Source organism: Frondihabitans sucicola (assembly GCF_030296615.1).
Taxonomy (GTDB): domain Bacteria; phylum Actinomycetota; class Actinomycetes; order Actinomycetales; family Microbacteriaceae; genus Frondihabitans; species Frondihabitans sucicola.
On the sequence record NZ_AP027732.1, the window covers coordinates 840228 to 897898 of the forward strand.

Here is a 57671-nt window from a genome sequence, read left to right on the forward strand (position 1 = left end):
TCGTGTCGCTGGCCGGCGGGATGCCCTACGTGTCGGCATTGCCGCGCGAGATGGTCATGGGTTCGATCGAGAAGGTCATGCACGACAACGGCGCCATGGCACTGCAGTACGGCTCCGGCCAGGGCACCCCCGCCATCCGCGAGCACATCATGGAGATCATGGCCATGGAGGGCATCCGGGGAGCGCCGACAACGTCGTGGTCACCACCGGCTCCCAGCAGGCCCTCGACCTCGTCACGCGCCTGTTCATCAACCCCGGCGACGTCGTCCTCGCCGAGTCGCCGAGCTATGTCGGCGCGCTCGGGGTGTTCCGCGCGTACCAGGCAGACGTCGTCCACGTCGCGATGGACGCCGAGGGGCTCATCCCCGAGTCCCTGCGCGAGACGATCACCACGCTCGAGGCCGCGGGCAAGCCGATCAAGTTCCTCTACACGATCCCCAACTTCCACAACCCGGCCGGAGTCACCCTCAGCTGGGGCCGGCGCCTCGAGATCCTCGACATCTGCCGTTCCCACGGCATCCTCGTGCTCGAAGACAACCCCTACGGTCTCCTGTACTTCGATCAGCCGGCCCCGCAGGCCATGCGCTCCGTCGACGACGAGGGCGTCATCTACCTCGGCTCCTTCTCCAAGACCCTGGCTCCAGGATTCCGTGTGGGCTGGGCGCTCGCGCCGCATGCCATCCGCGAGAAGCTGATCCTCGCCAACGAATCCGCGACCCTGTCGCCCAACTCGTTCGGCCAGTTCGTGATCACGGAGTACCTCGACCAGACCGACTGGAAGGGTCAGATCGACACGTTCCGTCATCTCTACGCCGAGCGTCGCGACGCGATGCTCTCCGCCCTGGGGGAGTACCTGCCGAAACTCAGCTGGACCAAGCCCGAAGGTGGCTTCTTCGTCTGGGTCACCCTCCCCGACGAACTCGACTCGAAGGCGATGCTGCCCCGAGCCGTGAAAGAGCTCGTCGCCTACACGCCCGGCACTGCCTTCTATTCCGACGGCCAGGGCAAGCAGAACATGCGACTGTCGTTCTGCTACCCGACCCCCGAGTCGATCCGCACCGGCATCGCTCGCCTCGCCACTGTCATCAACGGCGAGATCGACCTGCTGCAGACCTTCTCGGGCGCCAACCTCACGACGCCGATCCCGACCAGGTCCAGTGTCACCACACCTCCGCCCAACACCCTCTGATCAGCATTTTCTAAGAATTGGTCGTTCAGAAGGGCGCAGGATCACGGGTTCCTCCTCGGGTCACTCTCGTCACCGCTCGTTCCCGTCCTTCGCACTGCGCCCGTTGATCCGCCCCGTTCCCCACCGAGAAAGAGACTCGCTCGCATGACCACCCCACTCGTCCCCGAGAGTCTCCGCACCGTCACCGTGCTCGCCGGTGGCATCAGCCACGAGCGCGACGTGTCGTTGCGCTCGGGCCGCCGGGTCGCCGACAGCCTCACCGCGCACGGCATCTCCGTCGAGCTGCGCGATCCCGACGCGACGCTGCTCGGCCACCTGAGCGAGACGCGGCCCGACGTGATCTGGCCGGCGCTGCACGGTGCCAGCGGGGAAGACGGGGCACTCCGCGGAGTCCTCGAAGCGCTCGACATCCCCTTCGTCGGTTCCCGGGCGACGGCAGCGCGGCTCGCCTGGGACAAGCCGACCGCCAAAGCCCTCGTCGCACGCGCGGGAATCCATACGCCGCGCAGCGTCACCCTCTCGCACGATGCCTTCCGAGAGCTCGGTGCCGTCAGCGTCCTCCAGGCCATCGCGGACGAGCACCCCGTTCCCCTCGTCGTGAAGCCGGCCCGGGGCGGTTCCGCCCAGGGTGTGACCGTCGTGGATGACATCGCGGGCCTGCCTCGTGCAATGGTCGACGCCTACACGTACTGCGAAGACGTCCTCGTCGAGCAGAAGATCGTCGGAACCGAAGTCGCCATCGGCGTCATCGACACCGGCGACGGGCCGATCGCCCTTCCGGCTGTCGAGATCGTGCCCCGATCGGGCTTCTACGGCTTCGAGGCCCGCTACAACGCCGGTGAGACGCGATTCTTCACCCCCGCTCGACTGGACGACACGGTCGCCGCAGCGGCCGCCGCAGCGGCAGTGGCAGCCCACACCGCGCTCGGTCTTCGGCACCTCTCCCGCGTCGACCTCATCATCGACGCCGCCGGCACGGCCTGGTTCCTCGAGGTGAACGTGCTCCCCGGGCTCACCGAGACCTCCCTCGTGCCGCTGGCACTCGAGGCCGCTGGCTACGACCTCGGTTGGCTCTATGCCGAGCTCGCCCAGAAGGCGATCACCGACCACCGCGCCTGAGGTCCGTCGGGCTGACCGCCGCGCTCTTGTAGACGGACACCGCGCCCCTCCGCGCCGAGTCGCCACGGTAGGTGCACTGAGCGCCGACACCACCGGCGCCATGAGATGTACACGTTCCTGTGTTGTCCGGCGAGTCACACCCTCCCCGGGCCACCGTCAGCATCCCACGTCCGCTTCGCACGCCCCGTCGGCGTTACTACGCCACACCCACCACGTTGTTTCACGTGAAACATCGTCGACCCCCGCAACTCCCACGTTGTTTCACGTGAAACATCGACACGGACATCGCGGCCAGTTTCACCCCGCCGTCAGGACACAGAACTCATTTCCCTCGGGATCAACAAGGCATCTCCACGACACCTCACCCTGCCCCACATCGAGGTCCTCGGCGCCGAGGGCGCGGAGCCGCTCGACTTCGCCCTCCTGGTCGTCCCCCACGTACGGCATCACGTCCAGGTGAACGCGCGTCGACGCCCCGGCGACGTGAGGCGTCCGAACGAACTCCAGTCGTGGTCCCAAGTCCGCCGCGGAGCGCAGAACCACTCGGTCAGCTGTCGCCTCGTGCAGTGTCCAGTCGATCGCCTGACTCCAGAAGGCGGCCAGGAACTGCGGGTCTCGGCACTCCACCACCACCGCGGCGATGGGCCCCGAGTTCAGCTCGGCCAAGCCGGGGCCCAGAACGCAGAACAGGTTCCCGTCCGGGTCCGCCATCGCGGTTCGCCCCGCAGGTCCTTCCCCGTCCACAGGAGTGGCTCCGAGATCGCCCAGACGAGCGACCAGTTCATCGTGATGCGCAACGGACGTCGTTGCGAGGTCCAGATGCACCCGATACTTGACCGTCTCGGGATCCTGCACGGACACCACATCGACGCACACGGCAGCGGGATCGGCCCAGGTGAAGCCGCGCGGCTCGACGTTGGTCACGCCCGGCCCCTCGCTGGAGACACCCCAGTCGAGTGCGTCCGCCCAGAAGCGCCCGAGAGACACGTCATCTCGAGCCTTGAAATTCACTTGAACGAGTCGAAGCGCCATGCCGCAAGAGCCTATTGCAGCCGGCAAGCAGCCCGCATCCTCCGAGGGTGTACCAGGCGGAGACGTTCCGTGTCACTCGTCCCGATCGAAGCTCACCCAGCGCTCCGTGAGAACGTAGCCCAGCGACTCGCACGCGCGGAGGATGCCGATGTTGCCCGCGGCGCCGCCCGCCCCGAAGAGAGTCACTCCCCTCTCCGCAAGCGACAGGACCGACAGGGCCTTCACCCCGGTTCCGAGCCCCCGCCGACGGTGCTCCTGCGCCACCGCCGTGAACTCCGTCTCCGCTCGCTCGGCATCGCGGGCCACCAGCGTGACCGCGACCAGCCGCTCGCCGACCCACGCACCGAAGTAGCGCAAGCCCTCATCCAGCCACGCCTCGAGTTGCTCGAGGCCGACTTCGTCGTGGCGAGACGCTGGTGTCTCTGGATAGTCGGAGGACGTCTGCCTGTCCAGGTCGGCGACGGCAGGCAATTCGTCCCTTGTCCCTTCACGAAGGTCGTACCCGCGGCCCCCGCGGTGGAGAGTGTCGACGACAATGCACGACGAGCAGGATCGAGATCGGCGCGACCGGTGACACGGAGGCGGGCACCCCAGGATTCTCCGACGACCCGGCATCCCGCCGTGATCAGCTCAGCATGACGAGGCTCGGTCGATCGAACCGTCTCGATTTTCGATTTCGAGGCCTCATTCCGGCCCACCGAAATCACAGCTCTCCGTCAGATCGACGCACAGCCGTCACTCTCGAGAAATCCCTGTTCAGAAGGCTGAACGGCAACACGATTACGCCACGCCGAACGGATCCTGTCCCATTTCCGACAGAATCCGGTTCAAGTCACCGATCGAAGCGAAGTCGATGGTGATCGACCCCTTCCGAGCGCCGAGAGAGACTTTGACCCGAGTGTCGAATCGGTCACCGAGACGCTCGGCGACCTCGTCGAGGTGACCCTGCGTAGCACCGGAATGTGAACTGGGCCGCTTGGGCTTCGTGGTGACGCCCGCCGCGGCCGCCTCGGCCGCGCGAACGGAAAGGTCTTCGTTGACGATCTTGTCGGCGAGCCGCTCCATCCCCGCCGCATCGCCCACCGACAGAATCGCTCGTGCGTGTCCAGCCGACAGGACTCCCGACGCGACCCGACGCTGTACGGGGGAGGGGAGACGCAGGAGCCGGATGGTGTTGGTGATCTGGGGCCGGCTGCGGCCGATACGATCGGCCAGGTCTTCCTGGGTGATGCCGAAGTCGGCCAGGAGCTGCTGGTACGCCGATGCCTCTTCCAGGGGATTGAGCTGCGCGCGATGCAGGTTCTCGAGCAGCGCATCGCGCAGCATCGATTCGTCAGCGGTGTCTTTCACCAGGGCCGGAATCGTGGCGAGACCGAGCTCCTTGGTCGCTCGGAGCCGGCGTTCGCCCATCACGAGCTCGTATTGCGGGCCGGTAGGAAGCGCGTCTTTCAGCGGACGGACGACGATCGGCTGCAGCAGGCCCACCTCGCGGATGGACGCCACCAGCTCGCGAAGTTCTTCTTCGCGGAACTCGGTGCGAGGCTGCTGCGCGTTCGGAACGATGTCGAGCGGGTTCAGGCTGGCCAGGCGCGCGCCGGGGACCGCGACGAGTTCTTCTGCGGACTGCTCGCGAGTCGGAAAGAAGACGTCGACGGGACGATCCTGGCTCTCGTCCGCGACGGGAATGAGGGCGCCGATTCCTCGGCCGAGTCCGGTTCGCTTGGTGGCCACTAGTTGGGTGCTCCTCGGTGTGCGATTTCGGCGGCGGCCTCGAGATACGAGAGCGAGCCGGGGGAGTTGGTGTCGTAGCTGATGACGGTCTGCCCGTAGCCGGGGGCTTCGCTGATACGGACAGAACGCGGGATCATTGTGTCCAGGACCTCGCGGGGGAAGTGCTCCCGCACGTCGGCCGCGACCTGCTGGGACAGGTTCGTGCGCCCGTCGTACATGGTGAGCAGGATCGTCGACACCGTGAGAACAGGGTTCAGGTGCTTCTCGATGAGCTGAATGTTCCGCAGCAGCTGGCTCAGGCCCTCCAGTGCGTAGTACTCGCACTGGATGGGAATCAGAACCTCTTGCGCTGCCACGAACGCATTGATGGTGAGCAGCCCCAGCGACGGCGGGCAGTCGATGAAGACGTAGTCGAATCGCGTCTCAGAGCCTGACGTCGAGGCGAGGAAGGCATCGAGCGCGGTGCGAAGACGCTGTTCGCGGGCCACGAGAGAGACCAACTCGATCTCCGCGCCCGCGAGGTGGATCGTAGAGGGGACGCAGAAGAGCTGGTCGAACTCCGGACTCTTTTGGATGACGTCGGCAATGGCAGCCTCGCCGACGACGACGTCGTACACGCTGGCCGTCTCAGCCCGGTGCTCGACCCCGAGAGCGGTCGACGCATTGCCCTGCGGATCGAGGTCGATGACCAGCACACGCGCACCATTACGAGCCAGGCCGGCAGCGAGGTTCACGGTGGTGGTCGTCTTACCGACGCCACCCTTCTGATTCGAGACCGTCATCACCCGTGTCCGGGTCGGACGCGGAAGCGTGTCGACTTTCAGCGCCTCGCGACGTCGAGTCAACTCGGTGAGCTCCCGCGCCAGGGGAGTCGTGGCGTCGATGGTGGTCGCCAGCTCCGGCGCCGGCGTCTCCGCCGCTCCCGATCCGCGCGCGGAGAACTCGGAGGGGACGTCAGAAGCGGTGTTCACCGGATGAATCTCCGAATCGCAGTGTTTCACGTGAAACGGTCGAGTGGACCAGGGCGATCACGAGCGTTCAGAAACCCTCAGGCCTCAGAAGCACTGTGTACCCGACGGCCACCGCCGCAAGTCAATCAACTGTAGCTCGAAAGACCCGAGTCGTTTCTTCGACGAGCCCGACGCCGAGCTCCAGAACTTCGACATCAACGAGGTGGTTCCTGGCGATGACTTTCCGCGCGGCGTCGACCTCGGCATCGATTCTGGCGCCCTTGAGAAAGAGGAGTTCTCCGCCGGTCTTGACCAGCGGGACGGTCAGCGGAATGAGCTTCGACAGGGCACTGACGGCTCGCGCGGTCGCTTGGTCGAGCCAGGGAGAAATGGTCGCCTCTTCGGCCCGCGCCCGGATCACTTCGACATTGGCGAGCCCCAGACGATCGGCCTCAGCGCGAAGCCAGTCGGTGCGACGCTCCATGGGCTCGATCAGAATGAGAGTGGCATCGGGACGAGCCGCAGCTAGCACAAGGCCGGGAAGGCCCGCCCCAGAACCGATGTCGCCGACGCGCCCTGCGACGAGCATAGGCGCGAGGAGGCCGCTGTTGACGACGTGCCGTGTCCACAGGCGCGGGAGCTCGAGCGGACCGATCAGCCCGAGTTCTTCGCCGTACTGAGCGAGGTCGGACGTGAACTGTCGAACGACGTCGATCCTGTCGCCGAACAGCACCGCTGCTGCGGCCGGTTCGGTCTCGAGATCGGTCAGGGGAGTGGTCATCGTTTCACGTGAAACAGGGGGCTGAGGGGGCTCAGGATCAGCCACGAGTAACGACGGTATGCCGGTCGCGGCCTTCACCCTCGGACTCCGATACGAAACCGCGCGCCGCGACGATGTCGTGGACCAGCTTCCGTTCGTACGACGACATGGGCGGCAGCGACGCTGCAGTCGCGCCCTCTTCGAGCTTGGCGACGGCGCGGTCGACCAGGGCCGTGAGCTCCTGCTCGCGCGTGGCACGAGACCCGCCGACGTCCAGGATCAACCGGGAGAACTCACCCGTGCGGGTCTGGACGGCGATACGCGTGAGCTCCTGGAGAGCCGTCACGGTGTCGGGCTTGGAGAGGAGGTGAAGGTCGTTCTCCCCAGCGGAATCGACCGAGATGTACGAGCGTCCGCCCCGAGTCTCGATGTCGATGTCGCCATCGAGGTCGAGGATGTCGAGGAGCTCCTCGATGTAGTCGGCTGCGATGTCACCCTCGTCTTGGTCGGAGGTCCGATCGCCATTCTCTGAGGAATCCTCATCCACAGCAGCGTGGGACTCGGCACCGTCGCTTAACGAGTCGACTGCGTCCACCGCACCCGCATCGTCAGCTAGTTCGGTGACATCCGGGGAGTCGGCGTTGTCCACAGCCTTCTCGGACTCGCTCGACGCCGCCGGAGTGACGTCGAAGTGCTCCGCGCGGTCGGAAGCGCCGTTGGTCTGGGTGTCGGGGGAACTCATCGGGCCTGGCCGTTCTGCTTCTTGGCGCGGTTCTTGCCGACCGGCTGGACGCGCTGGGTGGTGACTCGCTTCGGAGTCTCGATCTCGGTGACCGTGATCTCGTTGAGAGCGGTCAGGGGATTGGACGGCTTGCGGGCCTCTTTGTCCTGGTGACGCTTCGCGAGCCGGGCTTCGCGAGCGAGCGCGGCGTCACTGCCGGGAGTCGGGCTGTTGCGGATGACGACGTACTGCTGACCCATGGTCCAGATGTTGGAGGTCAGCCAGTAGAACATGACGCCGAGCGGGAAGGACAGACCGGAGAAGAGGAAGACGAGGGGAGGACGTACAGCAGCATCTTCTGCTGGCGGTACATCGGGCTCGCCTTGGTCTCGGGCGACATGTTCTTGGAGGTGAGCTGCAGCTGCGTGTAGAACTGCGATGCGGTCATGACGACGATCATGATGCCGGCGATGATCTTGACCGTGATGACATCGGACGACGTGAACGTCTCGTGCAGGGGAGCGCCGAGGAGGCTGGCGCCGGCGAACGAGTCGGAGAGGCCCTTGTTGAGGAGCCCGATGCCGATCTTTCCGGTCTGGGCATTGTGGAGAACCGTGTAGAGGCTGAAGAACACGGGCATCTGGATCAGCAGCGGAAGACAGGACGACAGCGGATTGGTGCCGGTCTCCTTGTAGAGGGCCATGGTCTCGCGCGACATCGCCTCGCGGGAGAACTGGTCTTTCTTGCCCTTGTACTTGTCTTGGATCTTCTTCAGCTGGGGCGCGACTTCCATCATTCGCCGCTGGTTCTTGATCTGACGCACGAAGATCGGGATGAGGCAGACGCGCACGATGATCGTGAGCAGGACGATCGAGAGCACCCACGTGACACCGGCGTCGGTGGGAAGGCCGATCGCGGTCAGCACGTAGTGCCAGCCGACGAGGATCGCCTCCACGACCCAGCGGATGGGCCACAGGATCGTGCCTATGAGGTCAAGCATTCTGCGTCAGCCCTTTCGTGGCTTCCACGGGGGCGGCCCCGTGGACGTGTGCAAGTCGTGTTGTCACAAAACCCCTGGTCGTCAGGGTGTAACGGTGGTGATGGGGCTCGGGGACGTCGTCGATGCCGCCGGCTGCCCACGGGTGGCAGCGGACGAGCCGCCAACTGCCGAGCGCGATGCCCTTGACGGCGCCGTGCTTCTGGATCGCCGTGAGCGCGTACTGCGAACACGACGGGTAGTAGCGGCAGACGTCGCCGTACAGGGGTGAGATGGACGCCCGGTAGGCGCGCAGGAGCGCCACGCACACGTTGCGCGGAAGAAGTGCCAGAATCTGGACTACGTGCCTCACGCCCTCATACCTTCGAACTCGGTACACCTTTGTCGATGACTTCCGTGATCTCTTCGAGCAGGGTAGACCACGGAACTTCGATACTGCCTGGCAGGGCGCGGATCACCACGTCTGTTCCCTGAGGGAGAACAGAGAGCTTCTCGTGAGCGATCGCCTTGAGGCGACGGCGGACGGTATTTCGCACGACGGCGTTGCCGACGGTCTTCGCGACGATGAACCCGAACCGGACCTCCGGCGCCCGCGCTGATCCCGACTGTCCGGGGAAGTCACGGACGGGAAGCTCACGTGCGGGGACGACGCGCACGTAGACGACACAGTGCGCCGTGGCCGACTTGCGGCCACGACGCACGGTGTTGCGATAGTCGTCAGCGCGAACGATCCGGTTGGCACGCGCCAACACGAGAGCCTCGACCCTGCGCGGCTGGCTTACGCGGAGAGCTCGGTGCGGCCCTTGCCGCGGCGAGCGGCGAGGATGGCGCGGCCGGCGCGGGTGCGCATGCGGGCACGGAAACCGTGCTTCTTGGCACGGCGACGGTTGTTCGGCTGGAAAGTGCGCTTGCTCATGGTTTCGTCTCCATAGGGAAAGGACCGAGCCAGGTGCCGCAGTCCGAAAAGTCTGGTCAGCCCAAAGGTGGCTGAAATCAACTGGTTAAAACTACGCGACGGGGGCTCGGGGGTCAAACGCGAGCCAAAACGATCATTATCCACAGTGGGGAAAACTTCGGTTGCGTTTCCCCCGCCGTGTCGAACTAAGGTGGGGGAGTCCCGAGCGCGATCACCACGGGATCAGCGGAGAAACCCGAAGTTCCCCCGCCCCACGCGAGTTGCACAGCCGGTGGATAACCCTGTGAACAACCCTGTTGAGAAGTCGGCCCGGTTCACACGACAAAGATCCCCGCACCACAGGATCCCCGCACCACAGGCCGAAGCAATGTCAGAGGAATTGAGAACACAGTGACGAGTACGATCGACCCGGTCCAGGGCCTCTGGCGATCCGTCCTCGCCCGGCTCACGACCGACGACCGCATCACCCCTCAGCTCCACGGCTTCGTCAGCCTCGTCGAGCCCAAGGGGTCCTCGGCGACACCCTGTATCTCGAGGTGCCCAACGAGTTGACCCGCGGAATGCTCGAGCAGCGCATCCGCGAGCCTCTTCTCGAGGCCATCGGCGCCCTCGACGACACGTCCGTCTCGAGCTTCGCCATCACGGTGAACCCCGACATCACTCCCGACACTCTCAGCGAGCCGCGAGAGCAGGCCGAACAGAACCAGTACGTCGAGGCCCCGTTCGTGCCGGCGCCGGTCGAGGTCGCCACCGGCGGCAAGCGCAACGACTCACGGCTCAACCCGAAGTACAGCTTCGACAACTTCGTCATCGGCGCCTCCAACCGCTTCGCCCACGCCGCGGCCGTCGCCGTGAGCGAAGCGCCGGCCAAGGCCTACAATCCCCTCTTCATCTATGGCGAGTCCGGCCTGGGCAAGACCCACCTCCTCCACGCCATCGGCCACTACGCCGAGAGCATGTATCCCGGGATCCGTGTCCGCTACGTCTCGAGCGAAGAGTTCACCAACGACTTCATCAACTCGATCGCGAACAACCGCTCGAGCCAGTTCCAGCAGCGCTATCGCGAGATCGACATCCTGCTGATCGACGACATCCAGTTCCTCCAAGGCAAAGACTCCACACAGGAGGCCTTCTTCCACACCTTCAATACGCTCCACGATCACGACAAGCAGCTCGTGATCACCAGCGACCTGCCGCCGAAGCACCTCACCGGTTTCGAAGACCGGATGCGCTCGCGATTCGAGTGGGGCCTGATCACCGACGTCCAGGCGCCCGATCTCGAGACCCGCATCGCGATCCTGCGCAAGAAGGCCCAGAGCGAGAAGCTGCTCGTCCGCGACGAGATCCTCGAATACATGGCCACCAAGGTCTCGAGCAACATCCGCGAGCTCGAGGGCACGCTGATCCGGGTCACCGCGTTCGCCAGCCTGAACCGCACGGCCGTCGACATGGCCCTGGTGCAGACGGTCTTGAAAGACCTGATCACGCTCGACGAAGACAACATCATCGCGCCGGTCGACATCATCAACCACACGGCCGATTACTTCAAGCTCTCGGTCGACGACCTGTACGGCTCGTCCCGCTCGCAGGCGATCGCCACCGCTCGGCAGATCGCCATGTACCTCTGCCGCGAGCTGACCAACCTCTCCCTTCCGAAGATCGGCCAGCTGTTCGGCAACCGCGACCACACCACGGTGATGTACGCCAACAAGAAGATCTCCGAGCTGATGAAAGAACGTCGCTCGATCTACAACCAGGTCACCGAACTCACCAGCCGGATCAAGCAGGATCACCGGTACAAGTAGCCCGAGGCCCGCGCCCGTCGACAGAGGGAAGCGCGCGAAGCGATGTCGCAGCAGGGCAGAGCAGAGGGCGCAGGATCCTGCCTCCCGTTCCCGGCCCGAGCCGCGATCCCCTGATCGTCGGCACGCTCCTGTCCCCTCTCACGTCCCCCTGGGGACGCCCCTGTGGGTCTTAAAGCGGACCCGTTTCCCCCAGTGTGGATAACTTGTGGATAGTCGTGGATAACCGGCGGCAAATTGTTCACTCCGGAGGTCGCCCTGTGAATGACAAGACGTCGCCGACCGGTCGAGCCCACAGGGCCACCCGCTTCGACTCACAATCCATCAACAACTCACACGGGTGTAGTTCCCAGTCGCCAAGCGGTTATTAACAAGTTATCCACACTGTGCACAACGGTTAAGACTGTTACTCCTTCTTAAAAGATTCATTGGGAGAGACAACCTTGTGGATCGTTCGGCCGCCTGGGAACCCCGGAACCACCTGGAGAATTGCTGTGCCAGTATTAACCGGCCAGGCGCGATCCATGCCCGGCTCGAGCATTCGATGGCGGTTCCGACAGGGCCGCACCGTAAGGGGTCACAGCGTGAAGTTCCAGGTCAACCGCGATGTCTTCAGCGACGCCGTCTCGTTCGCCGTCAAGCTGCTTCCTCAGCGGACGACCCTTCCGATCCTGAGCGGTGTGCTCATCGAGGCCCACGAGGGCGGGCTCACACTGTCGTCGTTCGACTACGAGGTCTCGTCGCAGACGAGCATCGCCGCCGAGGTCGACGAGTCGGGCACGATCCTCGTCTCCGGCCGGCTCCTCGCCGACATCGCCAACCGCCTCCCCAACGCGCCCGTCGTCTTCACCACCGAAGAGACCCGCATCAGCGTGTCGTGCGGGTCGGCCAACTTCTCCCTGCTGAGCATGCCGGTCGAGGAGTACCCGACGCTGCCCGCAGCCGGCGAGCAATCGGGGGTCGTTCCCGGCGACAAGTTCTCCCTCGCCGTGTCGCAGGTCGCCGTCGCAGCGTCGCGCGACGACGTCACGCCCGTGATCACGGGTGTGCAGCTCGAGGTCACCGAGAATGCCCTGTCGCTCGTCGCCACCGACCGCTACCGCGTCGCGGTCCGAGGCATCGACTGGGATCCGGGCACCGCAGCCTCCACCGAGACGCTCACGGCGCTCGTCCCGGCTCGCACCCTCCAGGAGGTCGGCAAGACCTTCGGCAGCGCGTCGACCCTGTCGGTCTCGATCACGGGGAGCGAAGACCGCGAGCTCATCTCGTTCCAGGCCGACAACAAGACCGTCACATCACTGCTGATCAAGGGCAACTTCCCGCCCGTCAAGCGACTCTTCCCCGAGACGGTCGAGAACTACGCGGTGATGAACACCGCCGACCTCGTGGAGGCGACACGTCGCGTGTCGCTCGTCCTCGAGCGCGAAGCAGCTTTGAGATTCACGTTCACGATCGACGGCCTCACCCTCGAGGCAATCGGCAGCGAACAAGCGCAGGCGTCAGAGTCGATCGACGCGCTCCTGACCGGAGACGACACCGTGGTTTCCCTGAAGCCGCAGTTCCTCCTGGACGGACTGGGAGCCGTTCACTCGGAGTTCGTCCGCATCTCGTTCACCAAGACCGAGAACCCGAACAAACCGGGTCCGGTGCTGATCACGAGCCAATCCTCGAAAGACCAGCCCGGAGCGGACAGCTACAAGTACCTCCTCCAGCCCAATCTCCTGTTGCGCTGATCGCGCACTCCACCGAGGGCGCGGCCGAACAGCGGCCTGCGCGCTCAACAGAACAAAGGAATCTCATGCACATCGGCCTCATCGGTCTCGGCAAAATGGGCAACAACATGCGTGCTCGCCTCCGTGAGCACGACATCGAGGTGACCGGCTACGACAACAACCCGGCCGTTTCCGACGTCGCCAGCCTGAAAGACCTCGCAGCCGCGCTGCCCGCTCCCCGCATCGTCTGGGCCATGGTCCCGTCCGGTCCCATCACCGCCGGCGTCATCAAAGAGCTGTCCGAGGTCCTGTCGGAGGGTGACATGGTCATCGACGGCGGCAACTCGAAGTTCACCAGCGACTTCGACAACGAGAAGCTCCTCTCCGCCAAGGGCATCAACTACGTCGATGCGGGTGTCTCCGGCGGCGTCTGGGGCCTCCAGAACGGCTACGGCCTCATGGTCGGCGGCAGCGACGAGAACGTCGGCGCGGCCATGCCCATCTTCGACGCCCTGCGCCCAGACGGTCCCCAGGCCGAGGGCTTCGTCCACGTCGGCCCGGTCGGCGCCGGCCACTACGCCAAGATGGTGCACAACGGCATCGAGTACGCGATCATGCAGGCGTACGGCGAGGGCTTCGAACTCCTCGAGACCAAGAAAGACCTCATCAAAGACGTCACAGGCACCTTCAAGGCCTGGCAGCGCGGAACGGTCGTGCGCTCGTGGCTGCTCGAGCTGCTCGTGCTCGGGCTCGAACAAGACCCGTCGTTCGAAGAGATCTCGGGCTACGTCGAAGACTCCGGCGAGGGTCGTTGGACACTCGAAGAGGCCATCGACAACGCCGTTCCGATGCCCGCGATCAGCGCGTCGATCTTCGCGCGCTTCGTCTCCCGGCAGGGCGATGGTTCGCCGACGATGAAGGCCGTTGCGGCCCTGCGCAACCAGTTCGGCGGTCACGCCGTCAAGAAGGCCGACTAAGCCTTCACAGCACGACCAGACGGGCCCGCGTGCGAGTACTCCACCTCAGCTTGACCGACTTCCGCAATTACGCATCGGCTGAAGTCACTCTCGAGCGCGGGCCCAACCTCTTCGTGGGCCGGAACGGCCAGGGCAAGACGAACCTCGTCGAGTCCCTCGGCTACCTGGCCACCCTGGGTTCGCACCGGGTCTCGAGCGACGCAGCCCTCATCCGGCAGGGCGCCGACTCGGCCATCGTGCGAGCCCGGCTCGAGAGCGCCGAGCGAGATCTGCTCGCCGAGGTGCAGATCAATCGTTCGTCGCCGAACCGCGCGCAGATCAACCGCGGGGCGATCAAGCCGCGCGAGCTTCCCCGCTATTTCTCGAGTATCCTGTTCGCCCCCGAAGACCTGTCGCTGGTGCGAGGCGAGCCGAGCGGTCGCCGCCGGTTCCTCGACGAACTGCTCGTGGCGCGCAACCCCCGGCTCTCCGGGGTCTTGAGCGATTACGACCGCGTCCTCCGCCAGCGCAACACTCTCTTGAAATCGGCCAGGGCGTCCGGGGTCAAGGGCGACAAGCTCTCGACCCTCGACATCTGGGACGACCGGCTGGTCGTCCTCGGGTCCGAGATCATCGCCGCGAGGCAGGTCCTCGTCGGTCTCCTCCTCCCCGAGGTGTCGGCGGCCTACCAGGCCGTGGCGGGCGACGACCACGCCGCGACCCTCGCGATGGTGGCGAGCATCCGCGGGACCGTCTCGGGAGACGACGAACCTCTCGAAACCGGCCAGGAGCCTGTTCCCTCCACCGAGATCGACCCCCTTTTCCGTGAGGCGCTGGCCCGCGTCCGGCGCTCCGAGCTCGACCGCGGAATCACCCTGGTCGGTCCGCACCGAGACGACCTGTTCCTCTCCCTCAACGGGCTGCCGGCACGCGGCTACGCCAGCCACGGAGAATCGTGGTCGTTCGCCCTCGCCCTGAAACTGGCCTCGGCAGCCGTCCTCCGAACCGACTCGGTCACGGGCGATCCCGTCATCGTCCTCGACGACGTGTTCGCCGAGCTCGACCGGTCGCGTCGGGAGCGCCTGGCCGACGCGGTGGCCGACTACGAACAGGTCCTCATCACGGCCGCGGTCGAAGAAGACGTCCCCGAGCGCCTCGCGGCCCACACCATCCGCATCTCACAAGGAACCATCCTCGACGAGGTGGCGACGTGAGCCCGCGTCCGGCCGCGCCCGCCGACGACAACGAGGCCCAGCGGGTGTACCTGCGCTTTCGGCGCGTCTTCGGCGACCCGTCCACCAGGTCGCGAGACGCGAAGCGCAGGATCGCGAGATCCGGGGCTCCCAGCCAGCCGTTCGGTTCGGGGCGCGACCCGAAGGGCATCGCCGACGTGATCCTGGGCGTCACGACCGAACTCGGCTGGAACAGCACCCTGGCGCAGTCCGATCTCATGATCGCGTGGCCCCAGCTGGTCGGCGGCGAGCTGGCCGATCACTCCGTGCCGGTCGGCATCGAAGACGGGACGCTCACCGTCCAGTGCGATTCGACGGCGTGGGCGACACAGCTCCGGTTGATGCGCTCCCAGGTGACCACCGCCATCATCGCGACCTACCCCGAAGCGGGTATCGAGTCGATGCGTTTTCTGGGCCCCAACGCCCCGACCTGGAAACGCGGCCCCAGATCGGTTCCAGGGCGTGGCCCTCGCGATACTTACGGTTGACAAGGGTGAATCGGTCACCCGGCTCCTGAAAATCGCTCTGAGAGCGTTTTTTGCCCCGCCGCCCGGAGTCCTGCGGTAGACTGGATCAGTCGTCCAGGGGCCTTCAGAACCATCGTTCGAACGAAGCTCGCGAGCTTCCCGTCGGGGTGGTGGGCAGCTGCGCGGCGTCACGAAAAATACGGCAGGAGCCCCACAACTGATGTCACCGAATTCGCCTGATGGCACCGACCACTCCTACGAAGCAAGCGACATCCAGGTACTCGAAGGGCTCGAGGCCGTTCGCAAGCGTCCGGGCATGTACATCGGCTCGACTGGGCCGCGCGGTCTGCACCACCTGGTCTACGAGATCGTCGACAACTCCGTCGACGAGGCCCTCGCCGGGTATTGCGACACCATTCTGGTGACCATTCGCGAAGACGGCGGCATCCGCGTCATCGACAACGGCCGCGGCATCCCGGTCGACATCCACCCGGTCGAGAAGAAGTCGACCGTTGAGGTCGTCCTCACCGTCCTCCACGCCGGAGGCAAGTTCGGCGGCGGCGGCTACGCCGTCTCCGGCGGCCTCCACGGCGTCGGCTCGTCCGTGGTCAACGCGCTCTCCACCGAGCTCGACGTCGAGGTCCGGCGTCAGGGGTCGGTGTGGCGTCAGAGCTTCACCGACGGCGTCCCCGTCGCACCGCTCGCTCAGGGCGAAGAGACGACCGAGACCGGCACCACCATCACCTTCTGGCCGAACGCCGAGATCTTCGAGACCGTCGACTTCGACTACGAGACGCTCCGCGCCCGCTTCCAGCAGATGGCGTTCCTCAACAAGGGCCTGCGCATCACGCTCGCCGACGAGCGCCCCGTGCCCGAGGACGCCCCGGAGGGGACGGTCGCCAAGAGCGACGACTTCTTCTACGAGAAGGGCCTCGAAGACTACGTCGAGTACCTCAACAAGACCAAGAAGGTCGAGGTCGTCCACGAAGACATCATCAGCTTCGAGGCCGAAGACACCGAGCGCCGCATGGCCCTCGAGGTCGCCATGCAGTGGAACACCTCCTACAGCGAGAGCGTCCACACCTACGCGAACACGATCAACACCCACGAGGGCGGCACCCACGAAGAGGGCTTCCGCGCTGCGCTGACCACGGTCGTCAACAAGTACGGCCGCGACAAGGCTCTCATCAAGGAGAAAGACGACAATCTCTCCGGCGAAGACGTCCGCGAGGGCCTGACTGCGGTCATCTCGATCAAGCTGGGCGAGCCGCAGTTCGAGGGCCAGACCAAGACCAAGCTCGGCAACACCGACGCCAAGTCGTTCACGCAGAAGATCGCCTTCGACCAGCTCAACGACTGGTTCGACCGCAACCCGAAGCAGGCGCAGGCGGTCATCCGAAAGGGCCTCTCGGCTCAGGCCGCTCGCCTCGCTGCGCGCAAGGCTCGCGACCAGACCAGGCGCAAGGGCGTCCTCGAGTCGAACGGCATGCCCGGCAAGCTCAAAGACTGCCAGAGCAAAGACCCCGCGCTCAGCGAGATCTTCCTGGTCGAGGGCGACTCGGCCGGCGGTTCCGCGGTCCAGGGGCGCAACCCCGAGACGCAGGCGATCCTGCCCCTTCGCGGCAAGATCCTGAACGTCGAGAAGGCCCGCCTCGACCGCGCTCTCGGCAACAACGAGGTGCAGGCCATGATCAAGGCGTTCGGCGCCGACATCGGCGACGACTTCGATCCCGACAAGGCCAGGTACCACAAGATCGTGCTGATGGCCGATGCCGACGTCGACGGCCAGCACATCACCACGCTGCTGCTGACGCTCCTGTTCCGCTACATGCGACCGCTCATCGACCTCGGCTACGTCTATCTGGCCATGCCGCCGCTGTTCAAGCTCAAGTGGTCGAACGCCCCGCACGAGTACGTCTACAGCGACCTCGAGCGCGACGCCCTCACGCTCGCCGGCCGCGCCGAGGGCAAGCGCATGCCGAAAGACAACGGCATCCAGCGCTACAAGGGTCTCGGCGAGATGGACTACAAAGAGCTCTGGGAGACCACGATGGATCCCGAGACGCGCACTCTCCGTCAGGTCACCCTCGACGACGCGGTAGCGGCCGACGCAATCTTCAACACGCTCATGGGCGAAGACGTCGAACTGCGACGCAACTTCATCCAACAGAACGCGAAAGACGTTCGCTTCCTCGACATCTGATCCGCGCCGGCCCTTGGCCGGCGCCCAGGCCGTGAGCAGGATGCTCGTGGCCGGCTACCGAAAGAACACACACGATGGCAGACGAGACCGACGACACGACCGGCGGCATTCCCGAAGGTGTGGAGCCCCGCGAGTTCGCGGCAGCGCTGAAGCGCGACAGCATCGAAGCGGTCGACCTTCAGCTCGAGATGCAGCGCTCCTACCTCGACTACGCGATGAGCGTCATCGTGGGGCGCGCCCTCCCGGAGGTGCGCGACGGCCTCAAGCCGGTACACCGCCGCGTGATCTACGCGATGTACGACGGCGGCTACCGGCCCGACCGCGCCTTCTCGAAGTGCGCGCGCGTCGTCGGCGAGGTGATGGGAAACTTCCACCCCCACGGCGACTCGGCCATCTACGACGCCCTCGTCCGGCTCGTCCAGCCGTGGAGCCTCCGCTACCCGCTGGCCCTCGGGCAGGGCAACTTCGGTTCGCCCGGCAACGACGGCGCAGCGGCACCCCGGTACACAGAGACCAAGATGGCCCCGCTGGCACTCGAGATGGTGCGCGACATCGACGAAGACACCGTCGACTTCCAAGACAACTACGACGGTCGCACGCAAGAACCCGCGATCCTGCCCGCCCGGTTCCCGAACCTCCTCGTGAACGGCTCGGTCGGCATCGCGGTCGGCATGGCCACCAACATCCCTCCGCACAACCTGCGCGAGGTGGCCGCCGGCGCCCAGTGGTACCTCGAGCACCCCGACGCCAACCGCGAGGAGCTCCTCGAGGCGCTCATGCAGCGCATCAAGGGCCCGGACTTCCCGACCGGCGCGCAGATCCTCGGCGTCCGCGGCATCCACGACGCCTACCGCACCGGTCGCGGCTCGATCACCATGCGCTCGGTCGTCAACGTCGAGGAGATCCAGGGGCGCACCTGCCTCGTGGTCACCGAGCTGCCCTACCAGGTCAACCCCGACAACCTGGCGATCAAGATCGCCGACCTCGTGAAAGAGGGCCGCGTCGCCGGCATCGCCGATATCCGCGACGAGACCTCCGGCCGAACGGGTCAGCGGCTGGTCATCGTGCTCAAGCGCGACGCGGTCGCGAAGGTCGTCCTCAACAACCTCTACAAGCACACCTCTCTGCAAGAGAACTTCGGTGCGAACATGCTGGCGATCGTCGACGGTGTGCCGCGCACGCTGCCCCTCGACGGCTTCATCTCCGCGTGGGTCGACCACCAGATCGAGGTCATCGTCCGCCGCACGCAGTTCCGTCTGCGGAAGGCCGAAGCAGACGCGCACATCCTGCGCGGGTACATCAAGGCCCTCGACGCCCTCGACGACGTCATCGCCCTGATCCGCCGGTCGCAGACCGTCGACGACGCCCGAGCCGGGCTGATCGATCTCCTCGACGTCGACGAGCTCCAGGCCAACGCCATCCTCGCGATGCAGCTGCGCCGCTTGGCCGCTCTGGAGCGCCAGAAGATCCAGGACGACCACGACGAGCTCGAGCGCAAGATCCTCGACTTCCAGGACATCCTGGCGAAGCCCGTCCGTCAGCGCACGATCGTCAGCGAAGAACTTCAAGAGATCACCGACAAGTTCGGCGACGACCGTCGCACCGAGATCATGTTCGGCTTCGACGGCGACATGAGCGTCGAAGACCTCATCCCCGAAGAGGAGATGGTGGTCACGCTGACCCGCGGCGGTTACATCAAGCGCACGCGCAGCGACAACTACCGGTCGCAGCACCGCGGCGGCAAGGAGTCAAGGGCGCTCAGCTCCGCGCCGACGACGTGGTCGAGCACTTCTTCGTCACGACGACGCACCACTGGCTGCTGTTCCTGACCAACAAGGGGCGCGTGTACCGCGCCAAGGCGTACGAACTGCAGGAGGCCGGGCGCGACGCCAAGGGCCAGCACGTCGCCAACCTGCTCGCGATGCAGCCCGACGAAGAGATCTCGCAGGTGCTCGACATCCGCGACTACGAGGTCGCCCAGTACCTCGTGCTCGCGACCCGCGACGGCCTCATCAAGAAGACGGCCCTCACCGAGTACGACACCAACCGCACCGGTGGCATCATCGCCATCAACCTGCGCGAAGAAGACGAACTCGTCTCGGCCCTCCTCGTCGACGAGCACGACGATCTCCTGCTGGTCTCGCGGCACGGCATGTCGCTGCGCTTCACGGCCTCGAACGACTCGTTGCGGCCGATGGGGCGCTCGACCTCCGGCGTGAAGGGCATGACCTTCCGTGGCGACGACTCGCTGCTGTCGGCCTCGGTCGTCGGTGAAGAGGGCTACGTGTTCGTGGTCACCGAGGGCGGCTACGCCAAGCGCACCGCCGCCGACCAGTACCGCGTGCAGAACCGCGGCGGACTCGGCATCAAGGTCGCGAAGCTCGCCGAGTCGCGCGGCGACCTCGCCGGCGCCATGATCGTCACCGAAGACGACGAGGTGCTCGTCGTCCTGTCGGGGGCAAGGTCGTCCGTTCGGCCGTGGCCGAGGTCCCCGCCAAGGGTCGCGACACGATGGGTGTCGTGTTCGCGCGATTCGCCTCCGACGACAAGATCATCGCCGTGGCCCGCAACACCGAGCGCAACCTCGAGGTCGCAGACGACGAGGACCTCTCCGAATCGGAAGATGCTCCTTCAGACGGAGGCGCGGCGGTAGACGTCGATGAGACGGTTGATAGTGTGTCCCCCGGCGCAACCAGCGCCGCCGACACCGACACCACGCCCGAAGACGGCACCACGGGTGAGCCCGCCGGAGAGGACACGACCGAAGAATGACAAGCGTCGCCGAAAAGCTGCAGAGCAAGGCCAAGAAACCGGTCGGCACCAAGCAGGTCCGACTGAAGCTGGTCTACATCGACTTCTGGTCGACCGTGAAGCTGTCGTTCCTCATCGCCGTCGCGATCGGGATCATCACGGTCGTCGCGACGTTCCTGGTCTACGTCATCCTGGCCCGCCTGGGCATCTTCACCACCCTCGACACCCTCCTGCAGGAGGTGCTCGGCGACTCCAGCTTCACGCTCCAAGACACCCTCTCGATCGGGCAGGTGATGCTGTTCGCCATCGTTGTGGCGATCCTGAACGTCGTCATCGGAACCGTGCTGGGCGCCATCGCGGCACTGCTCTACAACCTCAGTGTCCGCATCACCGGCGGCCTGCTCGTCGGCTTCACCAACAACTGACTCGCGAGCCGCTCTCGATTTAGTAGAAACCGCCGAATAAGGTACTGTCTTATTCGGCCCAGGGGCTATAGCTCAGGCGGTTAGAGCGCTTCGCTGATAACGAAGAGGTCACAGGTTCAAGTCCTGTTAGCCCCACTGTGCGATCGCATGGCGGTGTTCATCACACGCCGTGCCGGTCACACGCCACGAAGGATATTCCCCCGCGTCCTGGCGCGAGGGGCCCGGGGCCTTAGCTCAGTTGGTAGAGCGCCTGCTTTGCAAGCAGGATGTCAGGAGTTCGATTCTCCTAGGCTCCACGGTCTGGCCTGTTCGTCGCCTTCGGTGACTTCCCGGGGGTGCAGTGCTTGTCTGGCCGCCTCCGGCGGCGTGCCGCCCCTGGTCGGGCGGCTTTTGTCGTTGTGCGGCCAGGTTGGGGGTGCTCGGGGGCCGGCTTCGCCGGGCTGGTGGGCGGCAGTGGTTTTGCGGGCGGCTGCGGGGTCTTCGGGGGCCGGCTTTGCCGGGCTGGTGGGGTGGGGTGGTTGTGCGGGCGGGTGGGGGTGTTCGGGGGCCGGCTTTGCCGGGCTGGTGGGGTGGGGTGGTTGTGGGGGTGTTCGGGGGCCGGCTTTGCCGGGCTGGTGGGTGCGGTGGTTGTGCGGGTGGGTGGGGGTGTTCGGGGAAGCGAGAAACCCCCGCTTCCGGACGGAAGCGGGGGTTTGTCGACGGAGCGGATCTCTAGGAGGTCGCCTTGTCGTCGTCGTCGGCGACCCAGAGCTCGTCGTCGGCCCGAAGGGTCTGGACGGCCGCGTAGATCACAGCGCCGAGACCGATCACGCCGAGGATGATCAGGAAGACCTTGCCGGCGCCGATGCCCGACTTGCCGGACTTCTTCTGCAGTTGCTTCTGAGTCTTGCGGGCGTTGACGGCCACCTTGGCGACCTTCACGGCCGCCTTCGGGTGCTTGCGCGCCTGCTTCGCGGCAGCCTTGAGAGCCTTTCGCTTCGCCTTACGGCTGAGCTTCTTGCCCTTCTTCTTGCCGCCCGACACCAGGTCTTGACCGTTCTTGACGAGGTTCGAGACCGTCGGGTCGTTCGCCAGATCGCTGAGGGGCTCGACGCGACCGCGGCGGAGACGGCCGGAGCCACGTCGTTGACCAGCCGGTCCTTCGCCGTGGAAGCGGCGGCCGACGCCTGCGTGACCCCGCTGTTCACAGCCGGCTTGACCTGATTGTCGATCGCTGCGCGAACGCGCGGAGCAAGGTCCTCCTTGGCGACCTGAGCGGCCTCGGAACCGGCCTCTTTCCAGAACTGAGCGGAGTGACCAAGCATCTCGCGCGTCTCACCCCAGATCTCGGCGGCGTCGCCCCGAAGCTTCTTCATTTCTCGTGTGCGCTTACGTGACGTGCCCATGTGGTCTCCTTCGTGGATTCTGCGGCGTTCACTCCATCCTGGCACGCACCTCGCTGGCAGGTCACGGCGTGGTCTCTGAGTGATGCCTGAATCCACAGGGCGCTGTGAAAGAATCAGACCCATGTCAACGCACACCGCTGTCGCCACGATCACGACCAACCTGGGCCCGATCAAGGTCGACCTCTACGGCAACCACGCCCCCAAGACCGTCGCCAATTTCACCGGTCTCGCGACCGGCACCATCGAGTGGACGCACCCGGCCACCGGCAAGGTCTCCAAAGACAAGCTGTACGACGGCGTCGTCTTCCACCGCATCATCCCCGACTTCATGATCCAGGGCGGCGACCCGCTCGGTCAGGGCATCGGTGGCCCCGGTTACAACTTCGACGACGAGATCCACCCCGAGCTCACCTTCCAGGAGCCCTACATCCTCGCGATGGCCAACGCCGGAACACGCGGCGGCAAGGGCACCAACGGCTCGCAGTTCTTCATCACGACGGTGCCGACCCCGTGGCTGCAGGGCAAGCACACCATCTTCGGCGTCGTCTCCGACCCCGAGTCCAAGAAGGTCGTCGACGCCATCCAGGCCGTCGACACCGACGCTCGCGACAAGCCTCTGAAAGACGTCGTGATCGAGAGCATCACCATCGACGAGGTCTAATCCTCCTTGACCTACGCACCGAGCAGCACCGACAACTACTGCTATCGCCACCCCGACCGCCAGAGCTTCGTGCTCTGCCAGCGGTGCGGACGGACGATCTGTGCCCAGTGCCAGACGCAGGCGGCCGTCGGTGTGCACTGCCCGGAATGCGTGCGCGAGGCCCGGGGCAGCATGCCCCGGGTCAAGCCGCAGTCGGTGACCCGCGTGCGCACGATGGTCTCGTCCGGTGCGCCCGTGGCCACCTACGCGATCATTGCCGTCTCGGTCCTGCTCTGGCTGGTCGAGACGGTCTCCGGCAACACCCTGTCGAACGCGATGGCGTTCTACACACCGCTCACGGTGTCGCAGCCGTGGCGCCTGATCACGACGCTGTTCGTCCACGGCAGCATCTTCCACGTCGGCTTCAACATGTGGTCGGTCTACGTGTTCGGCTCGATGCTCGAGCGGCAGTTGGGTCGGGGCCGCTTCCTGGCTCTCTACTTCATCAGCGGGATCGGCGGCTCCGTCGCCGTGTCGCTGATCGCACCGGGCGTCGCGGCGATCGGTGCCTCGGGAGCCATCTTCGGCCTCCTGGGCGCGTTCTTCGTGATCGAGCGCCACATGGGCGGCCGAGGCGTGCAGATCCTGGTGCTCGTCGCGCTCAACCTCGCGATCGGCTTCATCATCCCGGGCGTCGCCTGGCAGGCTCACGTCGGCGGCGTCATCGTCGGCGCGATCATCGGCCTCATCTACATGCGCACCCGCCACCGGTCGATGCGTTTCATCCAGATCGCAGCGATCGTCGCGCTGGGCATCCTGCTCGTCGCGGCTGCGCTGGTCCGCTCGGCGGCCCTGATCGGCTGAGCCGTTTCTGTCCGCACCACGCGAAAGGCCGCCCCTCGGGGCGGCCTTTTCTCGTGAGCCGAAAGTTATCCACAGGCCCATCCACAGTGGGGATAGTTACACCCGTGTAAGACCGCCCGTTATGAATGACGAGAAGGCGTGAACAGCGAGCAGGATCAGCGCCAGCGCGTGGTCATGAGGAAGCCGATGAACATGATGCCGAAGCCGATCAGAATGTTCCAGGAGTGGAGCGCGGGGACCGGGTAGACGCTCTGGCTGACGTAGAAGACGATGATCCAGGCGAGGCCGAGGAGCATGAAGCCGAACATCACCGGCTTGAACCAGACCGGGTTCGGACGGTTCTCGGCGGAGCGGGTCTCGCTCTGGGAGGCACGCGACGTGCTCGCGGTGGTCTTCTTCTCTTTGGCCATGCGCAGCAGTGTACCGGTAGGGCCCCTGTGGACAGCCTTCGCGGTGCCGATCAGGCGCCCGTAGAATCGAGCCATGACCGAATTGCCGAGGCGCCACACGCGCCGCCGCCGCACGTCGGTGCTGGGTGTGCTCGGCGAGATCCTCATCACGGTGGGCGTCGTGGTCCTGCTCTTCATCGTGTGGCAGCAGTGGTTCAACGACATCGTCGTCGCGGGCGACTCCCGCGGTCAGGCCGCCAAGCTCAGCCAGCAGCTCCACGACGAGGCGCCGCCGCGAGCGACGCCCGACAAGAGCGGTGACTACGGCACTCCGGCGGTCACTCCGGCTGCGTCCGACGGCAAGCGCTTCGGCGTCCTGTACGTTCCCCGCTTCGGCGCCGACTACCAGGTGCCGATCGCCGGTGGCACGAGCACCACGCAAACCCTCAACACGGGCGATGCGGGGCACTACGACTCCACACAGATGCCCGGCGCCATCGGCAACTTCGCGATCGCGGGCCACCGAACGACACACGGTGCCCCGTTCGCCAACATCGCCACGCTCCGTGTCGGCGACCACTTCTACGTGCAGACCAAAGAGGGCTACTACACGTACACGTTCCGCAACCTCCAGTACGTCAAACCGACCCAGGTGCAGGTCCTTCAAGAGGTGCCGGACGCCCCGGTCGTGTCGACGGCGTCCAAAGATCGCCTGATCACGCTGACGAGCTGCAATCCGAAGTACAGCGCAGCCGAGCGCATCATCGCCTACGGCGTCTTCTCGTCGTGGCAGCCTCTCTCGGCGGGCCCGCCGTCCGAGATCACCTCGATCGTCGCGAAGGGCTGACCCGTGTATTCCGCTCTGTGGCGTGTCCTGCCCGGCCCTTGGTGGCTGCGCGTGCTGATCCTGATCATCCTCGCCGCGGCCGTTCTGTACGCCCTGGTGACCTGGGTGTTCCCCTTCGCGGACTCGTTCATCGATTCGCCCGACGTGACGGTGGGTTCCTCATGACACGCATCCTTGTCATCGACAACTACGACAGCTTCGTCTACACGCTTAACGGATACCTGCAGCAGTTGGGTGCCGAGACCGACGTCGTGCGAAACGACTCGTTCCCCGGGGCGCAGGCCGCGCGGCGCATCGACGAGTACGACGGTGTCCTGCTCTCTCCCGGGCCGGGAACACCGGCCGCTGCAGGCGTCTCGATCGACGTCGTGCACGCCGCGCTCGACTCAGGCACACCACTGCTCGGCGTCTGCCTCGGGCACCAGGCGATCGCCGAGGCGCTCGGCGCGACCGTCACACACGCCGAAGAGCTGATGCACGGCAAGACCTCCCGCGTCACGCACGACGGCAGCGCTTTCTATGCGAACGTGCCGCAGCCGTTCGTGGCGACCCGGTACCACTCCCTCGCTGTCGTGACCGACACCGTCCCCGACGACCTCCTCGTCACCTCGCAGACGTCCGGCGGGGTCATCATGGGGCTGCGGCATCGCGAGGCGCCCGTGTACGGCGTCCAGTTCCATCCCGAGTCGGTGCTCACCGAGGGCGGCTACAGCATGATCGGCAACTGGCTCGGGGTCGCAGGCCTGCCCGGCGCGGCCGAGACGGCCAAGGGCCTGAGCCCCTCGTCAACCTCGGCTGAGGCCGTTCGTCGGCGTCGCGACACGGGCATGCTCGGTGCGTCGGCAGCGCTGAGCCCTCGTCGACCTCGGCGGAGCCGACCGCCCAGCCGTGCCCGGGGCGGTACTGCCTGGGGCGGTACTGCCCGCAGGTCCACTGCCTGGAGCGGTCCTGCCTGCAGCGGTATTGCCCGCGGCGCTACTACCCGGTGCGCTACTGCCCGCAGCGCTACTGCCCGGTGCAGACGGTCAGCGTGATGGTGCTGCCCTGCTCCTGCTCGCCAACGGGTAGGTCTTGCGACTTGACGATGTTGCCGGTGCAGGTGTCGTCGCCGACCGTCTGCACGGTCAAGCCGAGCGCCTGCAGCGACGTCATGGCGTCGGCGACGGGTTTGGTGGTGACGTCGGGGACGGCCACGGTGCCGCTCGACACGACGATGTTGACGGTCGAGCCCAGGGTCACGCTCTTCCCGATGGCGGGGCTCGTCGAGATGACCGTGCCCGCGGTCTTGTCGGGGCTGTCTTGCTGGGTGACGGAGCCCTTCTCGAGCCCGAGGTTGCTGAGCTGGTTCCAGGCGTCGTCGGCGGTCTGGCCCGAGACGTCGGGCAGGGTCACCGTCTCAGGGCCGGTCGAGACGTAGACGCTCACCGTCTCTTGCTCGGCGACCTTCGTGCCGGAAGGTGGACTGGTCTTGATGATCTTGCCGTCGGCGATCGAGTTGCTCGTGATGTCGACTCGCTCGGGCACCAGCTTGAGCTTGGTGAGTTTCGCTGCACCCGCCGAGTACGTCTCGGAGGTGAGGCTCGGAACACTGACGCCGGTAGCGGACGGCAGGATCACGGGCGACAGGTGGCCGACCCAGAACACGACGGCCGCGATGACGATCGCGATCATGACGATGCCGGCCCAGATCCACGCGACGGGTGGTCTCGTCTGGGTGCGTGCTGGGCGGTTGGTGTCTGTGCTGGAGAGCTCTTTGATGGCCGCCTCGGAGCCCATGGCCGTGCGTGGGTTGACGCCGAAGAGCGTCGTCGCGACGGTCTCGGGCTGCGCCTGCTGGCGGCGGGCGGGCAGGTGGCCCGCGCCGGCGTCGACGACGTCGGCACGGAACTCGGAGGCGCTCTGGAATCGGTCGAAGCGGTTCTTGGCCAGGGCGTGCAGGGTGACGGCGTCGAGAGCCGGCGAGACGGCGGGATTCAGGACGCTCGGAGGCACGGGAGGCTCGCTGACGTGCTGGTACGCGACGGCCACGGGCGAGTCGCCGCGGAACGGCGGGCGCCCGGTGAGCAGCTCGAAGAGCACGACGCCGGTGGAGTAGAGGTCGCTGCGAGCGTCGACGGTCTCACCGCGGGCCTGCTCGGGACTGAAGTATTGCGCTGTGCCGAGGATGGCGGTCGTCTGCGCCACGGTCGCGGCGGAGTCGGAGACGGCGCGGGCGATGCCGAAGTCCATCACCTTGACCTGCCCGGCATGCGTCAGCATGACGTTGCCCGGCTTGATGTCGCGGTGGACGACGCCGGCGCGGTGGGAGTACTCGAGCGCGGTCAGGATGCCCTCGGTGACCCGGACGGCTTCTTTCGGGTCGAGGGGCCCTCGGCGACGATGTCTTTGAGGAGGCGCCCCTCGACGTACTCCATCACGATGTACGGGACGAGCACCTGGTTGCCGAGGGCGTCGCGAACGCTCTCTTCGCCGGCGTCGAACACGCGGACGATGGTGGGGTGCGCCATGCGGGCGGCCGCCTGGGCCTCCTGGCGGAAGCGGGTGCGGAAAGCGGGGTCGGAGGCGAGCTGCGACTTCATCAGCTTGATGGCCACCTGGCGGCCGAGCCGCGAGTCGGTGCCCATGTAGACATTGGCCATGCCGCCATGACCGATCAGATGACCGATCTGGTATCGGTTGGCGAGGAGGCTGATCCCCTCAGTCACGCCTTCAGCCACGAATGTTCTCCCAAATGCCACGGTCCCGCCCCAGTGTACCGGGACGGGACCATCGGGGTCTCGGACCTCAGCCCGAGAACCCCTGTGACTCACTCGGCCGGCGGCGTGGAGCCGTCGGAGGGGTCTCCGGCAGGATCGGACGGATCGCCGGCGGGCGTCACCTTGACCGATACCCCGGGCGAGGCGGGCGACTTGACCGACCCGCAGACCGCGACGTAGCTGAAGGTCAGCGTGCCGGGCGTGGTGGACACGACGTTGACGGTCGTCGTGTTGGCTCCGACGGTCGCACTGGTCTGCCCGGAGTCGTCCTTTCCGCCGGTGATCGTGTACGTGATGTTGGTGAGCTGGTAGCCGACCGGGCAGCCCGTGTAGGTGGGGATCGTGACGGTTGCGCTCGTCGTCCCGTCGGCCGGAATCGCGGTGGGCTCGACGGTCGGGCTCGCGGGATTGCCGGCGGTCACGACGTTGCCGTAGGCGTAGACGGTGATCGTCTGACCGACCTGCACGACGCCGGCCGGGTCGACCTTGTAGACCTTGCCGACCTGGTCGGCTGTCGTCGCGGCGGTCGTGTTGCTGGCGATGTCGACGCGGTACCCGAGGTTGCCGAGCAGCATCTGCGCCTGCTGGACCGTCTTGCCGTTGTAGTCGTTCGCGCCGATCGTGTGCGCGGTCGGAGTCACCGACGGAGTCTCGCTCGGCGTCTGCGAGGGCGTGCTCGACTTCGAGGTCTTCGTGTTGGTGACCGGTGCCGTGGTGTTGTCGTCCGAGTTCGACGTCAGCGCGATCGCCGCGATGACGGCGCCGCCGACCACGACGATGATGCCGAGGACGATGAGCGGCCAGAACCAGGCGCCGCGCTTCTTCTTCTCGGTCTCTTCGCCGTCGCCCGGAGTGTCGACGAGGCCGGTGCCGGCGGCGGCGCCCAGGCCGAGGGTGGCCGCGGTGGGCGCAGGATCACGGTCGGGTGCGGGCATGAGCCGAGTCGTGGAATCCTGCGCCGCGAAGACCTGCGTCGCAGCGTCGCCGTTGCCTCCGACGCCGATGGCCGGGACGGCGGCGGTGGCCGCTGCCACGTCGCCGCGGCGCAGCGCGCGGGCCGCCTGAGCCAGGGCGGAGGCCGACGCGGGACGCTCGGCGGGCTTCTTGGCGATGCACGAGTAGACGAGCTTGCGCACGGGCTCGGGGATCGTGGAAGGCAGGTCGGGCGGGGTCTCGTTGATCTGCGCCATCGCGATGGCCACCTGCGACTCGCCCGTGAAGGGACGGCGGCCGGCGAGAGCCTCGTAGGCGACGATCCCGAGCGAGTAGATGTCGGTGGACGGCGAAGCGGGGTGCCCGGACGCCTGCTCGGGCGACAGGTACTGGACGGTCCCCATCACCTGGCCGGTGGCGGTCAGCGGAACCTGGTCGGCGATCCTGGCGATTCCGAAGTCGGTGATCTTGACGCGACCGTCGGGCGTGATCAGGAGGTTGCCCGGCTTGATGTCGCGGTGCACGAGGCCCGCCGCGTGGGCGGCCTGGAGAGCGGAGGCGGTCTGCGCGACGATGTCGAGCACTTTGTCGGTCGGGAGGACCCGGTCGCGCTCGAGGACGGTGGACATGGCTTCGCCGGGCACCAGCTCCATCACGAGGTAGGCGCTGCCCTCTTCTTCGCCGTAGTCGAAGACGTTGGCGATGCCCTCGTGGTTCACGAGCGCGGCGTGCCGGGCCTCGGCGCGGAATCGCTCGAGGAACCCGGGATCGCCCAGGTATTCGTCTTTCAGGATCTTGATCGCGACGGTCCGGCCGATGACCAGGTCGGTCGCCTGCCAGACCTCGCCCATGCCGCCGATGGCGACTCGGGACGAGAGTTCGTATCGGCCACCGAAGGTGAGCCCGCTGTATGGCCTCATTTGTTCAGCACCGCCTCCATTACTTGCTTTGCTATTGGTGCCGCCACGCTGTTGCCGACGAGCGTCTGACCCTTGCCCGCGCCGTTCCCCACGACGACGGCGACCGCTACCTTCGGGTTCTTCGCCGGGGCGAACCCGGTGAACCACAGAGTGTAGGGGTCTCCGGTGCCGTTCTCGGCCGTCCCTGTCTTGCCCGCCACGTCGACGCCACTAATTCTTGCATTGGTTCCGGTGCCCTTGGCGACGACCTCGGTCATCAGGGTGGTGAGCGTCGACGCCGTGCTCTCGCTGATCGGCGTGCCGAGCGTCTTGCCCTGGAACTTCTCCAGGGTCGACAGGTCGGGGTTCACGATGCTCTCGACGAGCGTGGGTGTCATCTCTTTGCCTCCGTTGGCGATGGCAGCCGTGGTCATGGCGACCTGCAGTGGGCTCTCGCGGACGCTTCCCTGGCCGAACGACTGCAGCATGAGGGTCGCCTCGTCGCCGTCCGTCGACGGGAACACGCTCGCCTCGGTCCGCTGCGGGATGTCGAGCGTGGACTCGAAGCCGAACTTCTTCGCCATGTCGTTGATCTCGTCGTAGCCGAGCTTGGCGCCCAGCTCGGCGAACGGGATGTTGCACGAGTCGATCAGGGCGGTCTCGATGGTGACCGTCGAGCCGCCACCGCAGGCGCCGCCCTCGGCGTTGTTGATCGTGTGGCTCGAGCCGGGAAGCTTCAGGGTCGCGGGGTTCGGCAGCTTGCTGTCTTTCGTGTAGTCGCCGCTCTCGAAGGCGGCGGCCGCCACCACGAGCTTGAACGTGGAGCCGGGGAAGTACAGGTTGCCCTGGATGGCCCGGTTGATGAGCGGCTGCGAGGAGTCGTTGATGAGAGAGTCGTACGCCTTCTTCACCGTGGCCGGATCGTGGCTCGCCAACTGGTTGGGGTCGTACGAGCCCTTCGACACCATGGCCAGGATCTTGCCGGTCGACGGTTCGATGGCGACCACCGAGCCCGTGTTGTCGCCGAGAGCGTCGTAGGCGGTCTTCTGAACGGCGGCGTCGATCGTGGTGTTGACCGAGGCGCCCTCGGGGTCCTTCCCTGTGAGCAGGGAGTTGAGCTTGTCGAAGAACTGCTCGTTCGAACTGCCGGTGAGCTGCTTGTTGAGCGCGTTCTCGATGCCGGTCGCCCCCTGACCGAGCGTGAAGTACCCCGTGATCGGCGAATACAGGTCGCCGTCGGAGTAGGTGCGCAGGAATTTGTACTGGTCGTCGACGGCCTTCGACTCGGCGACGGCCTTCCCGTCGACGATGATCGCTCCTCGCTGGGCGGAGTAGCTCTCGAGGATGGCCCGCGAGTTGCGCGAGTCGGCCCGCAGCGAGTCGGCCTGGACGCCGGTGATGTAGGTGCTGGAGACGAGGAGGGCCACGAACATGGCGAGGACCACGATGCTGACGCGCTTGAGTTCTTTGTTCATCAGCCGACCACGATCCTCGGTTGATTCCGAACGCCGTCTGAAAGGCGGAGCAGGAGCGCGACGATGATCCAGTTCGACAGGAGGAGGATCCTCCGGCCGCCAGGAACGGCATGGTCAGACCGGTCAGTGGGATGACGCGGGTCACGCCGCCCATCACCACGAAGACCTGCAGGGCGATGACGAAGGCGAGGCCGACGCCGAGCATCTTGCCGAAGTCGTCCTGACCGACGAAACCGATCCGGAATCCGCGAGAGACGAGCAGGAGATAGAGGCCCAGGATCGCGACGAGGCCGGCGAGCCCCAGCTCTTCACCGAGTGAGGCGATGATGTAGTCGCTCTGAGCCAGCGGGGTCGTCTGCGGGCTTCCTGGCCGAGTCCGGTGCCGATCAGGCCGCCGTTGGCGAAACCGAACAGACCGGTTACGAGCTGATAGCTTCCGCCCTGGGCGTTGTAGGTCGAGCTGGCGAGCGGGTTCAGCCACGCCTCGAAGCGGCCGTGCACGTACGACAGGGAGACGGACGCGACGATGGCGCCGCCGACGAACAGCACCATGCCGAGGACGACCCAGCTGCCCTTGCCGGTGGCCACGTAGATCATCACGAGGAAGAGGCCGAAGTAGAGGAGCGAGGTCCCGAGGTCGCGCTCGAAGATGAGGACGACCATCGCGACGGCCCAGATGACCAGGATCGGCCCGAGGTCGCGCGGCCGCGGGAACCGCATGCCGAGGATCTTCGGACCCATGAGCGACAGGCTGTCGCGCGCCTGGACGAGGTAGCCGGCGAAGAAGATGGCCAGCGTGATCTTGGCGATCTCACCCGGCTGGAAGCCGAGCGGACCGATGTCGATCCAGACCCGGGCGTTCAGGCCCGTGCGACCCAGCCCGGGCACGAGCGGAAGCAAGAGGAAGACGATCGACACGAACATCGCGATGTAGCGGTAGCGGGCGAGGACCCGATAGTTGCGGATGACGAGGAGGACGGCGATCGCGATGATGAGCGCCGCGATCGTCCAGATGATCTGGCGGACACCCGCTCCCGACGACACGGCCACACCCCGCGCGAGGTCGATGCGGTAGATCTCGGCGATGCCCAGGCCGTTGAGCGTCAGCCCGATGGGGAGGATGAACGGATCGGCCTCTCGAGCCACGACCCGCAGGACGATGTGCATGATCAGGGCGAGGCCCAGGATGCTCGAGCCGCCCCAGAGCACGCCGGTCTCGATCTTGCCGAGCGCGCCGAGCTGCACGAGGATCATCGCCGCGGCGCAGATGCCGCAGGCGACGACGAGCAGCGCCAGCTCGATGTTGCGCAGGCGTGCGGGCTGGCGCAAGCGGATCGTGATGGTCTGCGTCAGGTTGGAGGCCGAGAAGCCCTGGTTGGAGGGCTTGCCGATCGCCTCGGTCGCGTCACTGGCTGCTGGCATCGGCAAGCCTCTCGACGATGGCCCGCGCGTCTTTCAGACTGCCGGCGTTGATCGTGTCTTTCACGTTCTGGCGGTTGTAGTTCGAGAGATCGGTGACGGAGACCGTCGTGGTTTCGTACACGCTCGAGAGGGCGATCGGCCCGAGGCTCTGCTGGACGCCCTTGTAGATGACGACGGTGCCGTCTTGCTGGCCGACGTAGTAGTGATCCTGCGTCCAGCGGTAGGTCGTGAACACGCCACCGGCGACGAGCAGGATCGCGACGACCAGGGCCACCAGCCAGGTGATGCGGCGGCGATGGGCGCGGCGCCGGTCTTCGGCGATCAGCTCGGCCAGGTACTCGTCGGACTCGGGTTCGAAGTGGCTGTCTTCGGGGGTGGTCGCGACCTTGAGGGGGTGCAGCAGGATCGTGGGGAGGCGCAGCGGGCGACGCCCCTCCTGCCCTTCGAACGTGAGGGGCGCGGCGGCCGAGCCGACCGTGGTCGGCACCTCGGCGGAGCTCGTCTCGCTCTCGTCGACGTCCACCACCACCACGGTGACGTTGTCGGGGGCACCGTGATCGAGCGTCTCCTTGACGAGCCGGCGACCGACCGCGTCGGCGTCGAGCCCGGAGGCGAGGGCCTTGCGGATGCGGTCTTCGGCGAGATAGCTGGAGAGCCCGTCGGAGCAGATCAGCCAGCGGTCGCCCGGCTGCGTGCCCAGGATCGCGGTGTCGATCTCGGGAGCGGCGTCGACGTCGCCGAGCACGCGCATCAGGACGGAGCGCCGCGGGTGGACCGCTGCCTCCTCCGGCGTGATCCTGCCCGAATCGACCAGCCGCTGGACGAACGTGTGGTCTGCCGTGATCTGGCTGAGCTCGCCGTCGCGATAGAGGTAGATGCGCGAGTCGCCGATGTGAGCGATGGCCATGCTGTTCCCGACGCGCATCATCGCGCTGACGGTGGTGCCCATCCCGGTGAGCTCCTGGTGCTCGAACACGGTCTCGGCCAGGAGCTGGTTGGCGGCGATCAGTGACGACTGCAGAGCGAACTCGGCATCGCCAGGAGAGGTGTAGGTCTTGTCGGTCTCGCGGATCCTGCGAATCGCGATCGCCGAGGCGACGTCGCCGCCCGCGTGCCCGCCCATTCCGTCGGCCACGACGAACAGGTTGTTGCCCGCGTACCCGGAGTCTTGATTGTTGGCACGGATCTTGCCAACGTTCGACAGGGCAGAGCTCTTGATCGACGACGCCACCCGGTTACCGCCGCAGCTCGAAGCTCGTCGTGCCGATGGTGACCGTGGCGTTCGTCGGAACGGGCGTCGGGACGGTCACTCGCGTGCCGTTCAAGAACGTGCCGTTGGTCGAATCGAGATCTTGGATCACCCAGCGGCCGTTCCAGAGCATGAGTCGGGCGTGGTGGGTCGAGGTGTAGTCGTCGCGGATGATCAGGTTGCTCTCGTTCGAGCGGCCGATCGTGAGCGGGCCGTCGCCGAGCGGCATCTCGAGGCCGTTCTTGGCACCCTTCGTGATGACGAGTCGCGAGGGGACGTCGTTCGCGCCGGCCGGGGCCCGCGGAGCGGCGGGTGCCGCCTGACGCGGAGCCTGCGCGGGAGCCGGCGCCGACTGCGCCTGCTGGGGCGCCGCGGGCTGCTGGTCGTTGGGGAGTCGCTTGGCCCGCTGGCCGAAGAGGTCGCTGCGGAGGGCGTAGACGATGAAGAAGATGAAGAGCCACAGGATCACGATGAACGCGAGCCGGAGGACGAGAAGGGTCAGCTCACTGGTCACCGGAGGGCACCTCCATCACGCCTGTCGTCGCGGGCGGACGAGCCGTCGCGCCGGGGGTCGGCGGGGCTGTTCGAGGACGTCGACACGGGAAGCACTCGGAACACGATACGCGTTCGACCGATTTGGATAAACGAGTCGGGTGCCAGCGCAGCCTTCGAGAGCGGCACGCCGTCGAGCTTCGAACCGTTCGTCGAGCCGAGGTCGGTGGCCTGCGCGCGGGTGCCGTCCCACAGGATCTCGACATGCTTGCGCGACGTCCCGGTGTCTTGGACGGTGATGTCCGCCTCGCTGCCGCGGCCGATGACCGTGCGGCCCTTGCGGAGCGTGTGGCGCCGGCCGTCGACCTCGACGACACCCGTCCAGACGACGTCGTCTTCGCGCACGTTGGCCGATGTGATGCGCAGGATCCCGACCGAGAGGGCAGGGTCTGCATCGAGGGCCACACGCACCGGACCGGCGAAGGAATAGCTCTGGGCGGCCGCGTGATTCTTGACCAGCTGGGTCAGCTCGTCGATGAGAGCGCCGCCCATCTCGTTCATCCGCGCATAGTCGGCCTCGGCCAGATTGACGCGGAAGTCGTTGGGGACGAGGATCCGGTCGCGGCTCACGACGGCGGCCTTGACATCGAGCTCGTGGCGCAGCGCGCTGGTGATCTCGAGCGGCTGCACACCCGAACGGAACGTCTTGGAGAACGCGCCGTTGACGGCACGCTCCAGACGTCGTTCGAAATTGTCGAGCAGTCCCATGGGTCTCCAGGTCGGTTGCACGGAAAGGGCGCAGAGCCACCGATGCTAGCCCGTGCAAGAGTAGCTGCCGCTGCATGCTATCGTTTTCAGGTTGGCCCGAGCGGCCAACGCTGGCGCGAGTGGCGGAATAGGCAGACGCGCACGGTTCAGGTCCGTGTGCCCGAAAGGGCGTGGGGTTCAACTCCCCCTCGCGCACCAGCAAGGGGATTTTCGCTCAACCAGGTCATTTGGTTAGCGAGACTCGTACAGCAAAAAGAAGGCCGGCCTTTTCGGGCCGGCTTTCTTTTCCGTGGGAATTCTCGGCACGCTTTCCGTCCTTCTTCGGTGCAGAGCCCTCCTTTTCGCCGTCCGTGCGACCTGGGAGGTCGCCGTTGGACGTGGGCGCCGACTACTCGCCGAGTTGTTCCCGGCGGTTGAGGAAGCGGCGGTCGAGGACGTCGCCGCTTTCACTTCCTGTGAGGTAGGTGCGGAGCGCACCGACGAGGCCCCGAATGTCGTCGCTGTTCAAGGCGTCACGCGCCCCGTCGTCGATTGCCTCGTCGATCCGGCGTAGCTTCGGAACGAGGTCTTCGCCTTCGTCGCTGAGCAGAAGGGACACGGCTCGTCGGTCCTGCCCGTCCGTGGCGCGCTGCACGAGTCTGCGGCGGACGAGGGTGTCGATGATGCGGCTCGGGCTTGACGTTTCGCAGACGATGAGTTCGCCGAGTTCCTTGAGGGTGATGGGGCCGTACTCGTCGAGGACCAGGATGATCTCGAACTGGCTGGCGGTGAGGCCATAGCTGCTCAGTTGTCGGTTCAGTGCGCGGTTGCCTTCGCGCTGGGCGGCGAGGACGAGGTAGCGCAGCTCCGACGGGGCGAGTCCGGTCGCGGCGGGGTTTGGTTCTGTTTTGGCGGCGGGGGGCATGTGGGTTCCAGTTCGACGAGGGCCGGAAGCGCTTCGGTCCCTATCTTCTCAGGTGAGCGTGCTGCAGAGAGAAACCCCGCAACGGGGAACGCCGCGGCGTTTCCGGTGTCGAGACGCCCTGACTGGACGCTGTGCGTCACACCTCGACAACTTCCGGGCCGGGAAGGACTGCGTCTTCGGAGGCCGTCTCTGTCGTGCCCCGCTTGGCGCCGAATGCTCGCGGGCCGATGGCTCGGAGGATGTTCGGCATGACGATGATTCGAATGACGACGGCGTCGAGGGCGACGGCGATGGCGAGGCCGATACCGATTTCGCGAACGATGCCGATCTGCCCGGTCATGAAGGAGCAGAAGACAGCAATCATGATGACGGCGGCGCTGTTGATCATCCGCCGGGTTCGGCGCGCCCCGTCGAGGACGGCCGCGTCGTAAGCCAGCCCGCCCCGGTGCGCCTCGCGCATGCGGGAGATCATGATGACCATGTAGTCCATGCTGAGGCCGAACATCACGGCGAACAGCAGGATCGGCGTCACGGAGTTCAGCGGCTGCGTCGAGACGGCGTGCTGGACCGCGGTAAGCAGCCCGAGGCTTGCGGCGACGACGAGGACGTTGAACAGCAGCGCGAGCGCGGGCAGGAGTGCCGATCGGAAGGCGAACGCGAGCATGAGGAACGTCAACAGGAGGACGACGCCGGCGATGAGGGGGAAGCCAGCGATGAGGGTGTTGTCGAAGTCGAGCCCTTGAGCGGTCGCGCCGGTGACGGCCACGCTTGCTCCAGTCCCGAGGGCGGCCGGGAGGCCCGTGCGAATGGTGCGGACGAGGTCGTGTGCCTGCACCGAGTCGGGACCCTGCGTGCTCGTAACCAGCAGCCGCATGGTGGTGGTCCCGTTGGATCGGTGAAACACCTGAGAGAGGGGCTTCGGGGTTGTCGCGGCGTCGAGGGCGGCTGTCAGCTGCTCGGTCGGGATTCCCCGTGTGGTGACGGAGTCGACTGAGTTCACGCCGGGTTCTTTCGTGAGAAACTCGGTGGCTTTGTTCGCCAACGTCAGAACCTGGGTGCTTGTCGAATTGCCGTGGCTGGTGAGGATGACGTCGATGGGGAAGAGGCCTTCCTGGCCGATGTCCTTCTTGATGACCTCGAGGCCGATGCGCGCGGGGTCGTTGGCCGGAAGGACCGTTGCGCTCGCGACCGGAGACTGGAGAGAGATCCCCAGAATCGGTGTGGCGACGGCGAGCATGACGATGATGCCGGCAAGGCCGATGAGGCCGGGGTGGCGGGGGTGGCGGTGCGGTGTCGTGCGCTTCTCGCGGCGGGCGGGGAGAGGGATGCGGAGGCGGTTGACGCGATCCCCGAGAAGCACGAGTCCTGCGGGCAGAACCAGGACCGTGACGGCGAGGGCGACGATCGTGACCACGATGCCGCCGAGGGCAATGCTCGTGAACGCCATCACGCGTGGGATGAACAACGCGGCGAGGGCAAGGACGACGGCGATGCCGCTGTACAGCACCGACTTTCCGGCGGTCTGCATCGCGGTCACCACGGCGTCGGCCGGGGTCTCGCCGCGGTCGAGTTCTTCTCGGAATCGCTTGATGATGAAGAGCGAGTAGTCGACGGCGACGGCGAGGCCGATCATCGAGACGATGTTGGAGTAGAGGTTCGAGATGTCGGTCACGTGAGTGGCCAGAAAGCCGATTCCGCTGGCGATTGCGAGGGCCGAACCTGCAACGAGAAGCGGCAGCACCGTCGCCACGACTGTCCCGAAGACGACGAGCAGAACCATGATCAGCAGCGGGAAGACAATGAGCTCGGCTCGGGTGGCGTCCTCCTTGGAGTGTGCGTTGAGCTGGAAGTCCAAGGCGGGCTGACCGGTGACGTAGACGTTCTTCGCCGAACCATCGGCGGAGAGCTTGCTTTGAAGGCCGGGCACGAGGTTCTGGGCGCTGGTGCCGTCGCCGTCGAATCCTGCGGTGATGACGGCGGTGTGACCGCTTCGGGAGACGAATGCCGAGTTGTCGACGGGGGTCGTGATCGTCGTGGCGCCAGCGCTTCGCAGGATATTCGTCGCGGACCCGTAGTCGGGATCGGTCAGCGTCTTGTCCCCGTCGAGGACCACGACAACTTGGTTCGGCGCGTCGCCGAACGCCTTCTGGACGACCTTCTGGGTGACGAGCGCTTCGGCGCGAGGATTGGTGAAACCTCCTCCGGAGAGGGCGCCGTCGAGCTGCGTGGCGAGAAGCGCGCCGGCAGCCAGCACGATGAGCCAGATGGCAAGCACCAAGCGTGGATGGCGGGTGATTCGCCTGGTCAGTTGTGGCATCGGCTGCCCCTTTCGGCATTTACGTGTCATGACATGCATGTTGTATCACGTAAACCCCGGGTTGCGTCAAGCGAACTTCCCCTCTCAGACCATTGACGCTCCCGGTGCCATCGTCCTAGTCGTCAGGGTCGATTTCTTCCATTGACGGGTCTCCCTCACGTTGGTCCGTGGCTCGTTTTGGACTGGGGCTCGGGAAGGGCTGCCCGCCGATCACGGATCTTTGAGCGATTCAATCGCGGTGGCCAAGGCCGCGAAGAGCGCCGACACCTTCCCGGCGAAATGCTCCCGGTGTCGTGCCCACGACATTCCGGAACGCTCGGCTGAAGGCGGATTCTGACTGGTAGCCGACTTGCGCTGCGACGTCTGCGACGGAGCCGTGCGAGGTGCCTCGGAGCAGCACCGCGGCCGCCGAGAGCCTGGCCTGCACCAGGAAAGCTCCGAAAGTCATGCCTGTCTCGCGTTGGAATCGGCGCATGAAGGTTGCGCGTGACGTCGTGGCGTTCAGCGATGCCCGTGCGAGTGTCCAGTTGGAGCCCGGATCATCGAGGATGTCCGTGACGGTCCGGGCGATGTCGGGGTCGCGAACGGCTGTCCAGAGCATGGTGCCCGAGGCAGTCGTGGGGTGGGTTCGGAGCACGACAGCCAGCAGGGCAGTGCAGAGGGCAGAGAGGATCGCCGATGTTCCCCGTCCCTCGTGGAGGGCTTCCCCCGCAGCAGATTGCTGAGGTTGGTGAGGAAGTCGGCATCGGGTCCGGTGTCGCCGAGGGACACCTGCAACGGGTCGGGGAGGCTGTGCGCGAGGATCGCGCCGGCTCCCGGCCCGGCGGTGTAGAAGCCGCAGAACAGATCGATCACCGGAGGGCCACCGCCGACGCTGGTGGTGGAGACGAAGTTCGTTCCCGTCTTTTCCGAGGTGCCGGTCAGCGGCGCAGGACCGGCGGTGACGATCCGATGGGCGGCGCCGCTGGGGATGATGACGACGTCGCCCGCCGTCAGATGCAGTTCTCGGCCGTTCACGACGAGCAGACACTCGCCCTCGAGGAGGACGTGGAACGGTATTCGCTTCGTGCCGGGTCCGACGATGTCCATCCGCGTACTTGCGCCGAGTCGGCAGTGTCGCTCGAGAACGGCTTCGAGTTGGGCATCGCGCAATACTTTGCTGATCGCGTCCATGTGATCCTTTCGCGCAGAAAACAGACTCAAAGAAGTCTATTCGGATTGATTCAAGACTGGGACGCTCGTTGCATGACTACAAATTCACACTCTCTGACGGCCGATGTCGTCGTCATCGGTTTCGGCAAGGGCGGCAAGACGGCCGCTCACGTGCTCGCCGAGGCAGGCAAGCGCATCATCCTGGTGGAACAGGACGAGAACATGTACGGCGGGACCTGCCCGAATGTGGGCTGCGTACCCTCGAAGATGCTGGTCCACTACTCGAGCGCGCGCCGCCTGGAAGACGACAAGCAAGAGTTCTTCGCCCAGTCCGTCGCAGGCGTGAAGGCGCTGACGAGCGCGTTCCGGGCTGGAAACTTCGACAGTCTCAACGGTCAGAACGGCGCCGTCGTGCTGACGGGCACCGCGCGCTTCCTCGACGACCACAGCGTCGTCGTCGGCGAAGGCCGCGACGCGATCACCGTCACCGCGACCACCGTCCTGATCAACACGGGATCCGAACCACTCCTCCCAGCTCTTCCCGGTCTGGCCGAGAGCGCCCACCTGGTCTCAGGCACCGACCTCATCCAGAAGGATCGGCTTCCGAGCCGACTCGTGATCATCGGCGGCGGCTATCTCGGCCTCGAGTTCGCCGACATCTACCGCCACTTCGGCACGGACGTCACCGTGCTCGAAGCCGGCGACCGGTTCTTGGCCCGCGAAGACCCCGACATCGCCGATGCCGTCACCGGCATCCTGGAGGGGGACGGCATCGAACTCGTTACGGCCGCTCGGGTTATCGCCGTTCGAGACAACGAAAACGGAGCCGTTATCTCCTACGAGAAGGACGGGCGCACGTTCGAGGTCGCCGCCGACGCGATCCTCCCGGCCACCGGCCGTCGACCCGCAATCGACAACCTGGACCTCGCCGCCGCAGGAATCGAGGTCACACAGCGTGGTGCCGTGAAGGTCGACGACCAGTTGCGCACCACTCAGCCACACATCTTCGCTCTGGGTGACGTCAACGGTGGGCCGCAGTTCACCTACGTCTCTCTCGACGATGCGCGCATCGTGCTCGACCAGCTCCTCGGTGAGGGCACGCGGCGTGTCTCGGACCGTGTGGCTGTGCCGCACACCCTCTTCATCACACCTCCCCTTGCCACGGTCGGTCTCACCGAAACGGAGGCACGTGCGCAAGGCCTGAACATCACCGTCTCGCGCGAGAACGTCGCGGACATCGTCGCGATGCCTCGCGCCTACACCGTGGAGGAGACGCGAGGGCTGATGAAATTCATCGTCGACGCGGACACCGACACGATTCTTGGTGCCGCCTTGTTGAGTATTGACGCGCAGGAGATCATCAATCTCGTTTCCCTCGCCGTCCGCCATGGCATCACCGCCACGCAGTTGCGGAACTCGATCTACACCCACCCCAGCTCCACCGAAGCGCTTAACGAAGTCTTCGATAAGGTCATCAGCTGACCCTCACCGGAGCGAGGCAAACGAACGCGCCCGGCGGCTCACGAGGCCGACCTGGCGAGGTCGATTTGCCTCAGGACGCGGGCTCGGGCGTAGTCGGCGTCGACCTCTTTCCCCGTGATGAGCGCCCGGAAGAAGATTGGTGCGACGAGTTCTTCCACGAACGCGTCGGGATCGGTGTCGTCGGGGAGTTCGCCGCGCGCGCTGCCCCGGCGGACGACGGCCGCGGCGAGCCCGAGTCGGTACTCCCACAGGGCCCGGCCCGCTGCTTCGACCTCGGGTTCGCGTGAGGCTTCGCCCACGAACGCGCGGATGATTCCCCCGCCGACGCCTCGCAGGTTCTCCAACACGGCGACGACGAGAAGAGAGAGGTCGCTTTCCAGGGAGCCGGTGTCCGGGATCGGGATGACCTCGTCGGTCAGCTGCGACAGGGTGGACGCGATCATCGCAGCCTTGTTCGGAAAACGCCGATAGAGCGTGGCTCTGTGAACCCCGGCGCGCTCGGCTACCGCATCCATCGACAAGCGGGTGTATCCCACCGTGACCAGCATCTCGAGGACCGCCGATTGGACGGAGGCGCTGACCCGGGCGCTCCGGCCACCGGGTCGCTTCCCATCGCCCGCCCCGCCTCGCCTGACAGGGTCCATATCGCCTCCCGGAACGGACAGGATGCGTCCGTGTTGCATCGTGCCTCGCAGTTTGACACACTCCACTAAAGCGACACCGTGTCGCACAACCTGTCTCGGGTTCCGCAGTCCGTCAATCGATGGGCCCGAGCCGACACACCACGTCTGACGTCATCGTCAGCAGCGAAAGGACCCCATGGCGACCGTCACCCGGGCGACCCAGATCACCGCCACCGCCGACACCGTGTGGGAGATCCTCCAGGACACCGCCGCGTATCCGGAGTGGAATCCCTTCATGAAGATCACGGGCAACGTGGTCGTCGGCTCCAAGATCACCGTCCGCATCACGCCTCCCGGAAGCAAACCGCAGACATTCACGCCCACGGTCACCGCCGTCGAACCCGGCCGTCGACTCGCCTGGCTCGGCCGACTGATCCTGCCCGGTGTCTTCGACGGCGCTCACAGCCTTCTGGTGGAGCCGACCTCCGAGACCACCTGTCGCTTCACCCAATCCGAAACGTTCACCGGCATCCTCGTGCCGCTCTTCCGCAGTCTCTTGAAGAACACGGACGCCGGATTCGCCGCCATGAACGCAGCACTCGCGGCACGGGCGGAGAACGCCTGAAACAGGCGACCGACTGAGTCGGGCCGGGTCAGGTCCCGAGAGTGGGGCCTGGTCGGGCGGGGTGCGGGCCGGGTTGATTCGAAGTCAGCGTGATACGCCGGTTCGACCTCGATCGGGGTGACGTCGTTCGGCTCGGAGTGGAGCCGGTGACGGTCGACGGGGCCTTGGGGCGGCCGTGGTCGTTGTGCCAAGCTGAGCGGAATTCACCGCTTACCCGAAAGGCGGCTCATGCGCATCGCAGCGTTCATCGTCACCATCTTGTTGGCCACAGGGCTCTTGATGGGCGGAGTAACCCTCCTCGTCCTCCAGAGTGATCTGCAAGATCCCGGTTGGATCTTCGTTCAGTCCCTGGCGATGATTCCGTTCGTTTATGGGCCGTTGACCGTCGGGTCGTTCCGTGCCTCGTGGGACGTCGCCGGGTCGCTCGAATCCGGACGTTATTTTCGTCGCATCGTCTTGGTTGTTCTTGGTCTCGAAGCCATTGCTGCGGTCTGCACGGTCGCCTGTGCCATCGTGACGTCAAGCGGTCCTCTGATTCCTGTCGTCTTCATCGGCACCGGTGCTGTGTTGACGGTCATTGCGTTGCTGGTCGGGCCGATCGTCTATCGGTACGACCGGGCCCACCCGAGGCCACATCAGGAGTGGGTGGCGATCGAGCCGACGCAGGTTCGGCGGAAGATCGTGGTGGTCGCGATCACGTTCGTCGGAGTGCTTGCTCTGGGACTCATCGGCCTTGGTGTGGTGAACGATTTTGCTCCACGCAGCCTGAGTTTGTCGCAGCTCCTCCTCTTCGCCCTGTCTTTCGCGTGCATCATGGCCGGCGCTGTCGCCATTTTCTCCACCTTGCGATGGAATCGAAGGCTCCGCGATGTCACTGACAGGGATCCGTCGAGGCTTCGACGCATCGCCAAAGTCGTCATTCGCAAGAAGCCGATTGATCTGGAGCCGGAGGATCTGACCGCCGCGGCTCGGTATGCGGCCGTCATCTCGATCACGATGTCGTTCCAGCTGGCCTATCTCGTTCTCCTCTACGCAGGAATCCTGCTCCAGCAGATCAACACGTTGCGCGAGGGCTTCGGCGACAGCTTCTCGATCATCATCATCGTCTTCCTTGTGGCGATCCTGGCCGTCATCTTTCCTCTTCAGGTGGTCCGCATCGGTCGAGCCCGCCGGTACGTCCGAGAGCACACAGCTGATCTCGACCCGCTGGCCGCCTGAACACGAGTCTGGACGAGTGGGCCTACTACGACGTCGTCGTCACCGCCAACCCGGGCAACGGCTTTTGCTTCCGGTTCGCCGGACGGGTGGAGGAGAGGGCCACCGGGCTGAAAGGGCCCGGCGCGACCTCGCGGGTGGCTGAGCCTCATCGGCGGAGAGGCGCTATGCCGCCCTCCAGGCACCGCTGAATGGCGGGACCGAGCCAGGTCGTGGCCTCGGCCTCGTCCATCGCGACGATTGCCGGCAGCTTCAGCACGTAGCGGCAGAACGCGAATCCGAGGACGTGTGACGCGATGAGGGCGGCCCTCTTCGCCGGCACGGCGTCCCCGTTCGAATCCCCGGGGACGGCGTGGGCGATGACGGGAAGGAGTTGCTGCTCGAAGACCGTTTTCATCTTTTCGGCAGCGGCGGTGTCTTTCGGTGCGGCGGTCAGGAGAATCCGCAGGGGAACCCCGGTGTCGGTGGCCTCCCACCGCTCCACGAAGTGCTGCGCCAGGGCGGCGCCGAGATCCTGCCGGGGTGTGTCGCTGAAGTCGGACATCTCCAGATCGATCTCGGTGGCGGCGGAGAAGAGCCCGTCCTTGCTGCCGAAGTAGCGCATCACGAGAGCCGCGTCGATGCCCGCCTCGGCCGCGATGGCGCGGATCGACGTCCCGTCGTATCCGTCCGAAGCGAAACGGTGACGCGCGACCTCGAGGATGAGGCCTGCCGTCCTGGCCTTCTGCTGCGCCCGCGACGTGGAATCGGTCATTCCTCCATTCTATTCAACGATCGTTGACCCAACGGATCGAGAAGCGTAGGGTCAACGTTTGTTGACCGAAAGCATCGGCCGCGGAATGGAGCGTCATGTCAGCGAGAAGTGAAGTGGACGTGGTCATCGTCGGCGCGGGCCCGGCCGGGCTGACCGCCGCCTGTGCCCTGCGTGCCCGCGGGATCGACGTGATCGTGATCGACGCGGCTGCGGAAGGCGCGAACACGTCACGCGCGGCCGTCATCCACCCCCGCACCCTCGAAGTCCTGGAGCCTCTCGGTGTGACCGCGCCGATCGTCGAAGAAGGGGTCCGCGTGCCGGAGTTCACGGTGCGCGACGGCGGCAGGATCCTCGGTCGCCTCGATTTTCGGATCCTCCCGACGCCCTATCCGTTCACCGTCATGCTGCCCCAGTCGCGGACCGAAGCGATCCTGACGGGACGGCTGCGAGAGCTGGGAGGCGAGGTCCACCGCGGGCTCCGCGTGACCGACGTGGCAGCGACCACGGCCGGAGCCCAGGTCGTCGCAATCGCTGACGACGGCAGCACCCGGCGGATCGACTCGACCTTCGTCATCGGGTCGGACGGCGCGAACAGCATCGTCCGTCAGAGCCAGGGGATCGACTTCCCCGGCGCACGATACGAGCAGTCGTTCGTGCTCGCTGACGTCCTGATGGACTGGCCGCTTGCTCGCGACGAGGTGCAACTCTTCTTCTCGCCCCAGGGGCTCGTCGTCGTGGCGCCCCTGCCCGGCGGCCACCATCGAGTGGTCGCCACCGTCGAAACCGCGCCGGAGCATCCGGACCTCGCAGACATCGCGGGCCTGCTGGACGCGCGCGGGCCCGGGGCGACCACGGTGCGGGAGGTCACGTGGAGTTCTCGCTTTCGCGTCCATCACCGGCTTGCAACCGCCTATCGGGCAGGACCCGTCGTCCTCGCCGGCGATGCGGCTCACGTGCACAGCCCTGCCGGTGGTCAGGGCATGAACACCGGAATCCAGGACGCCGTCGACCTCGCCGGCACCCTTGGCCGCGCGCTGGCGAACGATCCGGATCCTGAGGGGCTCGACGGATACGAGGGGCGTCGCCGTCCCGTCGCACGCTCGGTGGTCTCGCTGACCGACAGGATGACGAGAGCCGCAACGGTCGAATCCGCCCCGATGCGAGCGGTCCGCAACGTGGCCGTCTCCACCGCGTTGCGAGTGCCGCAGGTGCGGCGGGCGCTCGCGCTCCGGATAGCCGAACTCAGATGATCGGGTCGCCGACAGGCACGAACACAGAACGCTGGCGCTCGACCTCTTGACGCCGGGCGGAGGCGGTGCTGAGCTAGGAGCGGTTTGGTGTGACCTGCCGCCTGCGCCGGTTCCGGTTGGGTGAACACATCGTTTCGAACGTCGTCTCTCTCAGAGCGAGGTGTCGCTCAGCAATGCAGGCACTGATCTTTCGACACCGTCGACTCCAGGAGATCCTCATGCCACTCACGATCGACGAAGCCAAGCGCTCAGCGCGAGTGCTTCGCGAAGACCTGCAGCGCAGGTCGCACGACATCAGCCACGGCCAGGCGCTCGAGATCGTCGCGCACCAGCTCGGCTACGCCGACTGGAACACGGCAGCCAGCCGGCTCGACTCGCAACAGCACCTCGACTCGCAGCACCGACTCGACTCGCAACGGCCACCGGACTGGGGCAGCCCGGTGCCCGTGATCCGGATCCAGGACCACGCCACGGCCTACGACTTCTACGTCGAGTACCTGGGGTTCGCGGTGCAGTGGGAGCACCGTTTCGAGCCCGAGCTGCCGCTCTACGCTCGCCTCGCCCGGTCCGGCGTCGTCATCGACCTGTCGGAGCACTACGGTGACGGCACGCCGGGCAGCGCCGTGTGGATTCCCGTGCGCGACGTCGAAGCGCTGCACGTCGAACTCATCGGCAAGCGCAACGCCCACTCGCGGCCCGGCGTCGATCGCTCTGCGCCGGGGGTCCGACCCTGACGGTGATCGACCCCTTCTCCAATCGGCTCCATTTCTGCCAGCCCGGGTGATCGAGCCTCTCGAGCGCGGCCAGTCGACCCCCGACAACCGCCGGCGCTTCGGATGAGATCGATCACACCGAGCCGGAGGAGTGCCTGACTACTGAGCGGAGGCGGGCGGCGGTGCGGTGCTGGCCCGGACGATCAGCCGGGGCTCGATGGTCATCGGGGCCGGCTCAGCCGTCGGATCGGTGATGAGCCGCAGCAGGTGCTGAACGGCCAGGGCGCCGATCTCGGCGAACGGCTGGTCGACGGTCGTCAACGAGGGGGAGCAGTACTCGGCCAGCGCGATGTTGTCGGTGCCGACCACGGAGACCTCGTCGGGGATCCGTCGCCCGAGTTCGTGAAGGGCGCGGATCACGCCGAAAGCCATCTCGTCGCTGGAGACGAACACGGCGGTCACCTCGGGGATCCGCCCGAGGATCAGGCCGTTCCGGTACCCCGACTCGGGCGACCAGTCTCCGTGGAGCTCGGGCGGAGCTTCCGCGCCGGCCTCGTCGAGAGCGGCCCGCCAGCCCCTGGATCGCCCTGCGGCGTCGCTCCAGAGGGCCGGCCCGGACACGTGCCACACGGTCCGGTGCCCGAGGGAGAGGAGGTGTTCGGTCGCCAGCCGCGCGGCCCGCTCCTGGTCGACGGCGACGACCTCGGTGGAGGAGGTCCGCGAGCCGTCGATCGTCACCGTGGGGATGGCCCGCGTCAGCTCGCGGATGGTCTCGGTCGCCTGGATCAGCGGGATCGCGAGGACGATGCCTTCGACCCCCTCGTCGGCGAGCTGCAGGAGGGCGCGTTCGACGGCCGGGGCGTCGAGCGATGCGGTGGTGGCGGTCCGGACCGAGTAGCCAGCCTTCCTGGCCGACCCTTCGATGCCGAACGTCACGGCGGTTCGCGAGAAGAAGCTGGTCTTCAGGTTCACGATGCCGAGGATCCGGCTCCGCCCCGATTTCAGCGCACGGGCGGCGTTGTTGCGCCGGTAGCCGAGCTCTTCGACGGCGGCGAGCACTTTCGCCCTGGTCGCGGGCTGGACGTTCGGATGATTGCTGAGCGCCCTCGAGACGGTCTGCGGCGACACTCCCGCGCGGCGCGCCACGTCGGTCATGGCGGGAAGACGCTCGACGCCTGCCACTGGGCGAACGGCCACGGCCGCTCCATCTTCTTGTCGCACCCGTGAATGATACCGAAAACATCTCGGTTTCCCCGAGCGCAGTCTTTCAGGATCAGGCCACACCTCGAATGCGACTTAATTGCGCCGGGGTGATTGTTATCGATGCCAAAGTGGTTACGATGGGTCCATTCTCTCGAGCTCCTTCCCCGACGACGCCGTTAGGTCCTCCGATGCTTCTCACGGAAACACCCCCTCCCGTCCTTTCGCCAAGCACCTCGGATGGACGGCTCGACTGAGCGTGGGCGTCCTGGTGGTCGCCGCGGCGACGGCGAGCGGGGCGGTCCCCGCCCTCGCCGCCCCCGAGGCCGGCGGCACCCCGATCACGCCGGCGCAGTACTCGCTGATCGGCGCCGACTCCCAGTCGCCTGCGTATCCGGCTCCGCCCGCCCTCGACGGGACCGCGGCGGGGGCCTTCGACGACGACTACGGCTCCCAGTGGACCGTCGCCTACACGGTGCAGAACGGAGTCGGCGTCGCCGAACCCATGCCGCACTGGATCACCTTCGACGTCGGTGGCAGCTTCACCCTCACCGGCCTCGACTACTCCGTCAAGGACCAGTCGAACGGCCCGGTGAAAGACTTCTCGGTGTTCGCCACGAACGACGAGTCCATCGCGACGAACCCGAAGGCCGACTGGGGCGCGGCGGTCGCCACGGGGTCGTTCGTGCAGCCGACCAGCAACACGCAGGTGCAGACGGCTCTGTTCGGCAGCCCGGTGAAGGCCCGCTACGTGAAGTTCGAGGCCGACAGCGCCGTCAACGGCAGCGACAACGCCTCCGCCTCCGAGCTGCGGGTGCTGGCCACCGGCGACACGACTCCCGCGCCCGTCACGACTCCGCCGCCGGCCGACGACCCCGTCTCGGTGGGTTCGCTGGGGACCTGGTCCAACCCCGACGACACGCCCGCGAGCCTGTTCACCGACAAAGACGGCACCTTCCACTACGAGCAGGCCGACGCCCTCTACGGCGCGACGGACCCTCGCCACTGGACCTTCTACACCGGCACCACGCTGGACGACGCGAAGCCCGCCACGGCGATCGACGACGCGGTCGATCCGGCTGATCCGGCCGACAAGAACAGCGACACCACCTCTCGGTGCAACAACAGCCCGACCGGCCTGACGTCGACGTTCGCCCCCGCGGGGTCCAACTACGCGCAGCGGAACTACTGCGACCTGACGCAGATGTGGGTCGATCCCGACACCGGCGACTGGTACGGGTTGGTGCACAACGAGTTCACGCCGCAGCCCTTCGGCGACGGCCTTCACTACGACGCCATCGACTACGCGGTCTCCACCGACCAGGGCAAGACGTGGAAGATCAAGAACCAGGTCGTCACGACGCCCTATTCGACCGAGCGAGGCGACACCGCGACCTTCCCGCAGCAGACCTACGACTACGGAGACGGCGACCCGAGGCTCTACGTCGACGCGGCATCCGGGTACTTCTACATGTTCTACGGCTCGCGGATCGTCGACAAGACGGGAAGCTGGAAGGCGTTCTACGAGCACGTCGCCCGCGCGCCGATCGCCGACAAGATGGCCGCAGGATCGTGGCAGAAGTGGTACGGCGGCGCGTGGTCCCAGCCCGGCCTGAAGGGGTTGGAGAGCAACATCGTGCCGACGAGCTCCGCCGACAGCACCGGTTACACCGCTCCGGCGGACGAGTACGACCCCGCCAACGCGGGAACGGCGGCGCAGCAGATCGCGGCCGGGACGATGCCGGCCACGTCACCGCTGTTCGTGATGGACGTCACCTACAACGCCTACCTGGGCCTCTACATCGGCGAAGCGCAGAACCCCGACCAGAGCGGCGACGCGCCGCAGGAGTACTACGCCACCGACAACCTCGCGACCCAGAAGTGGCACCTCCTCGGCGACACGGGCTCGTATCACACCGCCTCCTGGTACCGGTGGTTCCTCGATCCGGCCAACGCCACGAGCACGAGCATCGTCGGCAAGACGTTCCGCTCGTACTGCTCCTTCGGCTGCTCCAACGGGTCCGACTCCGAGTACGCCAACATCACGATCGGTTCGTCCTCGCCTGCCGCACCCGTCGACACGCGCAAGACGTACACGATCGGCAGCGCGGCGGGCCAGCTCCTCTCCCAGGTCGCCGGCACGTCGAGCACCACGTCGGCCGCGGGCGTCGACTCGTCACTGACCGCCTGGACGTTCTCGGCAACGGGGGACGGCGCCTACACGATCGCGAACGCGTCGACGGGTCAGCTGCTGGGAGTGAACTCGACCTCCACGACCAGTCGAGCGTGGGGAACCGCGCCGACGGCGACCACGTCGGCCAAGGCGACGGTCGGACAACAGTGGTTCGTCGTTCCGAACACCTCCCCCGAGACGGGGAAGGCCACCGGTTCCCTGCGCCTCGTCAACCGCTACAGCGGATTGGTCCTGGGCCTGTCCGGCGGGTCCGAGCCGAGCGCCCAGACGACGCCGGCGCGCACCTGGGACCACACCGTCGCCCGCTCGGTCGCCGGCCTGCCCACCGTCGCGGAGCAGACGCTCAGCCTCACGGCCGTCACGGTCCCCGCTCCTCCGGCGCTGGCCGTGACCGCTCCCGCGAACGGCTCCCACGTGGCGTCGAGGACGGTGACGTTCACCGGAACCGGTGCGCCCGGGCAAGCGGTCACGATCCTCGATTCCTCTGGTCGGCGGATCCTGCAGGTCGTCCCCGCCGCCGACGGAATCTGGACCGGCACGCACACCTTCGGCGCGAAGGATCCCGCTGTCGAGAAGCTCACGATCGGTCAGCCCGGTGCCGGTGCCTCGGGAGCTGCCCGAGCCCTCACCATCACCCTGCCCGCGGTCACCGCGACGGCACCGGTGGGCACGCCGCCCGCGGGCGGTGCGCCGTCGGACTCGGCCACGGGAGTGACCGCGACGGCCTCCGACGGCTCTGACGGATCCCTGGCGTTCACGGGGTCGAACGCGGCGCTCGCGGCGGCGGTGGGCGGTCTGCTCCTGGCCATCGGCGGCACGTTCGCGTTCGTTGCGCGACGTCGTCGCCTCGAGGGCTAGAGCGTGTCTCTCGTGTCACCGCGGGCCGTGTGAGAGACGCGCCCTAGCCGAGGGCGGGGGCCGACGGGTAGTCGCCGCGACTGGCGACGCGGGGCGCCGCGAACAGGCGACGGACCTCGTCGGCCTCGTTCTCTTTCGTGAGGAAGTCGGTCCAGGTCATGAACCAGGCCCACTCCGGCTGCGATTCCAGGATCTCGGGCGTCGGCAGGATCCCCGCCTCACCGAGAGCGATCGGTCGGCCCTCCGCCAGCTGAGCGAGCTGGTCGTGATGCGACTGGCGGTAGTCGTTGGCGTACACGTCGGCTGCCAGCACATCGACGACGTCGTGCCCCGGGTAGAAGCCCGCGTAGGCGGCGGCGTCACCGCGCGGCGCGTTGGTGTTCCAGACCCAGACGAGATTGTCGAGGTCGTGGTGATCGACGAGTCGGGAGTACAGCTGCCGATAGAGGGCGGCGTATCCGTCGGCCCCTTCGCGACCTCCCCACCAGAACCAGCTCCCGTTCATTTCGTGGTAAGGCCGCCAGAGGACCGGGATCCCGGCGTCGCGCAGCTGGCCGAGGAAGCCGGCGATCACGTCGACCTGGCGAACCCAGCGCGAGTGCGTCTCGGTCCCTTCGGTCAGGAGATCGCGCCAGTCGGCCTCGGGCAGCATCCCGTCGCAGATGCTCCCGAGGAAGGTGACGGGTTCGTCTTCGGTCGGCCGCACGGCATGCCACATGAGGGTGATGATCGATCCGGAATCGTGCTGCCGCTTCGCTTCATCGATGACGGCCTGCCGGTACATCACGCCGTCCATGTCGCCGTCCTCGGAGAATCCGAAGTCCTGGCCCCAGACGGCCGGCGCTCGCCCCGTCAGCTCTTCCGCCTGCTCGCTGTAGTGGGAGAGTTCGCGCGGAGTGTTGTGCTGACCGGACAGCGTCAGGTGCCCGGAGACGCCCTGAAGGGTTCGGAGCAGTGCCCGGGCTTCCGCCGTTGCACGCGGGTTGACGGGTTCGATGTCGACGTTGATCATCAGGTTCTTTCTCGTGGAGTGGTGCCCGGAGCTCAGCTCAGCTCCGCGGGGCGAGGGACTGCTGGAGGACGAGGGCGGACGCGCCGAGGGCGGCGGCGTCGCGCGGGTTGGACGAGAACCGCACCTCGACGCCGTGGATCGCCCTGGCGAAGGTGCGCGTGGCGAGGTGCTTCCGGATGGCGTCGACGTACAGGGCGCCCGCGATGGCGAACCCCGGACCGGCGAGGACGATGAGGTCGAGGTCGGTGAGGTTGACCAGGCCGAGCGCCCCGGCGGCCACGTACCGGGCCGACTCCTGGATCAGCTCGAGCGCCTCGGGCTCGCGCCGCACGGCCCGCCTGGCGATCTCGTCGAAGGCGCGCATGATCCCGGTCCGGGTCGCGAGGGCCGCTCGGGGATCGTCGACGTACTCGGCCAGGAGACCTCGCTCGCCCGCCGAGGCGACGACCGCGGCGGGTGCGGCGAGCATCTCGAGGCAGCCCCGGTTGCCGCAGTAGCAGAGCGGGCCGTTGACGTCGAGGGAGACGTGCCCGATCTCGCCGGCGTTCGACGCGGAACCGCGGAACGCGCTGCCGTTGATGACGATCCCCGCCCCGATGCCGGCACCCATGTACAGGCACGCGAACGACAGCGGTGCGTCGACACGGCCGCCCCAGAACTCTCCGACCGCAGCGGCCGTGGCGTCGTTGTCGACGACCACGGGAAGACCGGTCAGCTCGGCCAGCTCGTCGCGAAGCGGGTAGGTGGCCCAGGCGTCGAAGGGCGGGGAGGCGGCGATGATCCCCGCGGGGTAGTCGAGAGGGCCTGCGGCGGCGATGCCGATCCCGACGACGGCGGAGCGGATCAGGCCGAGGGACAGGATCAGCGTGTCGATCTCACTCGCGATGCGCTGGACGACGAGGTCGGGAGGGCTGTCGGCCGTCCCCTCGCAGCGGACCCGGCCGATCATGCCGCCGGCCATGTTCGTCACCACGAAGACCATCGACTCCGGCCCGAGGTGGACGCCGATGGCGCACCGCGCGCTCGGCGTGATCTCGAGAAGCGTTCGGCGTTTGCCGCCGGTCGAGAGCGCGGTGCCGACCTCGCGGACGAGGCCGTCGTTGATGAGGGCGCGCACGATGAGGAGACCGACGCCTGCGTGAGCGCCGCCGCTTCGGCGATCTCCACGCGACTGACCGGACCGGACGACCGGATGACGTCGAGCACTCGCCCGTGACTCAGGGGCGGCGGAGTGGCTCCGCCTGCTCGCTGGGTCGTCGTCATGGTGTCCTCTCGGGGTGCGCCGATTCATCTTGACATCGATTCGGGGATGGGCAACACTCTAACCCAATGACTTAGTTAAATCATCTAAGTGATGATTCCACTGCACGAGACCCGCGACGATGCGGGAAGGAAAGGGTCGATGATGATCTCAAGAAAGCGCGGTGTCCTGGCCGCCCTCGCCGGAGCAGCCGCTCTGGCGGTCGCCCTCACCGGGTGCACGTCGTCCGCCAGCACGACGAACTCGGCGTCCGGTCCGACGCTCGCCGTCTACAACGGCGCGAGCGGCGCCTTCGTCAAGAACTTCAATCCGCTCTCGCCGACGGTCCTGTCCAACATCCAGGGCCTGATCTACGAGCCGATGTTCTTCTACAACAACCTGGCCTCCCTGGCCACCAAGCCCAAGCCGCTCCTCGGCCAGAGCTTCTCGTTCAACGCCGACGGAACCGTCCTCTCCGTGACGCTCAAGAGCGGCGTCACCTGGAGCGACGGCAAGCCCTTCACGGCCAGCGACGTCGCCTTCACGATGAACCTCATCCGGACGACGCCCGCGCTCAACACGAGCGGAAACACCCCGGTGGCGAAGGTCGTCGACCCCACCCACGTCACCCTGACGTTCGCGCACCCGTCGTTCACGAGCGCGCCGACGATCCTCGGCACGACGTACATCGTCCCGGAGCACATCTGGAAGTCGGTCAAGGAGCCGGCGACCTACATCAACTCGTCGCCGGTCGGCACCGGTCCGATGGAGATGAGCAGCTTCACCAACCAGTCCTACCTGCTCAAGAAGAACCCCGACTTCCGCGACGCGAAGAAGCTCGAGGTGGGTGGCCTGCGGGTCTACTCGCTCTCCGGCAACGAGGCGGCGACCAACAAACTGCTGGCGAAGCAGCTCGACTGGGCCGGCATCTTCGTTCCCGACGTCAAGAAGGTCCTCGACAAGCCGAACCTCGGCTACACGTTCTACGGTGACCAACAGGTCGTCCTCAACACCTGTTCGAACACGGCGCTCGGCTGCACCGGGCCGCAGACCGACCCCGTCGTCCGCCAGGCGATGGCCGCCGCAATCGACCGCAACCAGGTCAACAAGCTGGCCTACTACGGCAACGCGGTGCCGATCTCGGCGACCTTCGGCCTGCCGAAGCGCGACAAGGCGTTCATCGCTCCCGAGTACGCGTCCACCGAGCCCATGAGCGCGAACACCGCCAAGGCGGAGTCGCTTCTCGAGGGCGCAGGCTGGGTCAAGGGATCGGACGGCATCTACGCGAAGAACGGCCAGAAGCTCTCGATGAACGTCCTCGTCACGAGCGGCTACACCGACTACATCGCAGCCCTGCAGGCGATCACCCAGCAGTTCAAGCAGGCCGGCATCGAGATCCAGGTGCAGCAGGTCGCGAACCAGGAGAACAACTCGGCCGCGGGCCTCGGCAAGTTCCAGCTGCAGATCAACGGCATCTTCCAGGGGCCGGCGCCCGACCCGTACTACGTCTACGACAAGTACTTCGGCAGCGAGAACACCTCGGCCGTCGGCAAGTCGGGCAACCCGTACGCCAACGTCTCGCGCTTCTCGAACAAGACCGTCGACGCGGCGCTCGCGACGGCCGCCGGCACCCAGGACCAGGCGGTGAAGGCCAAGGCCTACGCGACGATCCAGGGGATCATCACGAAAGACCTGCCCTACATCCCGATCATCGACAACCGGAACTTCGCGGAGTACAGCACCACCCAGGTCACGGGCTTCCCGACGACGAGCAACCTCTACGCCCAGCCCGCACCCAATGTGGCGCCCGACAACGAAGTGGTTCTGCTCAACCTCAAGAAGAAGTGACATGCACCTCCTGAGAAAGATCGGCTTCTACCTGATCGCCCTGTGGGCGGCCGTGACTCTGAACTTCCTGATTCCACGGCTGCTCCCGGGCAACCCGGTCGACACCCTGATCGGCAAGCTCTCCCAGCAGGGCCCCGTCTCGCCGGGCCTCCGGAAGGCGCTGAACGCGCTCTTCGGAACGAACTCGAACGAGAACCTCTGGCAGCAGTACGTCGGGTACCTCAACGGTCTCGTCCACGGCAACTTCGGAGTCTCGGTCACCTACTTCCCGACGCCGGTCATCGACGTGATCGGTCAGGCCATTCCCTGGACCCTCGGGCTCGTCGGGCTGTCGACCGTCATCGCCGCGCTCCTCGGCATCGCCCTCGGCACCTTCGCGGGCTGGCGTCGGGGCACCTGGGTGGACTCCCTGATCCCGGGGACCACGATCCTGCAGTCCGTGCCGTATTTCTGGCTCGCGCTGATCCTGGTGTACTTCCTGGCTTCGATGCTCGGATGGTTCCCGCTCAGCGGCGGGTACGACGTCAACAGCACCACGCCGGGGCTCTCGGGCGACTTCATCGGGAGCGTGATCCGGTACGGCACCCTGCCGGCGCTGACCATCGTCATCAGCTCGATCGGCGGCTGGCTGCTCGGGATGCGCAACATGATGGTCTCGACCCTGTCCGACGACTACGTCGCCACGGCCGAGGCGAAGGGCCTCAGCCCGATCCGCGTGATGATCACGTACGCGGCCCGGAACGCGGTCCTGCCGTCGATCACCGGATTCGCCATCTCGCTCGGCTTCGTCGTCGCCGGCTCGCTCGTCACGGAGAAGGTCTTCTCCTACCCGGGGATCGGCAACGCCCTCCTCGACGCGGTGTCGAACAACGACTACGCGCTCATGCAGGGGCTGTTCCTCGTCATCACGGTCGCCGTTCTCGCGGCGAACCTGATCGTCGACATCTTCTACGGCTTCATCGATCCCCGGACCAGGTCCAGGGCCTAAGGAACTCGCATGTCAGAACTCCTCCTCGAGGGCTCGACGACGCCGGCGGACGCCGCGCCGCCCCTGACCCGCACTCGCCTCCGCCGACGCCCCGGCGCGAAGCTCGTCACCGGATCGGTGATGGTCGTCGTGATCGTCCTGTTCGGCCTGATCGCTCCGTTGTTCACGCAGGATCCGCGAGCCGTGTCCGACATCGGGCTCGCGGGCCCGACCGGCGCCCACCTGCTCGGCACGACCCAGACGGGCCAGGACGTCCTCGCGCAGCTCGCGTACGGCACCCGTGGCTCGCTGCTGATCGGCGTTCTCGTCGGTCTCCTGACGTTGATCCTGTCCGCCTTCTTCGGGATCATCGGCTCGTACGTCGGTGGCGCGCTCGACGAGCTGTTCTCGCTGATCTCGAACGTGATGCTGATCATCCCCGGTCTGCCGCTGATGATCGTCATCGGCAGCTACGTGCAGCACAAGAGCATCTTCCTGGTGGCCGGGGTCCTCGCCCTCACGGGCTGGGCGGCCGGCGCGCGGGTGCTCCGCGGTCAGACGCTGTCCCTGCGCAACCGCGACTACGTGCTGGCCGCCCGGGTCTCGGGGGAGAAGACCTGGCGGGTCATCACCGTCGAGATCCTGCCCAACCTGCTGCCGGTGATGTCGTCGGGCTTCGTCTTCTCGATCATCTTCGCGATCCTCGGCGAGGCGGGCCTGTCGTTCATCGGCATCGGGTCGACCGGCTCCCTGACCTGGGGCACCATGCTCGCCAACGCGCAGAACGGCCAAGCGTTGCTGCTCGGCGGCTGGTGGTGGTTCGTTCCTCCGGGGCTCCTGATCGCGCTGTTCGGCTGCGGGCTCTCGCTGATCAACTTCAGCATCGACGAGGTCATCAACCCGCGGCTCCGCGCGCCGCGACTGGTCAAGCTGCAGAGGAAGGCATCGTGAGCACGACCCAGGACGCACCCCGGGAGGTGCTGACCGTCACGAATCTCCGCGTCGACTACGCCGGAGCGGAGACCGTCCACGCCGTCGACGACGTGAGTCTCACGATCCGGCGCGGGGAGATCCTCGGCCTCGCCGGAGAATCCGGCTGCGGCAAGTCGACCCTGGCTTACGGCATCAACCAGCTGCTCAAACCGCCGGCGGTCATCCGCTCGGGCGAGGTGGTGTTCCACGATCGGAGCGGCACCGACGTCGATGTCCTGGCGCTCTCGGGTCGCGAGCTCCGGCGCCACCGCTGGGCGAAGGTGTCGATGGTGTTCCAGGGGTCGATGAACTCGCTCAACCCGGTGATCTCGGTGGAGTCGCAGATCGTCGACGTGTTCCGCACGCACCGCCCCGAGATGCGGAAGGCCGAGAGGCACACCAGGGCGCAGGATCTCCTGCGGTTGGTCGGGGTCGATCCCGACCGCCTGTCGAGCTACGCTCACGAACTCTCCGGCGGAATGCGGCAGCGCGTCATGATCGCGATGGCTCTGGCACTCGATCCGCAGCTGCTGATCATGGACGAACCGACGACGGCCCTCGACGTGGTCGTCCAGCGGGACATCCTGAACGAGATCATGCGGCTGAGGTCGGACCTCGGATTCGCCGTCCTGTTCATCACGCACGACCTGCCGCTGCTCCTCGAGATCAGCGACCGCGTGGCGATCATGCGGAGCGGCAAGATCCTCGAGTCAGGGTCCGCCGAGGAGATCTACTTCGCGGCGAAGGACCCCTACACGCGCACGCTCCTGCGCTCCTTCCCCAGCCTGACGGGCGAGCGGGGCGACTTCATCCGAACCGGAGAACGACTCGAGCAGGAGGTCGCCCGATGACGACACTCGCCGTCCGCCACCTGACCAAGGACTTCCACTTGCGCTCCGGCCTCCGGACGAGAACGCTGCACGCCGTCAAAGACGTCGCCTTCGACCTCGAGCCCGGCCGGACCGTGGCGCTGGTCGGCCAGTCCGGAAGCGGCAAGTCGACCGTCGCGCGGATGATCGCCCAGTTGGAGCATCCGACGTCGGGCGAGATCCTGCTCGACGGCACCTCCTACCGCGAACACGGGAAAGGCCTCCGCGAGTACCGCGACGAGGTCCAGATGGTCTTCCAGGATCCGTTCGCCTCCTCAATCCGTTCCACTCGATCGAGCACCACCTGGCCCGGCCGCTCCTCCTCCACGGGAAGGCGCGCGGCAAGGCCGACGCCCGCGCGAAGGTGCGCGAGCTGCTGGAGCGCGTCAACCTC

The 57671-nt window shown here is 66.4% G+C and carries 50 protein-coding genes, 3 tRNA genes and 8 pseudogenes (2 of these 61 cut by a window edge); 31 read left to right on the plus strand and 30 right to left on the minus strand.

All coding sequences use genetic code 11. The annotated features are described in order from the left end of the window. Window positions 1-1189, plus strand: a pseudogene (locus tag QUE79_RS04470) (aminotransferase-like domain-containing protein) (it extends 115 nt beyond the left edge of the window). A gap of 144 nt (window positions 1190-1333) precedes the next feature. Further along, window positions 1334-2308 (plus strand): D-alanine--D-alanine ligase family protein, encoded by a 975-nt coding sequence (locus tag QUE79_RS04475; protein ID WP_286345625.1) that lies wholly within the window; start codon window positions 1334-1336, stop codon window positions 2306-2308. Between the two features lie 297 nt (window positions 2309-2605). Here QUE79_RS04475 and QUE79_RS04480 read toward each other — a convergent pair whose 3' ends face one another. From QUE79_RS04480 to rpmH, 10 genes and pseudogenes are all read right to left on the minus strand, one after another. After that, entirely contained in the window at window positions 2606-3340 is a 735-nt protein-coding gene (locus QUE79_RS04480) for a VOC family protein (protein WP_286345626.1), read from the minus strand. 72 nt (window positions 3341-3412) lie between these two features. Continuing rightward, window positions 3413-3955: a GNAT family N-acetyltransferase gene (locus QUE79_RS25215; protein WP_350271632.1), complete on the minus strand. Its 543-nt coding sequence runs from the start codon at window positions 3953-3955 to the stop codon at window positions 3413-3415. A gap of 165 nt (window positions 3956-4120) precedes the next feature. Continuing rightward, window positions 4121-5071 (minus strand): ParB/RepB/Spo0J family partition protein, encoded by a 951-nt coding sequence (locus tag QUE79_RS04490; protein ID WP_286345628.1) that lies wholly within the window; start codon window positions 5069-5071, stop codon window positions 4121-4123. Then, window positions 5071-5955, minus strand: coding sequence for a ParA family protein (locus tag QUE79_RS04495; RefSeq protein WP_286346840.1), 885 nt, complete (start codon window positions 5953-5955; stop codon window positions 5071-5073). Before QUE79_RS04495 ends, QUE79_RS04490 begins: the two co-directional genes overlap by 1 nt. 208 nt (window positions 5956-6163) lie before the next feature. Continuing rightward, window positions 6164-6802 carry a 16S rRNA (guanine(527)-N(7))-methyltransferase RsmG gene (gene rsmG, locus QUE79_RS04500; protein WP_286345629.1) on the minus strand — a complete coding sequence of 213 codons (639 nt, stop codon included), beginning with the start codon at window positions 6800-6802 and terminating at the stop codon, window positions 6164-6166. Between the two features lie 37 nt (window positions 6803-6839). Further along, window positions 6840-7328, minus strand: a complete 489-nt coding sequence (locus QUE79_RS04505) for a Jag family protein (protein WP_286346841.1) — start codon at window positions 7326-7328, stop codon at window positions 6840-6842. 191 nt (window positions 7329-7519) lie between these two features. Further along, window positions 7520-8502 (minus strand): annotated as a pseudogene (yidC, locus tag QUE79_RS04510) (membrane protein insertase YidC). Next, window positions 8495-8851 carry a membrane protein insertion efficiency factor YidD gene (gene yidD / locus QUE79_RS04515; protein WP_286345630.1) on the minus strand — a complete coding sequence of 119 codons (357 nt, stop codon included), beginning with the start codon at window positions 8849-8851 and terminating at the stop codon, window positions 8495-8497. Before yidD ends, yidC begins: the two are co-directional and overlap by 8 nt. 4 nt (window positions 8852-8855) lie before the next feature. Beyond that, window positions 8856-9251 (minus strand): ribonuclease P protein component, encoded by a 396-nt coding sequence (gene rnpA, locus QUE79_RS04520; protein ID WP_286345631.1) that lies wholly within the window; start codon window positions 9249-9251, stop codon window positions 8856-8858. A gap of 26 nt (window positions 9252-9277) precedes the next feature. Continuing rightward, a complete protein-coding gene (gene rpmH / locus QUE79_RS04525) occupies window positions 9278-9415 on the minus strand; it encodes a 50S ribosomal protein L34 (RefSeq protein ID WP_043595303.1) in 138 nt (45 codons plus the stop codon). A 390-nt stretch (window positions 9416-9805) separates the two neighbouring features. Between rpmH and QUE79_RS26100 the strand changes: the two genes are divergently transcribed. From QUE79_RS26100 to QUE79_RS04575, 11 genes and pseudogenes are all read left to right on the plus strand, one after another. Continuing rightward, a complete protein-coding gene (locus QUE79_RS26100) occupies window positions 9806-9967 on the plus strand; it encodes a hypothetical protein (protein ID WP_434011030.1) in 162 nt (53 codons plus the stop codon). 8 nt (window positions 9968-9975) lie between these two features. Next, window positions 9976-11220 carry a chromosomal replication initiator protein DnaA gene (dnaA, locus tag QUE79_RS04530; protein ID WP_434011072.1) on the plus strand — a complete coding sequence of 415 codons (1245 nt, stop codon included), beginning with the start codon at window positions 9976-9978 and terminating at the stop codon, window positions 11218-11220. A gap of 581 nt (window positions 11221-11801) precedes the next feature. Then, entirely contained in the window at window positions 11802-12950 is a 1149-nt protein-coding gene (dnaN, locus tag QUE79_RS04535; protein ID WP_286345632.1) for a DNA polymerase III subunit beta, read from the plus strand. 65 nt (window positions 12951-13015) lie between these two features. Further along, on the plus strand, window positions 13016-13906 hold the full coding sequence (gene gnd, locus QUE79_RS04540) for a phosphogluconate dehydrogenase (NAD(+)-dependent, decarboxylating) (protein ID WP_286345633.1): 891 nt from the start codon (window positions 13016-13018) through the stop codon (window positions 13904-13906). Between the two features lie 29 nt (window positions 13907-13935). After that, the gene (gene recF, locus QUE79_RS04545) at window positions 13936-15099 is read left to right on the plus strand and encodes a DNA replication/repair protein RecF (RefSeq protein ID WP_286345634.1); all 1164 of its coding nucleotides are present in this window, start codon (window positions 13936-13938) and stop codon (window positions 15097-15099) included. Then, complete coding sequence (locus tag QUE79_RS04550; RefSeq protein ID WP_286345635.1) at window positions 15096-15605, plus strand: DciA family protein; 510 nt, start codon at window positions 15096-15098, stop codon at window positions 15603-15605. The genes recF and QUE79_RS04550 overlap by 4 nt, the downstream gene beginning before the upstream one ends. 199 nt (window positions 15606-15804) lie before the next feature. Beyond that, window positions 15805-17787 (plus strand): DNA topoisomerase (ATP-hydrolyzing) subunit B, encoded by a 1983-nt coding sequence (gene gyrB, locus QUE79_RS04555; protein WP_286345636.1) that lies wholly within the window; start codon window positions 15805-15807, stop codon window positions 17785-17787. Between the two features lie 74 nt (window positions 17788-17861). Then, window positions 17862-20436 (plus strand): annotated as a pseudogene (gene gyrA, locus QUE79_RS04560) (DNA gyrase subunit A); the annotation flags it as partial. Window positions 20437-20555: 119 nt separating this feature from the next. Next, on the plus strand, window positions 20556-20963 hold the full coding sequence (locus tag QUE79_RS04565; protein WP_286345637.1) for a DUF3566 domain-containing protein: 408 nt from the start codon (window positions 20556-20558) through the stop codon (window positions 20961-20963). A gap of 61 nt (window positions 20964-21024) precedes the next feature. After that, window positions 21025-21098 (plus strand) — tRNA-Ile (locus tag QUE79_RS04570). A gap of 88 nt (window positions 21099-21186) precedes the next feature. Beyond that, window positions 21187-21259: transfer RNA gene (locus tag QUE79_RS04575), tRNA-Ala, on the plus strand. Between the two features lie 415 nt (window positions 21260-21674). On the opposite strand, the gene QUE79_RS04580 is transcribed toward QUE79_RS04575, so the two are convergent. Further along, window positions 21675-21986: a hypothetical protein gene (locus QUE79_RS04580; RefSeq protein WP_286345638.1), complete on the minus strand. Its 312-nt coding sequence runs from the start codon at window positions 21984-21986 to the stop codon at window positions 21675-21677. A 6-nt stretch (window positions 21987-21992) separates the two neighbouring features. Here QUE79_RS04580 and QUE79_RS04585 point away from each other — a divergent pair, with 6 nt between their 5' ends. The 3 genes from QUE79_RS04585 to QUE79_RS04595 all read left to right on the plus strand — a co-directional run bounded on the left by QUE79_RS04585 (window position 21993) and on the right by QUE79_RS04595 (window position 23852). Continuing rightward, the gene (locus QUE79_RS04585) at window positions 21993-22166 is read left to right on the plus strand and encodes a hypothetical protein (protein ID WP_286345639.1); all 174 of its coding nucleotides are present in this window, start codon (window positions 21993-21995) and stop codon (window positions 22164-22166) included. Window positions 22167-22469: 303 nt separating this feature from the next. Next, entirely contained in the window at window positions 22470-23009 is a 540-nt protein-coding gene (locus QUE79_RS04590; protein ID WP_286345640.1) for a peptidylprolyl isomerase, read from the plus strand. 6 nt (window positions 23010-23015) lie between these two features. Continuing rightward, window positions 23016-23852, plus strand: coding sequence for a rhomboid family intramembrane serine protease (locus QUE79_RS04595; RefSeq protein ID WP_286345641.1), 837 nt, complete (start codon window positions 23016-23018; stop codon window positions 23850-23852). Between the two features lie 155 nt (window positions 23853-24007). Here the strand turns inward: QUE79_RS04595 and QUE79_RS04600 are convergent, their stop codons facing one another. Then, entirely contained in the window at window positions 24008-24262 is a 255-nt protein-coding gene (locus QUE79_RS04600) for a cell division protein CrgA (RefSeq protein ID WP_286345642.1), read from the minus strand. Window positions 24263-24335: 73 nt separating this feature from the next. Here QUE79_RS04600 and QUE79_RS04605 point away from each other — a divergent pair, with 73 nt between their 5' ends. From QUE79_RS04605 to QUE79_RS04615, 3 genes and pseudogenes are all read left to right on the plus strand, one after another. Beyond that, window positions 24336-25088: a class E sortase gene (locus QUE79_RS04605; RefSeq protein WP_286345643.1), complete on the plus strand. Its 753-nt coding sequence runs from the start codon at window positions 24336-24338 to the stop codon at window positions 25086-25088. A gap of 3 nt (window positions 25089-25091) precedes the next feature. Then, entirely contained in the window at window positions 25092-25253 is a 162-nt protein-coding gene (locus tag QUE79_RS04610) for a hypothetical protein (protein WP_286345644.1), read from the plus strand. After that, window positions 25250-25870: pseudogene (locus QUE79_RS04615) on the plus strand (anthranilate synthase component II); the annotation flags it as partial. The gene QUE79_RS04610 and the pseudogene QUE79_RS04615, both read left to right, overlap by 4 nt. Before the next feature lie 223 nt (window positions 25871-26093). Here QUE79_RS04615 and QUE79_RS25220 read toward each other — a convergent pair. From QUE79_RS25220 to QUE79_RS04650, 8 genes and pseudogenes are all read right to left on the minus strand, one after another. Beyond that, window positions 26094-26864 carry a PASTA domain-containing protein gene (locus QUE79_RS25220; protein ID WP_350271741.1) on the minus strand — a complete coding sequence of 257 codons (771 nt, stop codon included), beginning with the start codon at window positions 26862-26864 and terminating at the stop codon, window positions 26094-26096. A gap of 291 nt (window positions 26865-27155) precedes the next feature. After that, a pseudogene (locus tag QUE79_RS25225) lies at window positions 27156-27727 on the minus strand (protein kinase domain-containing protein); the annotation flags it as partial. A gap of 167 nt (window positions 27728-27894) precedes the next feature. Continuing rightward, window positions 27895-29697: a protein kinase domain-containing protein gene (locus tag QUE79_RS04625; protein WP_286345645.1), complete on the minus strand. Its 1803-nt coding sequence runs from the start codon at window positions 29695-29697 to the stop codon at window positions 27895-27897. Next, complete coding sequence (locus QUE79_RS04630) at window positions 29694-31151, minus strand: peptidoglycan D,D-transpeptidase FtsI family protein (RefSeq protein ID WP_286345646.1); 1458 nt, start codon at window positions 31149-31151, stop codon at window positions 29694-29696. Before QUE79_RS04630 ends, QUE79_RS04625 begins: the two co-directional genes overlap by 4 nt. Continuing rightward, window positions 31151-32573, minus strand: a pseudogene (locus tag QUE79_RS04635) (FtsW/RodA/SpoVE family cell cycle protein). Before QUE79_RS04635 ends, QUE79_RS04630 begins: the two are co-directional and overlap by 1 nt. Continuing rightward, a complete protein-coding gene (locus QUE79_RS04640) occupies window positions 32557-33804 on the minus strand; it encodes a PP2C family protein-serine/threonine phosphatase (RefSeq protein ID WP_286345647.1) in 1248 nt (415 codons plus the stop codon). The pseudogene QUE79_RS04635 and the gene QUE79_RS04640 overlap by 17 nt, the downstream one beginning before the upstream one ends. Window positions 33805-33808: 4 nt before the next feature. Next, complete coding sequence (locus QUE79_RS04645; RefSeq protein WP_286345648.1) at window positions 33809-34336, minus strand: FHA domain-containing protein FhaB/FipA; 528 nt, start codon at window positions 34334-34336, stop codon at window positions 33809-33811. Beyond that, on the minus strand, window positions 34333-35082 hold the full coding sequence (locus QUE79_RS04650; protein ID WP_286345649.1) for an FHA domain-containing protein: 750 nt from the start codon (window positions 35080-35082) through the stop codon (window positions 34333-34335). Before QUE79_RS04650 ends, QUE79_RS04645 begins: the two co-directional genes overlap by 4 nt. A 113-nt stretch (window positions 35083-35195) precedes the next feature. Here QUE79_RS04650 and QUE79_RS04655 point away from each other — a divergent pair. After that, window positions 35196-35280 (plus strand) — tRNA-Leu (locus tag QUE79_RS04655). Window positions 35281-35470: 190 nt separating this feature from the next. On the opposite strand, the gene QUE79_RS04660 is transcribed toward QUE79_RS04655, so the two are convergent. The 4 genes from QUE79_RS04660 to QUE79_RS25235 all read right to left on the minus strand — a co-directional run bounded on the left by QUE79_RS04660 (window position 35471) and on the right by QUE79_RS25235 (window position 39476). Next, a complete protein-coding gene (locus tag QUE79_RS04660; protein WP_286345650.1) occupies window positions 35471-35986 on the minus strand; it encodes a MarR family winged helix-turn-helix transcriptional regulator in 516 nt (171 codons plus the stop codon). A 136-nt stretch (window positions 35987-36122) separates the two neighbouring features. After that, entirely contained in the window at window positions 36123-38261 is a 2139-nt protein-coding gene (locus QUE79_RS04665; protein ID WP_286345651.1) for an MMPL family transporter, read from the minus strand. 271 nt (window positions 38262-38532) lie between these two features. Continuing rightward, window positions 38533-38904 carry a helix-turn-helix transcriptional regulator gene (locus QUE79_RS25230; RefSeq protein ID WP_350271633.1) on the minus strand — a complete coding sequence of 124 codons (372 nt, stop codon included), beginning with the start codon at window positions 38902-38904 and terminating at the stop codon, window positions 38533-38535. Next, complete coding sequence (locus QUE79_RS25235; protein ID WP_350271634.1) at window positions 38805-39476, minus strand: cupin domain-containing protein; 672 nt, start codon at window positions 39474-39476, stop codon at window positions 38805-38807. The genes QUE79_RS25230 and QUE79_RS25235 overlap by 100 nt, the downstream gene beginning before the upstream one ends. A gap of 72 nt (window positions 39477-39548) precedes the next feature. Between QUE79_RS25235 and QUE79_RS04670 the strand changes: the two genes are divergently transcribed. After that, entirely contained in the window at window positions 39549-40937 is a 1389-nt protein-coding gene (locus tag QUE79_RS04670; protein ID WP_350271635.1) for a dihydrolipoyl dehydrogenase family protein, read from the plus strand. Between the two features lie 38 nt (window positions 40938-40975). Here QUE79_RS04670 and QUE79_RS04675 read toward each other — a convergent pair whose 3' ends face one another. Together QUE79_RS04675 and QUE79_RS25240 are read right to left on the minus strand one after the other, a co-directional pair. After that, window positions 40976-41380, minus strand: coding sequence for a TetR-like C-terminal domain-containing protein (locus tag QUE79_RS04675; RefSeq protein ID WP_286345653.1), 405 nt, complete (start codon window positions 41378-41380; stop codon window positions 40976-40978). A gap of 3 nt (window positions 41381-41383) precedes the next feature. Further along, window positions 41384-41620: pseudogene (locus QUE79_RS25240) on the minus strand (helix-turn-helix domain-containing protein); the annotation flags it as partial. A 136-nt stretch (window positions 41621-41756) separates the two neighbouring features. On the opposite strand from QUE79_RS25240, the gene QUE79_RS04680 reads away from it, so the two are divergent. Both QUE79_RS04680 and QUE79_RS04685 read left to right on the plus strand, forming a co-directional pair. Continuing rightward, window positions 41757-42185, plus strand: coding sequence for an SRPBCC domain-containing protein (locus tag QUE79_RS04680; protein WP_286345654.1), 429 nt, complete (start codon window positions 41757-41759; stop codon window positions 42183-42185). Between the two features lie 228 nt (window positions 42186-42413). After that, window positions 42414-43403, plus strand: coding sequence for a hypothetical protein (locus QUE79_RS04685; RefSeq protein ID WP_286345655.1), 990 nt, complete (start codon window positions 42414-42416; stop codon window positions 43401-43403). 145 nt (window positions 43404-43548) lie between these two features. Here QUE79_RS04685 and QUE79_RS04690 read toward each other — a convergent pair whose 3' ends face one another. Beyond that, window positions 43549-44154, minus strand: a complete 606-nt coding sequence (locus QUE79_RS04690; RefSeq protein ID WP_286345656.1) for a TetR/AcrR family transcriptional regulator — start codon at window positions 44152-44154, stop codon at window positions 43549-43551. A gap of 113 nt (window positions 44155-44267) precedes the next feature. On the opposite strand from QUE79_RS04690, the gene QUE79_RS04695 reads away from it, so the two are divergent. Both QUE79_RS04695 and QUE79_RS04700 read left to right on the plus strand, forming a co-directional pair. After that, window positions 44268-45404 (plus strand): FAD-dependent oxidoreductase, encoded by a 1137-nt coding sequence (locus tag QUE79_RS04695; protein WP_286345657.1) that lies wholly within the window; start codon window positions 44268-44270, stop codon window positions 45402-45404. Between the two features lie 218 nt (window positions 45405-45622). After that, window positions 45623-46138: a glyoxalase superfamily protein gene (locus tag QUE79_RS04700; RefSeq protein WP_286345658.1), complete on the plus strand. Its 516-nt coding sequence runs from the start codon at window positions 45623-45625 to the stop codon at window positions 46136-46138. Between the two features lie 138 nt (window positions 46139-46276). Here QUE79_RS04700 and QUE79_RS04705 read toward each other — a convergent pair whose 3' ends face one another. Continuing rightward, window positions 46277-47314 carry a LacI family DNA-binding transcriptional regulator gene (locus QUE79_RS04705; RefSeq protein ID WP_286345659.1) on the minus strand — a complete coding sequence of 346 codons (1038 nt, stop codon included), beginning with the start codon at window positions 47312-47314 and terminating at the stop codon, window positions 46277-46279. Window positions 47315-47576: 262 nt separating this feature from the next. Between QUE79_RS04705 and QUE79_RS04710 the strand changes: the two genes are divergently transcribed. After that, window positions 47577-50369, plus strand: coding sequence for an RICIN domain-containing protein (locus QUE79_RS04710; protein WP_286345660.1), 2793 nt, complete (start codon window positions 47577-47579; stop codon window positions 50367-50369). Between the two features lie 43 nt (window positions 50370-50412). Here QUE79_RS04710 and QUE79_RS04715 read toward each other — a convergent pair whose 3' ends face one another. Together QUE79_RS04715 and QUE79_RS04720 are read right to left on the minus strand one after the other, a co-directional pair. Beyond that, entirely contained in the window at window positions 50413-51381 is a 969-nt protein-coding gene (locus QUE79_RS04715; protein ID WP_286345661.1) for a glycosyl hydrolase, read from the minus strand. A 37-nt stretch (window positions 51382-51418) separates the two neighbouring features. Next, window positions 51419-52498, minus strand: coding sequence for an ROK family protein (locus QUE79_RS04720; protein ID WP_286345662.1), 1080 nt, complete (start codon window positions 52496-52498; stop codon window positions 51419-51421). Window positions 52499-52783: 285 nt separating this feature from the next. On the opposite strand from QUE79_RS04720, the gene QUE79_RS04725 reads away from it, so the two are divergent. The 5 genes and pseudogenes from QUE79_RS04725 to QUE79_RS04745 form a co-directional block, all read left to right on the plus strand. Then, the gene (locus tag QUE79_RS04725; protein ID WP_286345663.1) at window positions 52784-54469 is read left to right on the plus strand and encodes an ABC transporter substrate-binding protein; all 1686 of its coding nucleotides are present in this window, start codon (window positions 52784-52786) and stop codon (window positions 54467-54469) included. A gap of 1 nt (window position 54470) precedes the next feature. Beyond that, the gene (locus QUE79_RS04730) at window positions 54471-55457 is read left to right on the plus strand and encodes an ABC transporter permease (protein WP_286345664.1); all 987 of its coding nucleotides are present in this window, start codon (window positions 54471-54473) and stop codon (window positions 55455-55457) included. Between the two features lie 9 nt (window positions 55458-55466). Further along, window positions 55467-56387, plus strand: a complete 921-nt coding sequence (locus tag QUE79_RS04735; protein WP_286345665.1) for an ABC transporter permease — start codon at window positions 55467-55469, stop codon at window positions 56385-56387. Next, entirely contained in the window at window positions 56384-57259 is an 876-nt protein-coding gene (locus QUE79_RS04740; protein WP_434011031.1) for an ABC transporter ATP-binding protein, read from the plus strand. Before QUE79_RS04735 ends, QUE79_RS04740 begins: the two co-directional genes overlap by 4 nt. Continuing rightward, a pseudogene (locus tag QUE79_RS04745) lies at window positions 57256-57671 on the plus strand (ABC transporter ATP-binding protein) (it continues 447 nt past the right edge of the window). The gene QUE79_RS04740 and the pseudogene QUE79_RS04745 overlap by 4 nt, the downstream one beginning before the upstream one ends.

Bases quoted from the DNA above. Each gene is read 5' to 3' on its own strand.
- QUE79_RS04475 (WP_286345625.1), top strand. From the start codon at position 1,334: ATGACCACCCCACTCGTCCCCGAGAGTCTCCGCACCGTCACCGTGCTC.
- QUE79_RS04480 (WP_286345626.1), bottom strand. From the start codon at position 3,340: ATGGCGCTTCGACTCGTTCAAGTGAATTTCAAGGCTCGAGATGACGTG.
- QUE79_RS25215 (WP_350271632.1), bottom strand. From the start codon at position 3,955: ATGCCGGGTCGTCGGAGAATCCTGGGGTGCCCGCCTCCGTGTCACCGG.
- rsmG (WP_286345629.1), bottom strand. From the start codon at position 6,802: ATGACCACTCCCCTGACCGATCTCGAGACCGAACCGGCCGCAGCAGCG.
- rpmH (WP_043595303.1), bottom strand. From the start codon at position 9,415: ATGAGCAAGCGCACTTTCCAGCCGAACAACCGTCGCCGTGCCAAGAAG.
- dnaA (WP_434011072.1), top strand. From the start codon at position 9,976: ATGCTCGAGCAGCGCATCCGCGAGCCTCTTCTCGAGGCCATCGGCGCC.
- gnd (WP_286345633.1), top strand. From the start codon at position 13,016: ATGCACATCGGCCTCATCGGTCTCGGCAAAATGGGCAACAACATGCGT.
- gyrB (WP_286345636.1), top strand. From the start codon at position 15,805: ATGTCACCGAATTCGCCTGATGGCACCGACCACTCCTACGAAGCAAGC.
- QUE79_RS04565 (WP_286345637.1), top strand. From the start codon at position 20,556: ATGACAAGCGTCGCCGAAAAGCTGCAGAGCAAGGCCAAGAAACCGGTC.
- QUE79_RS04590 (WP_286345640.1), top strand. From the start codon at position 22,470: ATGTCAACGCACACCGCTGTCGCCACGATCACGACCAACCTGGGCCCG.
- QUE79_RS04600 (WP_286345642.1), bottom strand. From the start codon at position 24,262: ATGGCCAAAGAGAAGAAGACCACCGCGAGCACGTCGCGTGCCTCCCAG.
- QUE79_RS04605 (WP_286345643.1), top strand. From the start codon at position 24,336: ATGACCGAATTGCCGAGGCGCCACACGCGCCGCCGCCGCACGTCGGTG.
- QUE79_RS25220 (WP_350271741.1), bottom strand. From the start codon at position 26,864: ATGGGCTCCGAGGCGGCCATCAAAGAGCTCTCCAGCACAGACACCAAC.
- QUE79_RS04625 (WP_286345645.1), bottom strand. From the start codon at position 29,697: ATGAGGCCATACAGCGGGCTCACCTTCGGTGGCCGATACGAACTCTCG.
- QUE79_RS04630 (WP_286345646.1), bottom strand. From the start codon at position 31,151: ATGAACAAAGAACTCAAGCGCGTCAGCATCGTGGTCCTCGCCATGTTC.
- QUE79_RS04650 (WP_286345649.1), bottom strand. From the start codon at position 35,082: ATGGGACTGCTCGACAATTTCGAACGACGTCTGGAGCGTGCCGTCAAC.
- QUE79_RS04660 (WP_286345650.1), bottom strand. From the start codon at position 35,986: ATGCCCCCCGCCGCCAAAACAGAACCAAACCCCGCCGCGACCGGACTC.
- QUE79_RS25230 (WP_350271633.1), bottom strand. From the start codon at position 38,904: ATGCTCTGGACAGCCGTTCGCGACCCCGACATCGCCCGGACCGTCACG.
- QUE79_RS25235 (WP_350271634.1), bottom strand. From the start codon at position 39,476: ATGGACGCGATCAGCAAAGTATTGCGCGATGCCCAACTCGAAGCCGTT.
- QUE79_RS04670 (WP_350271635.1), top strand. From the start codon at position 39,549: ATGACTACAAATTCACACTCTCTGACGGCCGATGTCGTCGTCATCGGT.
- QUE79_RS04675 (WP_286345653.1), bottom strand. From the start codon at position 41,380: ATGATCGCGTCCACCCTGTCGCAGCTGACCGACGAGGTCATCCCGATC.
- QUE79_RS04680 (WP_286345654.1), top strand. From the start codon at position 41,757: ATGGCGACCGTCACCCGGGCGACCCAGATCACCGCCACCGCCGACACC.
- QUE79_RS04685 (WP_286345655.1), top strand. From the start codon at position 42,414: ATGCGCATCGCAGCGTTCATCGTCACCATCTTGTTGGCCACAGGGCTC.
- QUE79_RS04690 (WP_286345656.1), bottom strand. From the start codon at position 44,154: ATGACCGATTCCACGTCGCGGGCGCAGCAGAAGGCCAGGACGGCAGGC.
- QUE79_RS04700 (WP_286345658.1), top strand. From the start codon at position 45,623: ATGCCACTCACGATCGACGAAGCCAAGCGCTCAGCGCGAGTGCTTCGC.
- QUE79_RS04715 (WP_286345661.1), bottom strand. From the start codon at position 51,381: ATGATCAACGTCGACATCGAACCCGTCAACCCGCGTGCAACGGCGGAA.
- QUE79_RS04725 (WP_286345663.1), top strand. From the start codon at position 52,784: ATGATGATCTCAAGAAAGCGCGGTGTCCTGGCCGCCCTCGCCGGAGCA.
- QUE79_RS04730 (WP_286345664.1), top strand. From the start codon at position 54,471: ATGCACCTCCTGAGAAAGATCGGCTTCTACCTGATCGCCCTGTGGGCG.
- QUE79_RS04735 (WP_286345665.1), top strand. From the start codon at position 55,467: ATGTCAGAACTCCTCCTCGAGGGCTCGACGACGCCGGCGGACGCCGCG.